52 protein-coding genes, 2 pseudogenes and 1 riboswitch (1 of these 55 cut by a window edge) are annotated in these 56,485 nt (G+C 70.4%); of the genes and pseudogenes, 26 read left to right on the top strand and 28 right to left on the bottom strand.

Going from position 1 to position 56,485, the window contains the following annotated elements; translation table 11 throughout:
* Positions 1-188 carry the beginning of an NAD-dependent epimerase/dehydratase family protein gene (locus tag AB0J80_RS34730; RefSeq protein WP_364713613.1) on the bottom strand. The gene continues 856 nt to the left of window position 1, outside the view, so 188 of the gene's 1,044 nt are visible here — the first part of the coding sequence; it begins with the start codon at positions 186-188; its stop codon lies beyond the left edge, outside the window.
* 130 nt (positions 189-318) lie between these two features.
* On the opposite strand from AB0J80_RS34730, the gene AB0J80_RS34725 reads away from it, so the two are divergent.
* The 8 genes and pseudogenes from AB0J80_RS34725 to AB0J80_RS34690 all read left to right on the top strand — a co-directional run bounded on the left by AB0J80_RS34725 (position 319) and on the right by AB0J80_RS34690 (position 7,189).
* A complete protein-coding gene (locus tag AB0J80_RS34725) occupies positions 319-978 on the top strand; it encodes a glycosyltransferase family 2 protein (protein ID WP_364713612.1) in 660 nt (219 codons plus the stop codon).
* On the top strand, positions 975-1,589 hold the full coding sequence (locus tag AB0J80_RS34720) for a DUF2064 domain-containing protein (protein ID WP_364713610.1): 615 nt from the start codon (positions 975-977) through the stop codon (positions 1,587-1,589). Before AB0J80_RS34725 ends, AB0J80_RS34720 begins: the two co-directional genes overlap by 4 nt.
* The gene (locus AB0J80_RS34715) at positions 1,586-2,236 is read left to right on the top strand and encodes a class I SAM-dependent methyltransferase (RefSeq protein WP_364713609.1); all 651 of its coding nucleotides are present in this window, start codon (positions 1,586-1,588) and stop codon (positions 2,234-2,236) included. Before AB0J80_RS34720 ends, AB0J80_RS34715 begins: the two co-directional genes overlap by 4 nt.
* Positions 2,209-3,375: a molybdopterin-dependent oxidoreductase gene (locus tag AB0J80_RS34710; RefSeq protein WP_364713607.1), complete on the top strand. Its 1,167-nt coding sequence runs from the start codon at positions 2,209-2,211 to the stop codon at positions 3,373-3,375. The genes AB0J80_RS34715 and AB0J80_RS34710 overlap by 28 nt, the downstream gene beginning before the upstream one ends.
* Before the next feature lie 2 nt (positions 3,376-3,377).
* Complete coding sequence (locus AB0J80_RS34705) at positions 3,378-3,872, top strand: hypothetical protein (protein WP_364713606.1); 495 nt, start codon at positions 3,378-3,380, stop codon at positions 3,870-3,872.
* Positions 3,873-3,882: 10 nt separating this feature from the next.
* A complete protein-coding gene (locus AB0J80_RS34700) occupies positions 3,883-4,584 on the top strand; it encodes a response regulator transcription factor (protein WP_364713604.1) in 702 nt (233 codons plus the stop codon).
* A pseudogene (locus tag AB0J80_RS34695) lies at positions 4,577-5,587 on the top strand (HAMP domain-containing sensor histidine kinase); the annotation flags it as partial. The gene AB0J80_RS34700 and the pseudogene AB0J80_RS34695, both read left to right, overlap by 8 nt.
* A 390-nt stretch (positions 5,588-5,977) precedes the next feature.
* A complete protein-coding gene (locus AB0J80_RS34690; protein WP_364713602.1) occupies positions 5,978-7,189 on the top strand; it encodes a cytochrome P450 in 1,212 nt (403 codons plus the stop codon).
* Positions 7,190-7,482: 293 nt separating this feature from the next.
* On the opposite strand, the gene def is transcribed toward AB0J80_RS34690, so the two are convergent.
* The 3 genes from def to AB0J80_RS34675 form a co-directional block, all read right to left on the bottom strand.
* Entirely contained in the window at positions 7,483-8,019 is a 537-nt protein-coding gene (gene def, locus AB0J80_RS34685; RefSeq protein ID WP_364713600.1) for a peptide deformylase, read from the bottom strand.
* Positions 8,020-8,039: 20 nt separating this feature from the next.
* Positions 8,040-8,816 carry a sulfite exporter TauE/SafE family protein gene (locus AB0J80_RS34680; protein ID WP_364713598.1) on the bottom strand — a complete coding sequence of 259 codons (777 nt, stop codon included), beginning with the start codon at positions 8,814-8,816 and terminating at the stop codon, positions 8,040-8,042.
* Between the two features lie 320 nt (positions 8,817-9,136).
* The gene (locus AB0J80_RS34675) at positions 9,137-10,300 is read right to left on the bottom strand and encodes a M48 family metallopeptidase (protein ID WP_364713596.1); all 1,164 of its coding nucleotides are present in this window, start codon (positions 10,298-10,300) and stop codon (positions 9,137-9,139) included.
* A gap of 243 nt (positions 10,301-10,543) precedes the next feature.
* Here AB0J80_RS34675 and AB0J80_RS34670 point away from each other — a divergent pair, with 243 nt between their 5' ends.
* The 3 genes from AB0J80_RS34670 to AB0J80_RS34660 are packed head-to-tail and all read left to right on the top strand — an operon-like array spanning position 10,544 to position 13,178.
* Positions 10,544-11,305, top strand: coding sequence for an SDR family oxidoreductase (locus AB0J80_RS34670; RefSeq protein WP_364713594.1), 762 nt, complete (start codon positions 10,544-10,546; stop codon positions 11,303-11,305).
* Entirely contained in the window at positions 11,305-12,303 is a 999-nt protein-coding gene (locus AB0J80_RS34665) for a Gfo/Idh/MocA family oxidoreductase (protein WP_364713593.1), read from the top strand. The genes AB0J80_RS34670 and AB0J80_RS34665 overlap by 1 nt, the downstream gene beginning before the upstream one ends.
* Positions 12,300-13,178: a TIM barrel protein gene (locus tag AB0J80_RS34660; RefSeq protein WP_364713592.1), complete on the top strand. Its 879-nt coding sequence runs from the start codon at positions 12,300-12,302 to the stop codon at positions 13,176-13,178. Before AB0J80_RS34665 ends, AB0J80_RS34660 begins: the two co-directional genes overlap by 4 nt.
* On the opposite strand, the gene AB0J80_RS34655 is transcribed toward AB0J80_RS34660, so the two are convergent.
* From AB0J80_RS34655 to AB0J80_RS34640, 4 genes are all read right to left on the bottom strand, one after another.
* Positions 13,171-13,668: a pyridoxamine 5'-phosphate oxidase family protein gene (locus tag AB0J80_RS34655; protein ID WP_364713590.1), complete on the bottom strand. Its 498-nt coding sequence runs from the start codon at positions 13,666-13,668 to the stop codon at positions 13,171-13,173. The genes AB0J80_RS34660 and AB0J80_RS34655 overlap by 8 nt on opposite strands.
* Complete coding sequence (locus tag AB0J80_RS34650; RefSeq protein ID WP_364713589.1) at positions 13,668-14,858, bottom strand: DUF6596 domain-containing protein; 1,191 nt, start codon at positions 14,856-14,858, stop codon at positions 13,668-13,670. The genes AB0J80_RS34655 and AB0J80_RS34650 overlap by 1 nt, the downstream gene beginning before the upstream one ends.
* A complete protein-coding gene (locus AB0J80_RS34645; RefSeq protein WP_364713588.1) occupies positions 14,858-15,184 on the bottom strand; it encodes a YciI family protein in 327 nt (108 codons plus the stop codon). The genes AB0J80_RS34650 and AB0J80_RS34645 overlap by 1 nt, the downstream gene beginning before the upstream one ends.
* A 78-nt stretch (positions 15,185-15,262) precedes the next feature.
* A complete protein-coding gene (locus AB0J80_RS34640) occupies positions 15,263-16,300 on the bottom strand; it encodes a LacI family DNA-binding transcriptional regulator (protein WP_364713586.1) in 1,038 nt (345 codons plus the stop codon).
* 72 nt (positions 16,301-16,372) lie between these two features.
* On the opposite strand from AB0J80_RS34640, the gene AB0J80_RS34635 reads away from it, so the two are divergent.
* The 4 genes from AB0J80_RS34635 (at position 16,373) to AB0J80_RS34620 (ending at position 21,459) form a co-directional block, all read left to right on the top strand.
* Positions 16,373-17,461 (top strand): phytanoyl-CoA dioxygenase family protein, encoded by a 1,089-nt coding sequence (locus tag AB0J80_RS34635; RefSeq protein WP_364713585.1) that lies wholly within the window; start codon positions 16,373-16,375, stop codon positions 17,459-17,461.
* Between the two features lie 161 nt (positions 17,462-17,622).
* On the top strand, positions 17,623-19,083 hold the full coding sequence (gene ahcY, locus AB0J80_RS34630; protein WP_364713583.1) for an adenosylhomocysteinase: 1,461 nt from the start codon (positions 17,623-17,625) through the stop codon (positions 19,081-19,083).
* A 236-nt stretch (positions 19,084-19,319) separates the two neighbouring features.
* A complete protein-coding gene (locus AB0J80_RS34625; protein WP_364713581.1) occupies positions 19,320-20,975 on the top strand; it encodes a Na+/H+ antiporter in 1,656 nt (551 codons plus the stop codon).
* Positions 20,968-21,459: a hypothetical protein gene (locus AB0J80_RS34620; protein ID WP_364713579.1), complete on the top strand. Its 492-nt coding sequence runs from the start codon at positions 20,968-20,970 to the stop codon at positions 21,457-21,459. Before AB0J80_RS34625 ends, AB0J80_RS34620 begins: the two co-directional genes overlap by 8 nt.
* Positions 21,460-21,462: 3 nt before the next feature.
* Here the strand turns inward: AB0J80_RS34620 and AB0J80_RS34615 are convergent, their stop codons facing one another.
* From AB0J80_RS34615 to AB0J80_RS34560, 12 genes are all read right to left on the bottom strand, one after another.
* Positions 21,463-23,061: an ABC transporter permease gene (locus tag AB0J80_RS34615; protein ID WP_364713577.1), complete on the bottom strand. Its 1,599-nt coding sequence runs from the start codon at positions 23,059-23,061 to the stop codon at positions 21,463-21,465.
* Complete coding sequence (locus tag AB0J80_RS34610; RefSeq protein ID WP_364713576.1) at positions 23,058-23,954, bottom strand: ABC transporter ATP-binding protein; 897 nt, start codon at positions 23,952-23,954, stop codon at positions 23,058-23,060. Before AB0J80_RS34610 ends, AB0J80_RS34615 begins: the two co-directional genes overlap by 4 nt.
* Positions 23,955-23,956: 2 nt before the next feature.
* Entirely contained in the window at positions 23,957-24,580 is a 624-nt protein-coding gene (locus tag AB0J80_RS34605; RefSeq protein ID WP_364713574.1) for a TetR family transcriptional regulator, read from the bottom strand.
* Complete coding sequence (locus tag AB0J80_RS34600) at positions 24,577-25,221, bottom strand: aspartate/glutamate racemase family protein (RefSeq protein ID WP_364713572.1); 645 nt, start codon at positions 25,219-25,221, stop codon at positions 24,577-24,579. The genes AB0J80_RS34605 and AB0J80_RS34600 overlap by 4 nt, the downstream gene beginning before the upstream one ends.
* Positions 25,218-25,553 carry an STAS domain-containing protein gene (locus tag AB0J80_RS34595; protein ID WP_364713571.1) on the bottom strand — a complete coding sequence of 112 codons (336 nt, stop codon included), beginning with the start codon at positions 25,551-25,553 and terminating at the stop codon, positions 25,218-25,220. Before AB0J80_RS34595 ends, AB0J80_RS34600 begins: the two co-directional genes overlap by 4 nt.
* Positions 25,554-25,615: 62 nt before the next feature.
* On the bottom strand, positions 25,616-26,188 hold the full coding sequence (locus AB0J80_RS34590; protein WP_364713569.1) for an LUD domain-containing protein: 573 nt from the start codon (positions 26,186-26,188) through the stop codon (positions 25,616-25,618).
* Positions 26,185-27,603 carry a lactate utilization protein B gene (locus tag AB0J80_RS34585; protein WP_364713568.1) on the bottom strand — a complete coding sequence of 473 codons (1,419 nt, stop codon included), beginning with the start codon at positions 27,601-27,603 and terminating at the stop codon, positions 26,185-26,187. The genes AB0J80_RS34590 and AB0J80_RS34585 overlap by 4 nt, the downstream gene beginning before the upstream one ends.
* Positions 27,603-28,337 (bottom strand): (Fe-S)-binding protein, encoded by a 735-nt coding sequence (locus AB0J80_RS34580; RefSeq protein ID WP_364713566.1) that lies wholly within the window; start codon positions 28,335-28,337, stop codon positions 27,603-27,605. Before AB0J80_RS34580 ends, AB0J80_RS34585 begins: the two co-directional genes overlap by 1 nt.
* A complete protein-coding gene (locus AB0J80_RS34575; RefSeq protein ID WP_364713564.1) occupies positions 28,328-28,489 on the bottom strand; it encodes a hypothetical protein in 162 nt (53 codons plus the stop codon). The genes AB0J80_RS34580 and AB0J80_RS34575 overlap by 10 nt, the downstream gene beginning before the upstream one ends.
* 304 nt (positions 28,490-28,793) lie before the next feature.
* Entirely contained in the window at positions 28,794-29,573 is a 780-nt protein-coding gene (locus AB0J80_RS34570) for an ATP-binding cassette domain-containing protein (RefSeq protein ID WP_364713563.1), read from the bottom strand.
* A 55-nt stretch (positions 29,574-29,628) separates the two neighbouring features.
* Positions 29,629-30,651, bottom strand: coding sequence for an ABC transporter permease (locus tag AB0J80_RS34565; protein WP_364713561.1), 1,023 nt, complete (start codon positions 30,649-30,651; stop codon positions 29,629-29,631).
* 1 nt (position 30,652) lies between these two features.
* Positions 30,653-31,714, bottom strand: coding sequence for a sugar ABC transporter substrate-binding protein (locus tag AB0J80_RS34560; protein ID WP_364713560.1), 1,062 nt, complete (start codon positions 31,712-31,714; stop codon positions 30,653-30,655).
* A gap of 142 nt (positions 31,715-31,856) precedes the next feature.
* Here AB0J80_RS34560 and AB0J80_RS34555 point away from each other — a divergent pair, with 142 nt between their 5' ends.
* A complete protein-coding gene (locus tag AB0J80_RS34555) occupies positions 31,857-32,846 on the top strand; it encodes a LacI family DNA-binding transcriptional regulator (protein WP_364713558.1) in 990 nt (329 codons plus the stop codon).
* On the opposite strand, the gene AB0J80_RS34550 is transcribed toward AB0J80_RS34555, so the two are convergent.
* Complete coding sequence (locus tag AB0J80_RS34550; protein WP_364713557.1) at positions 32,830-35,034, bottom strand: discoidin domain-containing protein; 2,205 nt, start codon at positions 35,032-35,034, stop codon at positions 32,830-32,832. The two genes, AB0J80_RS34555 and AB0J80_RS34550, sit on opposite strands and share 17 nt — an antisense overlap.
* A 517-nt stretch (positions 35,035-35,551) precedes the next feature.
* On the opposite strand from AB0J80_RS34550, the gene AB0J80_RS34545 reads away from it, so the two are divergent.
* A complete protein-coding gene (locus tag AB0J80_RS34545) occupies positions 35,552-36,052 on the top strand; it encodes a metallophosphoesterase (RefSeq protein WP_364713556.1) in 501 nt (166 codons plus the stop codon).
* A gap of 73 nt (positions 36,053-36,125) precedes the next feature.
* Entirely contained in the window at positions 36,126-37,202 is a 1,077-nt protein-coding gene (locus AB0J80_RS34540; protein ID WP_364713555.1) for a TPM domain-containing protein, read from the top strand.
* A gap of 184 nt (positions 37,203-37,386) precedes the next feature.
* Here the strand turns inward: AB0J80_RS34540 and AB0J80_RS34535 are convergent, their stop codons facing one another.
* From AB0J80_RS34535 to add, 3 genes are all read right to left on the bottom strand, one after another.
* A complete protein-coding gene (locus AB0J80_RS34535; RefSeq protein WP_364713554.1) occupies positions 37,387-38,466 on the bottom strand; it encodes an L-dopachrome tautomerase-related protein in 1,080 nt (359 codons plus the stop codon).
* Between the two features lie 317 nt (positions 38,467-38,783).
* The gene (locus AB0J80_RS34530; protein ID WP_364713552.1) at positions 38,784-40,208 is read right to left on the bottom strand and encodes a glycine hydroxymethyltransferase; all 1,425 of its coding nucleotides are present in this window, start codon (positions 40,206-40,208) and stop codon (positions 38,784-38,786) included.
* Between the two features lie 19 nt (positions 40,209-40,227).
* Positions 40,228-40,319: riboswitch (ZMP/ZTP riboswitch) on the bottom strand.
* Between the two features lie 27 nt (positions 40,320-40,346).
* Positions 40,347-41,270 carry an adenosine deaminase gene (gene add, locus AB0J80_RS34525; RefSeq protein ID WP_364713550.1) on the bottom strand — a complete coding sequence of 308 codons (924 nt, stop codon included), beginning with the start codon at positions 41,268-41,270 and terminating at the stop codon, positions 40,347-40,349.
* Between the two features lie 46 nt (positions 41,271-41,316).
* Here add and AB0J80_RS34520 point away from each other — a divergent pair, with 46 nt between their 5' ends.
* Positions 41,317-42,900 carry a sodium:proton antiporter gene (locus tag AB0J80_RS34520; protein ID WP_364713549.1) on the top strand — a complete coding sequence of 528 codons (1,584 nt, stop codon included), beginning with the start codon at positions 41,317-41,319 and terminating at the stop codon, positions 42,898-42,900.
* A 385-nt stretch (positions 42,901-43,285) separates the two neighbouring features.
* Entirely contained in the window at positions 43,286-44,047 is a 762-nt protein-coding gene (gene erm / locus AB0J80_RS34515) for a 23S ribosomal RNA methyltransferase Erm (RefSeq protein ID WP_364713547.1), read from the top strand.
* 193 nt (positions 44,048-44,240) lie between these two features.
* Here the strand turns inward: erm and AB0J80_RS34510 are convergent, their stop codons facing one another.
* The 3 genes from AB0J80_RS34510 to AB0J80_RS34500 form a co-directional block, all read right to left on the bottom strand.
* Positions 44,241-45,230, bottom strand: coding sequence for a malate dehydrogenase (locus tag AB0J80_RS34510; protein ID WP_364713546.1), 990 nt, complete (start codon positions 45,228-45,230; stop codon positions 44,241-44,243).
* A gap of 235 nt (positions 45,231-45,465) precedes the next feature.
* Positions 45,466-46,668, bottom strand: a complete 1,203-nt coding sequence (locus tag AB0J80_RS34505) for a methyl-accepting chemotaxis protein (protein WP_364713545.1) — start codon at positions 46,666-46,668, stop codon at positions 45,466-45,468.
* 84 nt (positions 46,669-46,752) lie between these two features.
* Entirely contained in the window at positions 46,753-49,710 is a 2,958-nt protein-coding gene (locus AB0J80_RS34500) for a discoidin domain-containing protein (RefSeq protein WP_364713544.1), read from the bottom strand.
* Positions 49,711-50,147: 437 nt separating this feature from the next.
* Between AB0J80_RS34500 and AB0J80_RS34495 the strand changes: the two genes are divergently transcribed.
* The 4 genes from AB0J80_RS34495 to AB0J80_RS34480 all read left to right on the top strand — a co-directional run bounded on the left by AB0J80_RS34495 (position 50,148) and on the right by AB0J80_RS34480 (position 53,910).
* Complete coding sequence (locus tag AB0J80_RS34495) at positions 50,148-50,591, top strand: DUF6174 domain-containing protein (protein ID WP_364713542.1); 444 nt, start codon at positions 50,148-50,150, stop codon at positions 50,589-50,591.
* Positions 50,592-50,665: 74 nt separating this feature from the next.
* Positions 50,666-52,120, top strand: coding sequence for a sulfatase (locus tag AB0J80_RS34490; RefSeq protein WP_364713540.1), 1,455 nt, complete (start codon positions 50,666-50,668; stop codon positions 52,118-52,120).
* A 217-nt stretch (positions 52,121-52,337) separates the two neighbouring features.
* On the top strand, positions 52,338-52,610 hold the full coding sequence (locus AB0J80_RS34485; RefSeq protein WP_364713538.1) for a helix-turn-helix transcriptional regulator: 273 nt from the start codon (positions 52,338-52,340) through the stop codon (positions 52,608-52,610).
* The gene (locus AB0J80_RS34480) at positions 52,603-53,910 is read left to right on the top strand and encodes a type II toxin-antitoxin system HipA family toxin (protein ID WP_364713537.1); all 1,308 of its coding nucleotides are present in this window, start codon (positions 52,603-52,605) and stop codon (positions 53,908-53,910) included. The genes AB0J80_RS34485 and AB0J80_RS34480 overlap by 8 nt, the downstream gene beginning before the upstream one ends.
* Before the next feature lie 14 nt (positions 53,911-53,924).
* On the opposite strand, the gene AB0J80_RS34475 is transcribed toward AB0J80_RS34480, so the two are convergent.
* On the bottom strand, positions 53,925-54,728 hold the full coding sequence (locus tag AB0J80_RS34475) for an SDR family NAD(P)-dependent oxidoreductase (RefSeq protein ID WP_364713535.1): 804 nt from the start codon (positions 54,726-54,728) through the stop codon (positions 53,925-53,927).
* A gap of 116 nt (positions 54,729-54,844) precedes the next feature.
* On the opposite strand from AB0J80_RS34475, the gene AB0J80_RS34470 reads away from it, so the two are divergent.
* Both AB0J80_RS34470 and AB0J80_RS34465 read left to right on the top strand, forming a co-directional pair.
* Positions 54,845-56,029, top strand: coding sequence for a zinc-dependent alcohol dehydrogenase (locus tag AB0J80_RS34470; protein WP_364713533.1), 1,185 nt, complete (start codon positions 54,845-54,847; stop codon positions 56,027-56,029).
* Positions 56,030-56,263: 234 nt separating this feature from the next.
* Positions 56,264-56,485, top strand: a pseudogene (locus AB0J80_RS34465) (RNA polymerase sigma factor SigF); the annotation flags it as partial.

Below are 56,485 nucleotides of genomic sequence, written 5' to 3'. Positions count from 1 at the left end.
ACCGCCTCTCCGTCACGCACGTCCGCCACCGTGACCGGAGCATCCGCAACCACGGCGGGAATCGAATCTCGATGCGTGGCGGAAAGACCACTGTCCAGGACGGACACGCGATATCCCTCCTCCACAAGGGCTCTCGTAACGTGGTTTCCGATGAAGCCGGCACCGCCGGTCACGAGCACATGATTCACGAGGCCGACCGTATGCCGGGCGAGGGACATCACGGAAGTGTTCTACCGATCCGTAAGAGGTTGGTAAGAAGTCCAGATCCGTCAGAACTTTGTAAGGTTTTCCCGGCCTAACCAGCGATAGCTTCCGTTCATGACTGATGTCGTGTTGCCGTGCTTGAATGAGGCTGCCGCGCTGCCCTGGGTGCTGGCCCGGATGCCGGCGGGTTTCCGCGCGATCGTCGCCGACAACGGCTCTACCGACGGGTCCGCCGACATCGCTCGTGCGCACGGCGCCCGCGTCGTCTCCGTGTCCCAGCCCGGCTACGGTGCTGCCGTACACGCAGGGCTGATCGCAGCGGACCCCGATGACGACGTGGTCTGCGTGATGGACGCCGATGGTTCCTTCGATCCTTGCGAGCTGACTCGTTTCGTCGGTCCGGTTCGAGAAGGTGCCGCTGATCTCGTCGTAGGCCGGCGGCGACCGACGCGGTGGACCTCCTGGCCCGCACACGCGCGTATCGGGAACGCCATTCTGGCCCGTCGGGTGCGCCGGATGACAGGCCTTGCCGTGTATGACATCGGTCCGGTCCGTGCCGCGCGGAGATCCGAACTTCTGGCCCTCGACCTGCGCGACCGCCGCTTCGGATATCCCCTGGAGCTTCTGGTGGCCGCCGGCCGAGCGGGTTGGCAGGTCACTGAGCTGAACGTGTCCTATCACCCACGGGCTCAGGGCACCAAGTCGAAGGTCACGGGCACTGTTCTAGGGACTGCGCGCGCCATCCGGGACATGAGGGCGGTGCTGGCACGATGACGCAGTTCCTGGTCCTCACCAAGACTCCCGTTCCCGGACGGGTCAAGACCCGGCTGTGCCCGCCATGGACTCATGAGCAGGCCGCCGAGGTCGCCGCCGCAGCCCTCGCCGACACTATTGACACGGTTTCTGCGACGCCCGCGGTCGTGCGGACCCTGGTGGTCGACGGCGACTATCCAGGCCCATCGGGATGGAGACGGGTGCCGCAGCGAGGCAGTTCGTTGCAGGCTCGTCTGGGCAATGCCTTCATCGACACGGCGGGGCCGCCGACCGTGCTGATCGGCATGGACACGCCTCAGCTGACCACGGATCTCTTGACGCGAGCCGCCGACCTCGCCGACGCAGACGCCACGCTCGGCCTGGCCGAGGACGGCGGATGGTGGGCTCTGGGCCTGCGCGACGCGAGCAACGCCATGGTGCTTCGTTCTATCGCCACCTCGACCCACCAGACCGGACACCGGACCCTGGCCGCACTACGAGGGCGTGGTCTCCGAGTCGCCCTGTTACCGGTGCTGCGCGATGTCGACACGTCCGTCGACGCTCGAGCCGTGGCCCGACTGTGTTCAGTGGGCGGTCGGTTCAAGAGCGTCGTCGAAGGGATCGCACCGTGAGCGCCGAGGTGTTGAGCCACTATGACGAAGCCCTCCGAGCGGCAGCGGAGCAACGTGGCGCCGAGCTGATTCTCCGAGACGTCTTCGGCGCGGAACGCATGATCGACGCGGCGGATTGGTACCACGAACACTTGCCCGGCGATCAGGGCTTGCTCGACCGATGTTCCGGCCCGACGCTCGACGTCGGCTGCGGCCCCGGCCGCCTGACAGTCGCGCTGCAAGGCCGCGGCTGTCTTGTTCTGGGCGTCGACGTGAGCAGCGCGGCGGTGCACATCGCCCGCAGCCGCGGAGCGCTCGTGCTGCGCCGTGACGTCTTCCAGCCCTTGCCCGGTCAGGGCAGGTGGCACGACGTCCTGCTCGCCGACGGCAACATCGGTATCGGCGGCGACCCTCGTGCTCTTCTCCGGAGATGCCATGACCTGACAGATGCCGCAGGACGGGTGCATGTCGAGCTGTCACCTCCAGGCATGCGGAGCTGGGCCGGGCGGGCGACCATACGAGGCGCTAGCGACCGTCCTGCCGCACCCTTCCGGTGGGCGGAGGTGGCGGCGGACGACCTCGCGACCTTCGCCGCGCCTGCGGCGCTACGCCCCGTGGACACGTGGCAGGAGGCGGGGCGATGGTTCGCATCCTTGGCAAAGCACTGAAGCTTCCCGGGCTGGTCAGGCCACAGGTCTTCGACTCCGAACTCCGGTCGACGCGTTTGACGAGTCAGCTGGGCATAGCTCTCGGCGTCGCGTTCATGATCTGCTTCTTCACCGGCGTGATCAGTCATCTCATTCAACACCCGCCCGGGTGGTTCTCCTGGCCATCGCGCCCGGCGGGCCTCTACCGTCTGACCCAGGGACTTCACGTGGTGACCGGCCTGGCGTTCGTCCCGTTGCTCGGCGCGAAGCTGTGGTCGGTCTACCCACGGCTGTTCCAGTGGCCTCCGCTGCGTTCTATCGGCCACGCGATCGAACGAGCAAGCATCGCGGTGCTCGTGGCCGCGGCGTTGTTCCAGGTCGTGGGCGGCGTACTCAACATCTCTCGCTGGTACGGCGCATTGCCCTACTTCTTCACCACTGGGCATTACTGGGTGGCATGGTTGACGGTCGGTGCGCTGCTGACGCATATCGGCGTGAAGCTGCCACTAGTGCGCGATGCGCTCGCCCGCTCGGACGCCATCGCAGACAAGGGCGGCCTCAGCCGTCGTGGCTTCCTGGCAACGGTGGCCTCTGCGGGCGCGGTGATCACGGTGGCGACGGTCGGCCAGACCGTGAGCCCGTTGGCCCGAGTGTCCGTGCTTGCTCCGCGGCGTCCCACCGTCGGCCCGCAGCGGCTGCCCGTCAACAAGACAGCAGCCGGCGCCGCGGTTGCCGGTCAGGCTCTCGACCCCTCATATCGATTAGTGGTGGCAGGACCGGAACGCGAGGTCAGGCTCTCCGTCACTGACCTGAGAGCCTTGCCGCAACACACCGTGATCCTGCCCATCGCGTGCGTCGAGGGGTGGAGCGCGAACGGGACCTGGACCGGCGTGCGCCTGCGGGACCTGGCCGACCTTGTCGGCGCGCACCCGCAGGCCGCGTCCGCGGAGATCGAGTCGCTCGAGCAACGAGGTCGCTACCGCAGGTCGCACGTGCCATCGTCACATCTCGCGGATGCTCTGACGCTCATCGCCCTCGAGCTCAACGGTGCCGTGCTGCATCTCGACCACGGCTATCCCGCACGCCTCATCGCCCCGAATCGACCCGGCGTCCTTCAGACCAAGTGGATCAGCCGGATATCCATCCGCAACGGGAGCTAAGCGTGACGAACCAGCGAGACGAGCGCCGAAGGGCCGGCGGTGCTAGACGCCTATTGATCGGGACGGGCGCGCTTGTCATCGCGTACGCGATCAGTGGGGCGATCGCCGATCCGGATCTCAAAGTCGGTGGCGTCGTGCTGTTCCTCGGTGCGGTGCTGGGACTCCACGACGCAGTTTTCATGCCGCTGGTCCTAGGAGCTGGTGCGCTGTTGACCCGTTCGCACCCGCTCGTTCGTGCGGCGTTGATAGTGAGTCTCGCCGTCACGCTCGTGGCTCTGCCGCTCGTCCTCGGGCACGGGCGAGATCCGGACAATCCCTCGGCGTTGCCTCTGCCGTACGGCAGAGGGCTGGGGGCCGTCCTGATCGCCATCTGGGCACCTACCCTCGCATTCCTGGCACTTCGGAGATCCGGCGACCGGCAACAGCGATGGCGACGCAGCAACCGTCAGAAGACGGTAAGAACTCGGACGCTGCCTCCGGGCCCCTCCGATGGGTAGCGTCGGGGTCGTGACCCACCACGTACTCGTCGTCGATGACGATCCCACCGTCAGCGACGTGGTCCGGCGTTACCTCGAGCAGGACGGCTGCCGCGTCCGGCTCGTGGCCGACGGTGAAACCGCTCTGGCCGCTGCGCTCGCCGAGATGCCGGACCTCGTCGTGCTGGACTTGATGATGCCGGGCATAGACGGCATCGAGGTGTGCCGCCGCCTGCGCCGCACCGCGCCCGATCTACCCGTGGTGATGCTGACGGCGTTGGGAGAGGAACCCGATCGTGTGCTAGGGCTCGAGGTGGGTGCCGACGACTACGTGACCAAGCCGTTCTCGCCGCGGGAGCTGACCCTGCGGATCCGCTCGATCCTGCGTCGGGCCGGCCAGGTGACCGAGAAGCCGCACCCCGTCCTCTCCGACGGTGATCTGGTGGTCGACACGTCCCGGCGGCTGGTGACGATGGCCGGCGCGCCGGTCAGGCTGACGAAGGGCGAGTTCGACCTCCTCGTCTTCCTCATGAACAACGCCGGTCGGACCTGGACGCACCAGCAACTCCTCGAGAAGGTGTGGGGCTGGTCGGTGGGCGAGACGGGCACGGTGACCACCGCCATGGCTCGCCTGCGCTCCAAGATCCAACCTACCGGCGATTCTCCGAAGCGGATCATCACTTCTTACGGCGCAGGTTATCGATTCGAGCGGGTGGGTGGCAGCAATGCGTGACCTCATGCTGATCGGCCTGTATGCGTTGATTGCCGGCGCAGTGGTGGGGCTTATCGGCGAAATCTCCCTGCGGGTCCTGCGCCACCGGTCGATCATCATGCACATCTGCGTCATGCTGACGATCACCGTCGCCTCCGTCGTCGCGGGTGTTGCTGCGGTCGCGCACGCCATGTTTTTGTCAGCGCACGACCTTCAAGTCGTGCTCATCACCGTGTTGGCCTCGGCGACGGTGAGCCTTGCGGTCGGCACGACGTTCGGTCGCCGCCTTGCTGCCGCCTCCGTCTGGTCCGTGCAGGCTCGAGAACGGGAGCGTCAGGTGGAGGCCAGCCGCCGGGAACTCGTCGCCTGGGTGTCCCACGACCTTCGCACCCCTCTCGCGGGGCTGCGGGCGATGGCCGAGGCGTTGGAAGACAACGTGGTGAGTGACCAGGAGACCGTGGCGGACTATCACCGGCGCATCCGGGTCGAGACAGATCGCATGAGTCATCTCGTGGACGACTTGTTCGAGCTGTCCCGGATCAATGCCGGCACGCTGCAGCTGGCCTTTTCCAACGTGCCTCTCGGCGACGTCGTGTCCGACGCCATCGCGACCACTGCCCCGCTCGCGGAACGCCGCGGTGTCCGCATGATCGCTCGTGAAGGCGACTGGCCCGTCATCACGGCCGGCGAGCCGGAGCTCACCCGGGTGATCGCGAACCTCCTCGTCAACAGCGTGCGGTACACACCGCCTCACGGCTCGGTGCACATTGACGCCGGCGCCGAGCAGGGGGAGATATGGGTGGCGGTGTCTGACACCTGCGGAGGCATACCCGAGGCGGACCTTCCCCGTGTGTTCGATGTGGCGTTCAGGGGCGAGAGCGCGCGAACCCCGCAGCCGCAAGAGGACGCATTCGGCGGTGGACTCGGACTGGCCATCGTCCGAGGTCTGGTGGAGGCACACGGCGGACGCGTGCACGTGAACAACACGGCCGTCGGATGCAGGTTCGAGGTTCGGTTGCCTGTGTCGCCACCGCAAGTGTCCGGGTCGCACACCCCGAGAACGGCAGCGGCGGGACCTGGCGACCCGAGGCGGCTTCAGACCGCCAGCAGCGCGAGCCATCCGGGATCGACTGGCTGGGCCGTCGCCACCCCCGCACACCGAGCAGCGAACGCGGTTCCAGGCAGCGAGCAAGGTGAGCTACCCACGGAGTTCACCGGGCGTCCGGACAGCCGGTGACGAATGTGGTCCGCGCGGGCAGCCACCCGACCCGAACACCGTTCACCGAATCGGCTCGCCGTGCGGGCCGCGGCAGACCATGAACGCTCGAACGTCGTTCGCCGAATCGGTTCGCCGTGGAGGGCCGAGCGCAAACCATGGACGACTGTCACTGAACCCGCCGGTAGGCTCGGCACCATGACGGCCATCGTGGAGAGTCCAGAGGTGTCGGCGCTGCTCGACGAGCTGACCCGGACGGTCGGGCGTGAGGACCCGTACCCCCGTTACCACCGGCTTCGCGAGATTTCACCGATCGTGCGTGCCGACGACGGCGCCCTCGTGGTGACCCGGTATGCCGACTGCGTGGCGGTCACCCGCGATGCGCGCCTCGGGCACATGCCGCCGCACATGTTCGACTTCGTGAGCCCCGGCTGGCAGGACCACCCCGCGCTGCGGCAGCTGTTCACCAGCATGCTCGTCAGCAACCCGCCGGACCACACGCGGCTGCGGCGCCTGGTGAGCTCGTCGTTCACCGCCCGGCGCGTACAGGCCCTGCGACCGCGGATCGTCGAGATGGTCGGCCAGCTGCTCGACCGCATGACGGGTGAGGCGGACTTCGTCGAGGCTTTCGCCTTTCCGCTCCCGGTCAACGTCATCGGCGAGCTGCTGGGCGTTCCCGAGCCGGATCGCGCCCAGTTCCAAGGCCTCGTGCGGGACTGGACGCAGGTTCTCGATGTCATCACCCCCGACGTGCTGAAGACCGCCGACCCGGCCGCGACGACGATCCGGGACTACCTGGCGGGGCTCGCCGCCGAGCGGCGCAAGCAGCCCGCCGACGACCTGATCAGCGCCCTCGTCGCCGCCGAGGAAGAGGGTGAGAAGCTCACCGAGGACGAGTTGCTGACGATGGCCGCGCTGCTGTTCGCCGCCGGCTTCGAGACGACGACGAACCTGCTCGCCAACAGCGTGGTCGCGCTGCTGCACAACCCCGAGCAGCTCGCCCTGCTGCGCGACGATCCGGGCCTCGCGCCGGGCGCGGTGGAAGAGCTTCTGCGGTACGACACGCCGGTGCAACTGCTGTCGCGGGTCACCTGGGACGACATCGAGGTGGCGGGTGTACCCGTGTCGGGAGGCGAACGCGTCGTCGCGTACCTGGGTGCCGGAAACCGTGACCCGGAACGCTTCCCGGAACCGGACCGGCTGGACCTCGCCCGCGCGGACAACGGGCCCCTGTCGTTCGGCGGCGGCATCCACTACTGCCTCGGTGCGCCGCTCGCCCGTCTCGAAGCGCAGATCGCCCTTCCGGCGCTCGTCGGCCGCTTCCCGAAACTCGACTTCGCGGGTACGCCGGAACGCAGGGACAGCTTGGCCATCCGCGGTTACACGAGGCTGCCGATCCGCCTCGGCTGATCGCGGGAAATAAGAGCGCCGCTGCGAATTCCACGGGGGAAGAACTCGCAACGGCGTCGATGGAAAGAGTATCGACCGTGGCGGTTGTTGTCCATCCGTACCGACGATCATGAGTGACCGGCCGAAACGGCATGCGAACCCGCCGGTCAGCAGGGCGACCTCGGCGGATCCGGTGCCGGAGTCGGCCACTGCGATAGCTCCGGCAACCCGGTCGGCCGAGGTGCGGAAGAAGGCAGGTACGGCGGGAAGGGCAAGCCTGAGCGCGTGAGGGTGCAAGCCAGGCGGCCGCCGGTCTACTCGGAGACGCCCACGCCCGGGGCTTCCGCGCTTTCGGCGAGCATCTTCTTCCGCCTCTTCGCCGGTAGCCGGTCGACGTACAGCAGGCCGTCCAGGTGATCCGTCTCGTGTTGCAGGCAGCGGGCCAGCAGACCCGTACCGTAGATCCTGATGGGTTCGCCGTGCATGTCGACGCCCGTGACGTAGGCGGTGGCCGGGCGGCCCACGTCGGCGCGGACGCCGGGGACGGAGAGGCAGCCTTCGCTGTCGACGTCCAGGCCGCGATCCGCCGGCAGGTGCAGAACCGGGTTCACCACATGGGCGACCACGTTGGTGCCGGTCTCGTCCGGGCAGTCGACCACGAACACGCGGGCGTCGACGCCGATCTGGTTCGCCGCCAGGCCGACGCCTTCCGCCGCCGCCATGCTCGCGAACATGTCCGCGATCAGCTGCTCGAGCTCGTCGTCGAAGACGGTGACGTCGGCGCAGCGACGGTGGAGTACGGGATTTCCGTAGCGCGTGATCGGTCGGGGCGTTCCAGCACGGGTCTGCACGTCGCCCATAGTACGAACATTCAGGCCAGACTCTGAGCGAGGTACAGGACGCCGACGGCCGTAGCCAGCGCGCCGAGCAGCAGACGCAGCCCCTTCTCCGGCAGGCGCGGTTGCAGCCGGGCGCCCAGGTAGCCGCCGATCAGCCCGCCGGCACCGCACGACAGGCCGATCAGCCAGTGCGGGGCGACGGCCCCTTCGGTGGTGAGGGCGAGCAGCGCGTACGTGCCGGCGCCCACGATCGAGGTCACGAAGGTCGAGGCGAGGGCGGCCGGTCCCACCACCGCAACCGGCATGCCGCGGCCGACGAGGATCGGGCCGAGGATGGAGCCGCCGCCGATCCCGTAGATGCCGCCGACCACCCCGACCGCCAGCGACAGCAGGGTGATGGCGCGCGGGCCCGGCGCGGTGCGGGCCGCTGCGCCGGTTCTGAACGTACGCACCCAGAGCCAGATCCCCAGCGGAAACAGGAACGCCGCCACGATGAGCCGGAAGGCGCGGGGGCCGGGGACGGCGTAGACCCGGATGAGTGCGCCGACAACCACGCCGGGCAGGGTGCCCCACAGCATGATTCGGGTCAGGGGGCCGGCGAGAGCGCCGCGGCGGCCGTACCGGAGCAGGGCACCAGGGCCGGAGACGACGTTGAAAAGCAGGTTCGTCGGGGTGACGGCCGGGTTGGGCACGGCCAGGACGCTCAACTGTACGGGCAGCAGGAACACCGCACCGGACACGCCCACGGGGGTCGTCAGCAGCGCGATGACCATGCCGGCCGCAAGACCGACGACAACCTCGAGCACCACGTCAGTCTTCCGGAACGGGTTTCGGGGCGGCGCACCGGAAGGCTCATGGATCGCCGCTCGTCGCCTTGAACGGGGGTCGAGGCGACGAGCGGCGATCGGTCCAGGGGTCGAACGTTGAACACCGGACCGGAATCGGTCCGCGTTCGGGTCGAGGGCCGGAATCTGTTCCCGACCCGGGTGCGGGGCTCAGGCCCGGGTTCGGGCTCAGGCCGGGACTCGGGCTCAGACCCGGACTCGGGCTCAGACCCGGACTCGGGCTCAGACCCGGACTCGGGTTCGCGTACGTTTCCGAGTCCGGCTAGAGGTCCTCCGGGTACGGATCAGGGAGTAGAAGTCCCGCCGTTCGGGCCGTCGTTCGTTCCGTCGTTCGTTCCCTCGTTCGGGCCGCCGTCCGTGCCGTCCGCCGGCTGACTGGTCCGGCGGGCGGCACGGGTGGCCGCTCCAGCCGCCGTGCTCGCCCAGTTGCGGGCTCGGCCCGCCTGCGTGCCGGCCCAGTCGCCCAGGTCCGCGGCGCCGCCCGTGACCCGGCGGGCCAGCGTCACCAGGGGGTCCTGGGAGTTCTGGAACGTCTCGCGGTAGTGCGATGCCGCGGCCTTCACGTCGGCGGTGACCGAGGCGTTCCCGTCGGAGTCCCGGCGATCGTATTCGCCGGTCAGGATGCGGCCGTACTCGCCGGAGTCGACCCAGCGGCGGAGCTCGGCGGCGCGGGCGACCGGGACCGGGTGGCTGCTCCAGGCCGTCATGCCGATCTTGTGGATGCTGTCGCGGAGGTCGCCGCCGCCCTGGTACTCGGCGGCCTGCTCGAGGAAGGCGGCCGTGTCGATCTGGGTCAGGTCGCCGCCGCCGGCGAGCTTCATCAGCAGGCGGGTGGAGGCAGCCGGGTCCTGGCCCGCGAGCAGGCCCGCGCGGTCGGCGGAGAGCTCCGCCTTGCGCCACCATTCGTACATGGCGGCGATGATGGCTCGCAGGGCGATGGCGCCGATCGGGATCCAGCTGACGTTGGTGGCCCACTTGGTCAAGATCATCATGATCGTCTTGTAGACCGCGTGGCCGCTGCGGACGTGGCCGATCTCGTGGCCGATGAGGGCGCGCAGCTCGTCGTCGTCGAGCTTCTCCACGGCCGCGGTGGTGATGACGATGAACGGCTTGTCCATGCCGATCGCCTCGCCGTGGATCATCGGGGCCTGCGTCACGTACAGCTCGGGCAGCTCCGCGACGTCGAGGGTGGTGGCGGCCTCGATGAAGCGCTGGTAGACGCGAGGGTACTGGCGGTGGTCGACCCGGATGGAACCGGCCAGGTACGCCAGCCGGAACCCTCGCTCGTTCCACATTCCGAAGAACGCGCGGACGACGTCGTCGAAGCCGCGGAGCTCCCGGAGTGCGGTCAGGGCGCCGCGGTCGGCGGGGTGCTCCCAGGCGCGGGAGCTGATGCCGGTCAGCGTGATCCGCTGTCGTGCGGGCCGGTTCTCGTCGTCGATCGTCATCTTTGTCCTTCCAGGTCGCCGCCTTCGCCTGAAGGCTCTACGGCAGTAGAGCTTGGCCCCGCGGTCCTGGTTCGCGCATCGGCTCCTGGCCGGAACTGCGCGCGAGCGCCTCTGACTTTCGGCCGATCGGGGCAGCCGGGGCTTCCCCTAAGGGGAGAGACCGGACAAACCCTCAGCCTGAGGTGTTTTTGATGGATCCACTGCCTTGTTACGATCTCGTTAACGCATCCATCCTCTACAGACATGAGCCTCCTCGACGGCCGGGTGACGCTGGTCAGCGGCGGCACGCAGGGTGTGGGCGCCGGCATCGCGCGCGCCGCCGTACGGGAAGGTGCTTGTGTCGTGGTGACCGGCCGCCGCCGGGACGTGGGTGAGCGACTCGCCGCAGAGATCGGCGCGACCTACGTCCTCACCGATCTCTCCGATGTGGAAAGTGCCCGAGCGTCGGCCGCCGCGGTCGTCGACCGGTACGGGCGCATCGACTGCCTGGTCAACGCCGCCGGCCTGACCGCGCGCGGCTCCCTGCTCGACACCACCGTGGAGCTGTTCGACCGGCACATGGCCGTGAACCTCCGCGCACCTTTCTTCCTCATGCAGGCCGCGGTGCGGGACATGCTGCGCCGCGCGGAGCCGGGCACCATCCTCAACATCATCTCGGTGTCGGAGCTCGGCGGACAGCCGTATCTGGCGCCTTACGTCGCGGCGAAGTCCGGGCTGGCGGGGCTGACGCGCAACGCCGCGTACGCGCACCGCTTCGACCGCATCCGAATCAACGGCCTCGACATCGGGTGGACGGACACCGAGGGCGAGGACGTCGTGCAGCGGGCGTATCACGACGCCGGCGACGACTGGCGTGAGCAGGCGGCGAAGCGGTTGCCGATGGGCCGGCTCGCCCGCGTGGACGAGATCGCGGACTTCGCGGTCTTCCTGCTGTCGGCGCGCAGCGGCGTGGTCACCGGCTCTGTCATCGACTGGGACCAGCAAGTGATCGGCGGGATGGACTGATGCGCATCGGATTGATCGGGCTGGGCCGGATCGGCACCTTCCACGCCGAGACCCTCACCTCGTTGCCGGGAATCGACCTGGTCGTGACGGATGCCGTCTCGGCCGCGACCGAGCGGGTCGCCACGAAGTACGGCGCCGGCGCCGCGAACGACCCGGCCGACCTGTTGCGCCGCGATCTCGACGGCGTCGTCATCGCCGCGGCCACCGACGCTCACCCGCAGCTGATCCTTGCCGCGGTGGAGGCGGGGCTGCCGGTCTTCTGCGAGAAGCCGGTCGCGCGGGGCGCCGCCGAGGCGGAGGAGGTGCTGCGGCACTGCGCCGGGCGTACCGTGCAGATCGGCTACAACCGCCGGTTCGATCCGGGCTTCGTCGCGGCCCGGGAGGCGGTGCGCGGCAACGTTCTGGGGCGGCTGCATACCGTACGGTCGACCACGCTGGATCCGGCGCCGCCGCCGGCCGCCTATCTCGCCGCCTCCGGTGGCATCTTCCGGGACTGCAGTGTGCACGACTTCGACATCATCCGGTTCGTGACCGGCCACGAGGTCGTCGAGGTGTACGCGACCGGCAGCGCCCTCGGCGACCCGGTCTTCGCCGACACGGGCGATGCCTCCACCACCGCCGCAATCCTCACCCTCGACGACGGAACGCTGTGCGTCGTGTCGAACAGCCGCTACAACGGCCGGGGGTACGACGTTCGCCTGGAGCTGCACGGCACCGCGGACACCGTCGTCGCCGGGCTGGACGATCGACTGCCGCTGCGTTCGGTGGAGCCGGGTGTCACGTTCCCGGCCGGACCGCCGCACTCGTTCTTCATGGGCCGGTTCGCCACGGCGTACCGCCGGGAGCTGACCGCCTTCACCGAAGTCGTGGCCGGTACGCGGGAAAGCCCCTGCACCGTCGCGGACGCCGTCGAGGCGCAGTGGATCGCCGAGGCGTGCACGACATCGCTGCGCGAGCACCGGCCCGTACGGATGACCGAAGTGAGGAGTGCGGCATGAAGATCGCCGGAGCGCCCATCTCGTGGGGTGTGTGCGAGGTTCCCGGCTGGGGCTACCAACTGCCCGCCGAACGCGTGCTGCGGGAGATGCGCGAGATCGGGTTGGTGGCGACGGAGTTCGGCCCTGACGGGTTCCTGCCCTCCGACGCGATCCTGCGGCAACTGGGGCTGGCCGCGGTCGGCGGCTTCGTGCCCGTAGTCCTGCACGAGGGAACGCACGAGAAAACACGCGACGGAACGCACGAGGGAAAGCACGAGGGTGACCCCGCAGTGGACCTGGACCGTTTCGTCGCCGCGGGCGCGGACACGGTGGTGCTGGCCGCGGCGACAGGACTGGACGGATACGACGCCCGCCCCGAGCTCGACGAAACGAGCTGGAAGCGGATGCTGGCGAACCTGGACCGCCTGGCCGCCGCGGCACGCGACCGAGGGCTGACGGCGGTGCTGCACCCCCACGTCGGCACGATGGTCGAGACGACGAACGACGTTCGCCGGGTGCTGGACGGTTCGGAGATCGCGCTCTGCCTGGACACCGGGCACCTGCTCATCGGCGGCACCGATCCGGTGGAGCTGGCCGAGCAGGCCGGGGACCGCATCGCCCACGTGCACGCCAAGGACGTCGACGCCGGCATGGCGGCGCAGGTCCGCGGTGGGCAGCGCACGTACACCGAGGCGGTGGCGGCCGGGATGTACCGGCCGATCGGCGACGGCGACGTGGACTTCGCCCGGGTCGCGGCGGCGCTGGGCCGCTATGGCTACGACGGCTGGTGGGTGCTCGAACAGGACACGATCCTGGCCGGCGAACCGGACGGCGAGGGCCCGGTGGCCGACGTGCGGCGCAGCGCCGAACGCCTGCGGGAGATCCTCGTCAGCTGAACAGGTAGCGGGTCTGGGTGTACGGGTTCTTGCCGAACGACAGCACCTTGTCCGGTGCCACCCCGAACACCCAGGCCGTACGCCCGTCGGCGTCGTGGAACACGTCGTCGCCCACCTCGAAGTCCCAGTCGAGCTTCGACTTCCACAGGCCGGCGAGCCGCACGAGCCGGTCGCGGTCGGTGACGCGTACGGCGGTGCCTTCGACGATCACGTCCAGCCCCACGTGCAGCCGGTTGGTACCGGTGGTCAGCACACAGGCCGGGTTCGCCAGCAGGTTCGCCGACTTCTGCTCCTGGTCGCCGGTGCAGAAGTGCAGGACGTCCTCGTGCCAGATCGCGGGCAGCGGGGTGACGTGAGGGCGGCCCGTACGCCGTACCGTCGAGAGCCAGAACATCTCCGACGCGGTCAGCACCGCGAGGACGTCGGCCCAGGGCACCGCCGAGGCGCCCGGTTCGCTGTAGTCCGCGTTCAGTTCGACGTTCGGTTCCATCAGGTCTCCTGTTCGCCGGTGAGTTCTTCGGCGCGAGCGAGCAGCGCCCGCCGTTCCGCAGCGGAGGCGGCCGCCGCAGCGGCCTGCTCGAACAGCGCCACCGCTCGGTCGCGATCACCGGCGCGCGCTGTCAGGTCGGCTTCCGCGGCGATGGCGAGCGGGTATTCGTCCAGCCCGCCGGCCGCGCGGGCTTCCGCGAGCAGCGCCAGCCCCGCCGCCGGGCCGTGCGCGTAGCCGTGCGCCACCGCCCGGTTGAGGCGCACGACCGGCGACGGCACGAGCGCGACAAGCCGGTCGTAGAGGGCGGCGATACGTGGCCAGTCGGTGACGTCGGCGGTGTGGCAGGCGGCGATGTGCGCCTGCACCGCGTATGGGCCGGCGGGCGCCGGGAGGAGGGACCGCGCCTCGGCGATCGCCTCGTGGTCCCAGCGGGTGCGGTCCTGCCGGTCCAGGGTGAGCAGGTTGCCGTCCGCGTCGCGACGGGCGTCGCGGCGCGAGTGCTGCAGCAGGAACAGCGCCAGCAGCCCGCGTACCTCCGGCTGGTCCGGCATGAGCTGGGCGAGCAGCCGGGCGAGCCGGATCGCCTCGGCCGCGAACGCAGGCTCGCCGTCGGCGTCGTAGCCGCGGGTGAAGAGCAGGTACAGCACGCCGAGCACGCCGGGAAGCCGCTCGGTCAGCGCCGGACCGGACGGCACCCGGTACGGGATGCGAGCCTCGGCGATCTTGGTCTTGGCCCGGGTGAGCCGCCGCGTCATCGTCGACTCGGTGACGAGGAACGCCCGAGCGATGTCGGCGGTCGGCACCCCCGCGACGGTACGCAACGTCAACGCGACCCTGGCTTCGAGCGCGAGCGCGGGATGGCAGCACGTGAAGATGAGCCGGAGCCGGTCGTCGGAGGCGGGCGCCGGCTCCGCCCCGGAGGTGAGCAGCGCCAGCTCCGCCAGCTTCCGGCGTTCGACGGTCGCACGCCGCAGCACGTCGATCGCACGGTTGCGCGCGACCGTCGCCAGCCAGCCGCCGGGATTGTCCGGTACGCCCGCGCCCGGCCACTTCTCCAGGGCCAGCGCGAGTGCCTCCTGGGCGCAGTCCTCGGCCAGCTGCCAGTCCCCGGTGACCCGGATCAGTCCTGCGACGATCCGGGCCCGGGACTCCGTACCGGCGGCGACGACCGCGGCGGCGACGTCGGTCATCAGCCGACGTACGGCCGCAGCTCGATCCGGCCGACCCACGCCATGGGGTGGGCGCGGGCCACCTCGATGGCCTCGTCGAGGTCGGCGCACTCGAGAATGTCGAAGCCCACGATCACCTCCTTGGTCTCCGCGAACGGGCCGTCCGACAGCAGCAGCTCGCCGCCGCGGACGCGGACGGTGGTCGCCGACGACGGCGGAACGAGCTCGTTGCCGTGCACCCGGCGGCCGGAAGCGTCGTTCTCGGCCACCCACTGGTGGATGTCGGGGATGAGCGCGTCGTCGGTCTCCGGCTCGGTGTCGGTGCAGACGAACATCATGTACTTCATCTCGGAATCCCTTCTCGGTGATGATTCAACCCCGTGACGAACGGCCCGCGCTGATCCGGACAGCTTCGCCGAGAAATCTCAGAAATTCGCCGGCGGGGTGTTGTGCGGGGTGATCACCTGGATCGCCGACGGGTTCGACCGCACCGGGCCGGGCAGCGCACCCTGGGCCTGCATGACGACGTGGCAGGCGCGGCGCAGGTCCTGCCTGAGGTCGTGGTGGAGCACCGCCGACAAACGGCGTTCGCGCAGCAGAACGGTGTTCTCCCCGTCGAGGTCGTGGGCGATGAAGACGTCGTAGCGACGGTGTTCGCGGGCGAAGGCGTCGACCACGGCCGCGTTGCCGCCGGCGCCGGCGTACAGGGAGTAGACGGCACGGACGGCCGGGTTGGCGGCGAGCATCTCGCGGGTTCCGATGTGGACGGCGTCGGCGCGGTCCTCCTCGTCGACGACCTCGATCAGGCGGCGGCTGGGCGCGCGGGTGCGCATCTCGGCCCGGAAGCCCATCTCGCGTTCGTCCTCGCCGCGGAACGAGCCGTGCCCCCGGACGACGAGGACGTCGCCGGCGCGCTCGGCGAGCCACTCCTGCACCAGGTAGGCGGCGGTGGCGCCGGCCGCGCGGTTGTCGATGCCGACGTACGCCGCCCGCGCGCTGGTCGGCAGGTCCGTCACGAGCGTCACCACCGGGATTCCCTGCCGGGCCAGGCGGGCGACGGCGGAGACGATCTCGGGTACGTCCGGGGCCTTCAGGATCACGCCGTGCGACTTGGTGCGGCCGACCTTGTCGAGCACCGCCACCAGCTCAGGGACGCCGGCGCTGTCGAGGAAATGGAAGCGGGAGCGGATCACCGCGGGACGCAGGGTGGGCAGCTCGGCCTCCAGTGCGGCGCGAACGCCGGCGGAGAAGCGCGACGGGGCCTGCACGATCACGTCGACCATGAACGTACGCCCGCCGATGCGCAGCTGGGACTGCTGCCGGTCGAGGTCGGCGATCGCCTGCTCGACCTCGCGGACGGTGCTCGCCCGCACGCCTCCGCGCCGGTGCAGCACCCGGTCCACTGTGGCCTCGCTGAGGCCGGACTGGACGGCGATCTCGCGGATGCGGTACGGGTGCTTCACGCGTACACAATGAGGGGTTTTTGAGGTCTTTTCAAGGGACTTTGATGTTGTTTCCCTCCCTAGCCTGACGACATGGAGACCTCCATCGCCGACTTCCGCCGCCTGGTCGAGCAGACCACCGACCCCGCCGAGTACCCGCACGCCACGGGCGTGGAACGAAACGTGTTGATCTACGACCGGACCCTGCGCCGAGCCGCCCGCGACGAGCTGGCCCGGGCGCTGCGGGACGGGCCCGGGATCGTGGTGATCAAGGGCGCGTTCGCGACCGGCGTCGTGGACCGCGCGACCGCCGTCTTCGCCGCGATGATCGAGGAGCAGAAGGCCGCCGGGGTCGTCGGCGGCGACCATTTCGCCAAGCCGGGAGAGAACGACCGGGTCTGGGGAGCGCTGGACAAGTTCGCCGTCCGCGATCCGCAGGCCTTCGCCGCCTACTACGACAACGACGTCCTGGCGCTGGTCAGCGACTCCTGGCTGGGCCCGGGCTACCAGGTCACGTCGCAGGTGAACGTGGTGAACCCGGGCGGGCGCGCGCAGGTCGCCCACCGTGACTACCACCTCGGCTTCATGTCCCGCGGGCAGGCGGAGCGCTACCCCGCCCACACCCATCTGCTGACCCCCGCGCTGACGTTGCAGGGTGCGGTCGCACACGTCGACATGCCGGTCGAGAGCGGTCCGACGCTGTACCTGCCGCACTCGCAGAAGTACGCGCCCGGCTACCTGGCCTTCCACGAGCCGGAGTTCACCGCGTACTTCGAGGGCGCCTACGTGCAACTGCCGCTGGAGAAGGGGGACGCCGCGTTCTTCAACCCGGCACTGTTCCACGGCGCGGGCACGAACCGAACGACGAACGTTCGTCGGATGGCGAACCTGCTGCAGATCTCGTCGGCGTTCGGGCGCGCCATGGAGACGGTGGACCGCCTGGCGATGTGCCGCGCCCTCTACCCGGTGTTGCGGTCGTTCCCGGGAACCGCCGACAACGTCGTCGCAGCGTGCGCCGAGGGCTACGCCTTCCCCACGAACCTCGACCGTGACCAGCCCCTCGGCGGCCTCGCCCCGCAGACCCAGGCGGAGCTGATGCGGCAGGCTCTGGCCGAGCAGTGGGACGTGTCACAGTTCGAGAAGGCGCTGCTAGAGCAGCACGAACGGCGGTTGGCCGGCTGAGCGATGCGGCGATCTTGGAAGGGCGGCGCTATTCTTGTCGGGCGCCCGACGAGGCGCTGCCCCTTGCCGAGAGGCGCTGCGACGGATCTCCGGGTCCGCCACGCTCGGCCTGCGGGCCACTGTCGCAAGGGCGCCTCCTGACGAGGGGGGTGCCCTTCTCCATGTCATCACGTCTTCAGCAGCTCAACGGCATCGACTTCGCGGTGGCGGACCTGTCGCTGGCGGCCTTCGGCCGGCACCAGATGCGCCTCGCCGAGCACGAGATGCCCGGCCTGATGTCGATCCGCGAGGAGTACAAGGACGCGCAGCCGCTGCGCGGCGCGCGGATCGCCGGCTCGCTGCACATGACCATCCAGACCGCGGTGCTCATCGAGACGCTCGTCGCGCTCGGTGCGCAGGTCCGCTGGGTCTCCTGCAACATCTTCTCGACCCAGGACGAGGCCGCCGCGGCGATCGTCGTCGGCCCCGAGGGCACGGTCGAGGCCCCCGCCGGCACCCCGGTCTTCGCCTGGAAGGGCGAGACGCTGGAGGAGTACTGGTGGTGCACCGAGCAGCTGTTCGACTTCGGTGACGGCCTCGGCCCGAACATGATCCTCGACGACGGCGGCGACGCCACCCTGCTCGTGCACAAGGGCGTCGAGTTCGAGAAGGCCGGCGCGGTCCCCGCGACCACCGCCGAGGACCCCCACGAGTACACGATCATCCTCGACACCCTGCGCCGCAGCCTGGCGTCGGACCCGCAGCGCTTCACCAGGATCGCCGCGGAGATCAAGGGCGTCACCGAGGAGACCACCACGGGCGTGGCGCGGCTCTACAAGTTCGCCAAGACCGGCGACCTGCTCTTCCCGGCGATCAACGTCAACGACTCGGTCACCAAGAGCAAGTTCGACAACAAGTACGGCATCCGCCACTCGCTGGTCGACGGCCTCAACCGCGCCACCGACGTCATGCTCGGCGGCAAGCTGGCCGTGGTCTGCGGCTACGGCGACGTCGGCAAGGGCTCGGCCGAGACGCTGCGCGGCCAGGGCGCCCGCGTCGTGGTGACCGAGGTCGACCCGATCTGCGCGCTGCAGGCCGCCATGGACGGAATGCAGGTCGCCCGGATCGAGGACGTCGTCTCCGAGGCCGACATCTTCATCACCACGACCGGCGGCACCGAGATCATCACGGTCGACCACATGGCCGCCATGAAGCACAACGCGATCGTCGGCAACGTCGGCCACTTCGACGACGAGATCGACATGGCCGGCCTCGCCAAGGTGCCGGGCATCGAGAAGGTCGAGGTCAAGCCGCAGGTGCACGAGTGGCGCTTCCCGGACGGGCACGCGGTCATCGTGCTCTCCGAGGGTCGCCTCATGAACCTGGGCAACGCCACCGGCCACCCCAGCTTCGTCATGTCGAACTCGTTCACCAACCAGGTGATGGCCCAGATCGAGCTCTGGACCAAGCCCGGCGAATACGACAACCAGGTCTACGTGCTGCCGAAGCACCTGGACGAGAAGGTCGCCCGACTGCACCTGGACGCGCTCGGCGTCCGGCTCACCGAGCTGACCAAGAAGCAGGCGGAGTACCTGGGCGTCCCGGTCGAGGGACCCTACAAGCCCGACCACTACCGCTACTGATCCGTTTCAAGAATTCATGAGTACGGGCGCACACCGGCCCGACCGCAACACCGGGGCTGACCGCCTCACGCCCGAAGGCCGTAGCACTCCAGGCCGTTACCGGCCGCCGGGCTGACCGTTCCGGGCAGACGCCGCGGGGGATGTACCGACTGAACTCGGTACATCCCCCGCGGCCGTGCGGCTGCCGCCTGGCGCTCATGATCGCGTGATCACGGGTGGTCCGGGAGAATGTAGCGGTGAGTGTCGAGACGACGTTGCTATTCATCCTCGCGGGCGTGGCGGTGATCGTCGCGATCCGCTGGGTCGCCGAGCGCACCGGGCTGCCCGCGGCCGCCCTCCTCACCATCATCGGGGTCCTCTACGCCGTCCTCCCCGGACCGAACGTCGAGCTGGAACCCGAGCTCATCCTGACCCTGCTGCTGCCCCCGCTGCTCTACAGCGCGGCCCTCGACTCCTCATTGATCGACATCCGGCGCAACCTGCGCACGGTCATCAGCCTGTCCGTCGTCCTGGTGCTGCTCACCGCGCTGCTGATCGGCGTGGGGTTCCACCTGTTCGTGGCCGGCGCGACGCTGGCCGTCGGGGTCGCGCTCGGCGCCGCCGTGGCCCCGCCCGATCCGGTGGCCGCCCTCGCGGTCGGCAAGAAGGTGGGCCTGCCGCGCAACATCGTGACCCTGGTGCAGGGCGAAGGGCTGCTCAACGACGCGACCGCGCTGACCCTGCTCAGCGTGGCGGTATCCGCGGCGGTGGGACAGAAGTTCTCGTTCTCGGCCGCGGTGGGCGAGTTCGTCATCTCCGCCAGCGGGGGCGTCATCGCGGGCATCGTGGTCGCGTACGTGGTCCGGGCCGCGCGGCCGATCCAGCAGGACCCGCTGATCGCGAACGCCGTGTCGCTGGCCACGCCGTTCGTCGCGTACCTGCTCGCCGAGCGGGTGCACGTGTCCGGCGTGCTCGCGGTGGTCGTGGCGGGGCTCATCGTGGGCCACGACGCGCCGCGGCTGGCCTCGGGGGCGAGCCGGCTGCAGGTCACGGCCGTGTGGCGGCTCGTCGACTTCCTCCTCGAGGGGCTCGTCTTCCTGCTGATCGGCCAGCAGCTGCCCCGGGTGATCGACGGCCTGTCCGAGTACAGCACCTCGACGATCATCATCGCGGTGGCGGTGTCGGTGGGCGTGGTGCTCCTGCTGAGGCCGCTGTTCCTGGTCCTGACGCAGCTGCTGCCGCGCTCGATGCACGCCCGCCTGGGCGGCGACGCCTCGGCCGACGAGGACACCGGTGGGCGGGAGCGCCGCCTCGACGGCCGGGAGATCGTGGCGCTCAGCTGGTCCGGCACCCGGGGCGTCATCACGCTGGCCGCGGTCTTCACCATCCCCGCGCGGACCCATGCCGGACAGCCGTTCCCCGACCTGGACCTGCTGTTGTTCTGCGCATTCGTGGTGGTCCTGGTTACCCTGGTGGGACAGGGCATCACGTTCGCACCTTTGGTCCGAATGCTGGGCCTCAAGGCGAACGAGGCGGACAAGGTGCGGCTGCGCAACGAAGCTCGGTCAGCGTCGGTGCAGGCCGCCCTCGACCGGCTGGAGGAGATCCAGCTGCAGCGGCACGACCATGTGGAGGACCCGGCCATCGAGGCGATGCGCAAGCAGCTCGGACTGCGTCTGGAGCGCTACCGGCGGCGTCTGGACCTCCTCGAGCGGGCGGACTCGGACGAGGTCCCGGTCTCCCCGCAGTACGAGGCCGCCCTGCGGGTCCGCCGCTCGGTCATCGATGCCCAGCGCGAGGAACTGCTGCGCTGGCGCGACGCCGGCCGGCTCTCGGACGAGGGGATGCGGGTGCTGGAACGCGAACTCGACCACGAAGAACGGCTGCTGCCCGATCGGTCGGCCCATGGATGAGCTGATCCGGCTCTTCCGCCGGTGCCGCCGGTTCGAGGAGGTGCTCATCTCCGGGTACGGCGACCTGAGCAGCAGCCCCGAACGCATCACCCTGTACGGCAAGCAGGTGTACATCGGCGCGCCCGGGCAGGGCTACGTCAGCCTGTCCGTGCCCGAGCTCGGGCAGTCGCTGCGCATCGGGCCCGCCGACGAGCCCAGGGCCCACCCGGACCTCGACGCGGAGGACCAGCTGCGCGCGGTCCTGGTCGACCTGACCAGCCTCTACCTGAGCGTGCACCGGGCCCTGGAGTGCAAGACGGTCACCCTCTACCTGGACGACGAGTTCGCCGACGGACGGGTGCGCGGCGTCGCCTTCCAGCTCGACGACGGCACCAGCCTGGTCGTCGACCCGGCCACGGTCGACGGCATCTCCCTGGGCGACGAACGCGACCTGTGGCGGATCGCCGACAACGGCGACGTCCGCGCCGTCGAGATCCCGATCTAGGGGTCAGGCGGCGGGCAGGTCGCGGCGCCGGAAGCCGGCCAGGCCGGCGGCGGCGAGGACCACCGCGACCACCGTCAGCACCACGAGCGGCGTGGCGGACGCCTCGCCGCCGGGCAGGTGCGGGATGTGGGTGAACGGCGAGACGTCCATGACCCAGTGGCTCAGGTCGAGGGTCGACCCCAACAGCAGGAGCAGGACGCACGCCGCGACCGCGCCCCACGCTGCCGGGGCCGCCTTGGGCGCGGCACCGAACAGCAGGACGGTCACCGCGGCCAGCACCCAGACCGCGGGGAGCTGGGCCAGCATGCCGCCGAGTACGGCCGGGAACTGCCCGCCGACGTCGTTCAGGGTGAGGCCCGTGACCAGGCCGCAGACCGCGCCGCCGGCGGTGAGGGCCAGGGCCGGGCCGGCCACGGAGAACAGCAGGTGGCTGCCGAGCCAGCGCAGCCTGCCGACCGCCGTGGCCAGCACCGCTTCGGCGTGACCGGTGCTTTCCTCGTCCCGCAGGCGCAGCGTGGCCTGGACGGCGTAGGCCGCGGCGATCAGGCCCATGACGCCGGTGATGCCGGCCAGGAAGCTGTCGGTCGCGCCGGAGGTGCCGCCCATCCGTTCGAAGATGCGTGCCATGGCGGGGTTGTCCTCGACCAGGTCGACCACGCTGCGGGCGACGCCGCCGAACACGAGGCCGAGCGCCACGAAACCGGCGGTCCAGGCGGCCAGCAGGCCGCGGTGCAGCCGCCAGGCGAGCGCCACCGGGGTACGCAGGGCGGCCGCCGCGGTCGCCGGGCCGGGGCGGGGGGCGAGCAGCCCGGCACCGACGTCCCGCCGCGACGCCAGCGTCACCGCGGTGCCCGCGAGCAGGGCGGTGAGCGCCACCGCGAGCGCGCCGGGCCACCAGCGGTCGGCGCCGTACGGGAACATGTGCTGCACCCAGCCGATCGGCGACAGCCAGGACAGCCAGGAGACACCGCCGCCGCCGATGCCGCTGACGTCGCCGGCGAGCCTCAGCACGTACGCGACGCCGAGCGCGACGACCGCGAGCGACCGGGCACTGCGGGCGCCGGTGGCCACCTGGGCGGTGACCGCGGCGACTCCCGCGAAGACGCAGCCGGCGAGGCCGTACTCGACCGCCATCAGCACCGAGCCGGTCGCCGGCAGGCCTTCGGCGAGCATGGCCGTGCTGAGGATCAGTGCCAGCAGCAGGTTGGCTCCCCACGTGACGATGAGCGCCGCCGCCAGGCCCGCATGCCGCCCGACCACGCCCGCCCCGATCAGCTCGGTACGGCCGGCCTCCTCGTCGGCGCGGGTGTGCCGGATGACGGTGAGCAGGCTGAACAGGGCGATCATCACCGGCAGGAAGCCGCCGCGCCAGGCGACGAGCTCGCCGAGGCTGGTGCCGTGCAGCGGGCCGTAGAGCGCGACGAAGCCCGCGTTGCCGGCGCTGACGTGGGCGTACTCGAGGCGGTCGGCCTCGGTGGGGAACAGGCCGTTGAACGAGCCGGCGTATCCGGCCGGCACGAGGGCCAGCACCACGACCCAGAGCGGGAGCAGGAGGCGGTCGCGGCGCAGGATGAGGCGGATCAGCTGCCCTGTGCCGGTCATCGGACCGGGTCCTTCTGGTACTGGCGCAGGAACAGCTCCTCCAGCGTCGGGGGCTGGCTGGTGAGGCTGCGGACGCCCACGTCGACGAGCCGGCGCAGCGCCGGCTCCAGCGCGTCCGTGTCGACGTCGAACGTCACCCTGCTGTCCTGTGTCCGCAGGCCGTGCACGCCCGGCAGCGTGGCCAGCCCGTCGACCGGGCCGGTGAGCTCCGCCTGGATCGTCGTACGCGTGAGGTGGCGCAGGTCGGACAGCGTGCCGGTCTCCACGGCGCGCCCCTCCCGGATGATGGTGACCCGGTCGCAGAGCGCCTCGACCTCGCTGAGGATGTGGCTGGACAGCAGCACCGTCCGGTCCCCGCGTCGCTGTTCCTCCCGCACGACCTCGCGGAAGACCTCCTCCATGAGGGGGTCGAGGCCGGAGGTGGGTTCGTCGAGGATGAGCAGCTCCACATCGGAGGCCAGCGCGGCGACCAGGGCGACCTTCTGCCGGTTGCCCTTGGAGTAGGTGCGGCCCTTCTTGCGCGGGTCCAGGTCGAAGCGCTGCAGCAGCTCGTCGCGGCGCCGGTGGTCCACACCGCCGCGGAGCCGGCCGAGCAGGTCGATGACCTCGCCGCCGGAGAGGTTGGGCCACAGCGTCACGTCGCCGGGCACGTACGCCAGCCGCCGGTGCAGCGCGGTCGCGTCGGACCACGGGTCGCCGCCGAGCAGCCGGGCACTGCCGCCGTCCGCGCGCATCAGCCCGAGCAGGATGCGGATCGTCGTGGTCTTCCCGGCGCCGTTGGGCCCCAGGAAGCCGTGCACCTCACCGGTCCGCACGTGCAGGTCCAGCCCGTCGAGGGCCCGGGTGCGGCCGAAGCTCTTCTCGAGCCCGGTGACGCTGATCGCCTCGGTCATCGCTACTCCTGAGATGAGATGAGCCGGTCCAGGACGGCGTACGCCTGGTCGGCGAGGTCGGCGGAGAGCATCGGCTGGGCGAAGATCTCGACGGCCGCCCGGAACATCCGGGCCTGGCCGGCCGGGGTGCGGGTGTCCGCCCCGATCGCCTCGGAGATCTGGTCGCGCAGCAGGTACATGCCCATCTTGAGGGCGACGAGGACGGCCGCGTACGCCCGCGGGTCGGCGGACTTGAGGGGCGCGGTCGCCAGCCAGCGCTCGCCCTCGTCGACCATCCGCTCGAACATCTTCGTGCCGGTCGGCGAACCGTCCATCGTCGACCGGACCATGTACGTCTGCAGCACCAGCGGGGCGGCCTGGATCGCGTCGAGCAGCCCCTGCTCGCCGAACCCCCTCCCGTCGAGGTAGGGGGCGCGGATGCGGGCCAGCTCGGCCATGACGTAGTCGTCGCAGGCGTCGCGCAGCCCTTCCTTGGACCCGAAGTGGTGTCGCAGCAGGCCGGAGGAGACCCCGGCCGCGTCGGCGATGTCGCGGATGGTCGCGGCGCCGATGCCACGCTCGGCGAAGAGGGCGATCGCCGCCTCCCGGATGCGGGCGCGGGCGGTCAGGTCCGTCGAGCTACTCACATGTGTAGGTTACTACACAACTGTGTAGCACGCTCCACCGCGATTCGGGGACTGCTGAACACGGGCTTGCCCAGGTCCGCGAGGAGGAGCTGGGCGGGCGCCGCGCTCGCCTGCGCCAGCACGATGACGTCGGCGTCGAGGGTGCGGGCGTGATCCGCGATGCTGCGGGCGTACCCGTCGAGGTCTCCCGCCTCGAACAGCGGCCAGGCGTCCGCGCAGAGGGCCTCGACGATCTCTGTTCCGGGCGCGGCGCACGAGGTCAGCAGCTCCCGGGTCGGTGCCAAGGTCGAGGCCACCGTCGCCACGACGGCGATCCGGCGTCCCGCCGCCGCGGCGGCCTCCGCCATCGGCCGGTCGACGCGCAGCACCGGCACGCCGACCTCGTCGCTCAGCTGCTCGGCGTGCCCGCTCAGCGTCGAGCAGGTGCAGACCACGAGATCGGCGCCCGCGGCGGCCACCTCCCGCAGCCGGGCCAGCAGCCGGCGCCGGACGTCCTCGTCGACCCCGCGCTCGCGGGCCTCGGCGAGCAGGCTCTCGTCGACGACGTGGACGTCTGCCCGGCCGGGCGAGAGCTCACGCATGAGCGCCTGGAAGGTTCGGGTGTGGGTCTCGGCGGTGTGGAGAAACCCGATCGTGGTCACGGGCAGAAGATGTGGTCCAGCGCGGTGATCTCCAGTACCCGGCGGATCCGGGGCGGGACGTCGGCGAGCACCAGGTCGCAGCCCGGGATCCGGTGCTGCACCAGGACGTTGATGCCGGACGAGTCCATGAAGGTGACGTCGGCCAGGTCCACCTCGACGCGGCGGCGGCCGGGGACGGCGTCCGACAGCGCGGCGGCGAGCACGACCGCGGTCGACTGGTCGATCTCCCCGGCGCAGCACAGCCGGGCATAGTCCGGCGTCTGCACGACGGTGGTGACGGTCAGCTCGGTCTGCGCCTCGACGAGCTCCTCCGCGCGCGGGCATTCGGTCATCGAGACCTCCCCCCAGAGGATCGACCGTCAGCCTAGCGGCATTCCGGGCCTGGCCACACCCTTCACGCCACGTCGGCGAGAATGACGTGCAGGCGCCGGGGCCCGTGGACGCCCTCCACCCGGTTGAGCTCGATGTCGCTGGTCGCCGACGGGCCGCTGATCCAGGTCAACGGCCGACCCGGGTCCAGGCGGGCGATCGCGTCGGGCACCGCGGCGACGACCTGGTCCGGGCGTACGACGCAGATGTGCAGGTCGGGCAGGAGCGAGATGACCCGGCGCCCCTGGTCGGCGGAGCCGTCGAGCACGATGGTGCCGGTCTCGGCCACCGCCACGGTCGCCGCGGTCAGGACGGCGTCGGCGTCGTGCTCGTCCTCGACCACCTCGATCCCCGGCGGCAGCCAGGACGGGTCGATGCCCGGCGGCACCACGAGCCGGCCCGGGTGCAGCGACGCGACGACCGCCGCGACGGCCCGGCCGCGGTGGACCACCGCCTTGTAGTCCACGAGCCGATCGACCAGCAGGTCCAGATCGGCAGGCAGGCTACCGGCCGGCCGGTAGGCGCGCGGGACGTCGGGCACCGCGGTGTCGCCGAGCGCGGCCCGGATCCGGCCCAGGATGAGGTCCCGGCTGCTCATCGCGCGGCCCACCAGTCGCGGAAGGTCTCCGGCGGCGGGTCCGGCAGGTCGCGGCTCGCCGTCCAGCCGTTCAGCGGTGGCGGCAGATGTGTGACCCGCCGGGTCAGCTTCGCCGCATGCTGGGCGCGGGCGTACAGGGCCGGACGGTCCATCGTGTACGCCGCGGCGGCCATCGCCATGCGCTCGCTCCGCGGATGTGGCGCCTGGTTCCGCAGGTGGACCAGGATGGACGGTATGTCGATCTTCACGGGGCAGGCGTCGAAGCAGGCGCCGCAGAGCGAGGACGCGTACGGCAGGGAGGCGTTGTCCGCCACCCCCGTGAGCTGCGGGGACAGCACGGCTCCGATCGGGCCGGGATACACCGACCCGTACGCGTGCCCGCCCGTGCGCTCGTAGACCGGGCACACGTTGAGGCACGCGGAACAGCGGATACAGTGCAGCGCCTGCCGCCCCACCTCGTCGGCCAGCACCGCGGTACGCCCGTTGTCGAGCAGCACCAGGTGGAAGTTCTGCGGCCCGTCACCCGGGGTGACACCGGTCCACATCGACGTGTACGGGTTCATCCGTTCCCCGGTCGACGCCCGCGGCAGCAGCTGCAGGAACACCTCGAGGTCACGCCACGCCGGCACCACCTTCTCGATGCCCATGACGGTGATCAGGGTGTCCGGCAGGGTCAGGCACATCCGCCCGTTGCCCTCCGACTCCAGCACGGCGAGGGTGCCGGTCTCGGCGACGGCGAAGTTGGCGCCCGACACCGCGACCTTCGTGCTCAGGAACGTCTCGCGCAGATATCGGCGGGCCGCCGCGGCGAGCGTCGCCGGATCGTCGGTGAGCGCCGGGTCGACGCCCGGCATCGCCCGCAGGAAGATCTCGCGGATCTCCGCGCGGTTGCGGTGGATCGCCGGCACCAGGATGTGGCTCGGCTTGTCGTGCCCGAGCTGCACGATCAGCTCGGCGAGGTCCGTCTCGACCGGCGCGATCCCGGCGGCCTCGAGCGCCTCGTTGAGGCCGATCTCCTGGGTGGCCATCGACTTCACCTTGATGACCCGGTCGTGGCCGGTGGCCCGGACCAGGTCGGTGACGATCCGGTTGGCCTCATGGGCGTCGGCGGCCCAGTGCACCACCCCACCCGCCGCGGTCACCTTCGCCTCGAGCTGTTCGAGCAGCTCGGGCAGGCGCGCCATGGTGGCGGCCTTGAGCGCGGAGCCGGCCGCGCGCAGCTCCTGCCAGTCGGGCAGCTCGGCGACGACGGAGCCGGACTTGCGGCGGATGGTCGTGGTGGCGTGGCCGAGGTTGCGGCGCAGCTGGTCGTCGCCGAGTGCCTTGCGAGCGGCTTGCGGGAAGGGCTCGTCGCCGCGCAGGTTGCCCACCCCGCGTGGGGCGGTCGCCGGCATCCCGAGGAACGTACGGCTCATCAGGCCTCCTCCGTGGCGGCGAGGATCTCGGCGAGGTGGACCGTGCGTACCCCGGCGTCCATCCGGGACAGTCCGCCGCCGATGTGCATGAGGCAGGAGGAGTCGCCGGCCGTACAGACCTCCGCTCCGGTCTCCATCACGTGGCGCATCTTGTCGGCGAGCATCGCCGTGGAGGTGGCGGCGTTCTTCAGCGCGAAGGTGCCGCCGAAGCCGCAGCACTGTTCGGCCGCCGGCAGGTCGACGAGCTCGAGCCCGCGGACGTGGCGCAGCAGCCGCAGGGGCTTGTCGCCGACGCGCAGCATCCGCAGCGAATGGCAGGTCGGGTGGTACGTGACCCGGTGCGGGTACCACGCGCCGACGTCCCCGACGCCGAGCACGTCGACCAGCAGCTCGGACAGCTCGTACGTCCGCGAGGCCACGTCCTCGGCCCGGGCCGCCAGCGACGCGTCCCCCGCCGCCCGGGCCACCATGGCGTGCTGGTGGCGCACCGATCCGACGCAGGATCCCGAGGGAGCCACCACGGCCTCGTACGCGGCGAAGGTGCGCACGTGGCGGCGTACCAATGCCAGCGCATCCCTCTGATAGCCGGTGTTGATGTGCATCTGGCCGCAGCAGGTCTGGTCCGCCGGGAAGGTCACCTCGTGGCCGAGGCGTTCCAGGAGCCGGACGGTGGCCTTGGCCGCCGCCGGGAACAGCGTGTCGGCCAGGCATGTCACGAAGAGCGCTATCCGCACGTCAGCCTCCCCACCCGGCGCTCGGCCGCCCGCCACGCGGCCTCGTCGCCGCGCGGCTCGTAGCGCACGATCTGTTGAGTCTCCCGCAGAAGCGCCCGCATCGCCGAGAGGTCGCCGCGGATCGCGCCGGCCGCGCATGCCTGGACGAGCACGTTACCCAGGGCGGTGGCCTCGACCGGACCGGCGAGGACGGGCAGCCCGCAGGCATCGGCGGTGAGCCGGCAGCACCGCGAGGCCGGACTCGGTCAGGGTGCCGAGGTCACCCCCGATCCCTTCACCCAGAGCAGCTCGACGGGTGCGCCCGTGGCCGGATCCGCTTGCGTGCCCTTGGCGGACGTGTTGCCGCCTGCGGGGTTACGGCGACGCCGTGATGCCCGCCAATAGGGTCAGAGCGCCCGCGGCCGGCTGGGGCGCGTGAGATGTCTCGCGGGCTTGCCGGCCCGCGAGACACCCTTCTCAAGCGGCGTGCGGGGGCGGCGGGGCGGCGCCGGTCATGATGGCGACCGCCTCCGACATGGAGTGGGACTTCGGGGTGATGACGGTGGCCCGGCGGCCCAGCCGCTGGATGTGGATCCGGTCCGCCACCTCGAAGACGTGCGGCATGTTGTGGCTGATCAGGATCACCGGAAGGCCGCGGTCTCGGACGTCCCGGATCAGCTGCAGGACGCGGTTGCCCTCCTTGACGCCGAGCGCCGCCGTCGGCTCGTCGAGGATCACCACCTTGCTGCCGAAGGCCGCCGACCGGGCCACCGCCACCGCCTGCCGCTGGCCGCCGGAGAGCGACTCGACCGCCTGGCCGATGTTCTGCAGGGTGCCGATGCCCAGCTCGGACATGTGCCGGCGGGCCTCCGAGCGCATGTGCCCACGGTCGAGCATCCGGAACACCGAGCCGAGGGGGCCGGACTTCCGCTGCTCCCGGCCCAGGAACAGGTTGTCGGCGATGTCGAGGCCCGGCGCCACGGCCAGGGTCTGGTACACCGTCTCGATCCCGGCCTCGCGGGCCTCCATCGGGTTGCGGAAGTGCACCGGCCTGCCGTCGAGGTGGATCTCGCCGCTGTCCGGGATCAGCGCCCCGGAGAGCGCCTTGATCAGGCTCGACTTGCCGGCGCCGTTGTCGCCGATGACCGCGAGGATCTCGCCGGGGTAGAGCTCGAGGTCGCTGCCGTCGATGGCGACCACGCGGCCGTACCGTTTGGTGAGCCCGCGAGCTTGCAGGACAGGGGTCGCGCCGTTCACGACAGCACCTCCATGTCATGCCCTCCTGGCCCTTGCTTCGCTGCGGTGCAGTCGGTCATGACTTGACCTTCCTGATCCACTGGTCGAGGGAGACGGCCACGAGGACGAGCAGGCCGATGGCGAAGCCCTGCCAGACCACCTCGACGCCGGCGAGCTGCAGGCCGTTGCGGAAGACGCCGACGATGAGGGCGCCGATGAGGGTGCCCAGGACGCCGCCGCGGCCGCCGAAGAGGCTGGTGCCGCCGAGCACCACAGCCGTGATCGAGTCGAGGTTGTAGTCCACGCCGACGTTGGGGCTGGCCGACGCGAGCCGGCCGATGAGGATCCAGCCGCCGACGGCGTAGAGCAAACCGGCGATCGTGTACACCGAGAACAAGACCCTATTGGTACGGATACCCGCGAGCCGCGCGGCCTCGATGTCGTCACCGGTCGCGTACACGTGCTTGCCCCACGCCGTGGAACGCAGCGCGTAGTAGAAGTACGCGAAGAGCAGCAGCATGATGATCGACCCGTAGGTCAGCCGGAACCCGCCGATCGGGATCGTGGTGCCCGTCCACGTCATGAGGGAGGGCATGTCGGAGCCGCGTACCGTCTCGCTCTTGGACACCACCGCGTTGAGCGAGAAGAAGATCGTCAGCGTGCCCAGCGTGACGATGAACGGCGGGAGCTTGATCCGGGTCACGAGGAAGCCGTTCAGCGCGCCCATGGCCGTACCGCAGGCGAAGCCGAGGACCAGCGCCACGATGCCGGGCATGCCGAGCTTGGTGCAGAAGTTCGCCATCAGGACCGAGGAGAAGACCGCGATGGCGCCGGCCGCCAGGTCGATGCCGGCGGTCAGGATGACCAGCGTCTGGCCGAGGGCGAGCGTCGCGATGACGGTCACCTGGGCCAGCACCAGCGACAGGTTCGCCGCCGAGAAGAAGCGCGTGTTGACGATCGAGAAGGCGATGATCGCCACGACCAGGACGGCGAGCGGGCCGAGGACCGGGTTGCCGTGCAGGACATGCTGGACGCGCAGCCCGAGCGAGTCGTGCCGACCGACCTCGAAGTCGGCGGCGCTTTCGGTTGCGGTCGCCATGTCAGCCCCAGCAGTTCTGCTTGCCCCACGCGGTGTCCTTGGACGCCACGCCGGACTGCGGCTGGTCGGTGATCAACTCGGTCCCCGTGTCGACGAAGTCCTTGCCCTGGGTCGCCTGCGGCTTCTCGCCGTTCTTGGCGTACTTGGCGACCGCCTCGACACCCAGCTCGGCCATCTTCAGCGGGAACTGCATGGAGGTCGCGCCGATGACGCCCTTCTGGACGTTGTCGACGCCGGGGCAGCCGCCGTCGATGGAGACGATGGTGACGTTCTTGTCCTTGCCGGCCGCCTTGAGCGCCTGGTACGCGCCCGCCGCCGCGGGCTCGTTGATGGTGTAGACCAGGTTGATCGACGGGTCCTTCTGCAGCAGGTTCTCCATCGCCGTACGGCCGCCGTCCTCGGCGCCGTCGGTGACGTCGTGCCCGGCGATCCGCGGGTCGTTCTCGTCGCCGATCCGGTTGGGGTCGCCGACCTGGACGCCGAACCCGTCGAGGAAGCCCTGGTCCCGCTTGACGTCGACGGAGACCTGGTTGGCGTTGAGGTCCAGCATGGCGATCTTCGCCTGCTTGCCTTCCTTGTCGAACTTCGCCTTCGCCCATTGTCCGATGAGCTTGCCGGCCTGGTAGTTGTCGGTGGCGAAGGTGGCGTCGACGGCGTTCGCCGGATCGGTCGGCGTGTCCAGGGCGACGACCAGCATGTTCTGCTGCTTGGCCTTGTCTATCGACGGCACGATGGCCTTGGAGTCGCTGGGGGTGATCAGGATGCCCTTGGCGCCCGAGGAGATGAGGTTCTCGATCGCCTGCACCTGGGCCTCGTTGTCCCCGTCCTGCTTGCCGGCGAACGACTGGAGCTTCAGACCTTGCTCCGTCGCGGCCTTCTGCGCGCCCTCCTTCATCTTGACGAAGAAGGGGTTCGTGTCGGTCTTGGTGATCAGGCCGACGATCTGGCCACCGCCCGATCCGCCACTGTCGTCGCCACCGCACGCCGCCGTCCCGAGCAGCAGCGCCGTGGCGGCCAGTGCGGGGCCCAGTCGCCCTCGCCTGATCAGCGTTGATCCACGCATGTCTCCTCCAAATCGATTTAGCAGGAATCCAGAGACAACGTTGTCTTGCAGTAGACGACTCGGGGGATCGACTGTCAACAATTAGTTGCCGGTTCGTTGCAATCAGTGATCATCTTCAGGGGGATCGATGGGGCGGCCCACGATGAACGACGTCGCGCGCAGTGCGGGCGTCAGCCTCAAGACCGTGTCCCGGGTGGTCAACGGCGAGCGCACCGTCGACCCCGAGCTGGCCGCCCGCGTCCGGGCCGCCGTCGCCCTGCTCGGCTACCGCCCGAACCTGGGGGCGACCATGCTGCGGCGCAACGACCGGCGCACCCGGACCATCGGGCTGCTGCTCGAGGACGTGAGCAACCCGTTCTCCGCGGCCCTGCACCGGGCGGTGGAGGACGAGGCGCACGCCCGCGGCGTCCACGTGCTGACCGGCAGCCTCGACGAGGACCCGGCCCGCGAACGTGACCTCGCGGGGGCGTTCGCCCGCCGCAACGCCGACGGGCTCATCGTCGCTCCGACCGCTCCTGATCAGGGCTACCTGGCGCGCGAGCTGCAGCCCGGCATCCCCGTCGTGTTCGTCGACCGGCCGGCCGCCGGCTACCGCGGCGACACCGTGCTGGCCACGAACCGCGCCGGCGCCGCCGAAGCCGTCCGGCACCTGATCGCGCACGGGCACCGCCGGATCGCTTTCCTGGCCGACGCCCCGAGGATCGCCACCGCGCGCAGCCGCCGGCTCGGCTACCGCGACGCGATGCGCGAGGCCGGCCTGCCGACGTGCGAGGCCGTCGAACCGGGACCGGACGTGCAGGCCGCGACGCCCGCCCTGCTGCGGCTCCCGGACCCACCGACCGCGCTGTTCACCGCCCAGAACCTCATCACGATCGGCGCCGTCCGGGCGCTGCGCCGGCTACGGCTGCACCGCCGGGTCGCGCTCGTCGGCTTCGACGACTTCCCCCTCGCCGACCTGCTCGAACCTCCCGTCACCGTGGTCGCCCAGGACCCGGCCGCGATGGGCCGGGCCGCGGCGCGCGCGCTCTTCGAGCGCATCGACGGGCACGAAGAAGAACCACGCGAGATCAGCATCCCGACGATGCTGATCCCGCGCGGTTCCGGAGAGCTGCCGCCTACGGGAAGTTGGTGACCGTCACCGGTACGGTCGCCGTGCCCTGTGCCGCCCCGCCGGTGTTGTTGACGACGTGGTCAATGACCCCGTTGCCACCCAGCGAGACCGTGAAGATGTTGTGCAGCCGCACGCCGCCGTTGACCGGCACCTCGAAGCCACGGTCCGAGTGCACCTGCGGGTTGACGTTGAAGTAGCAGTAGCTGCCCATCGCCCACGCCTCGTGGCTCGTGACGTTGTCCGCCACCTTGTACGCGGCGTACCCGTTCGCACCCGTTCGCCATGCGGCGTTCGACGGCGGGTCGTACGGCTGTTCGTTCTGCAGGAAGTACGTCCGTCCACCGTTGCCGTTCCAGATGACCTCGTACTTCTGGTAGTGCTCGACGAACAGGCCGTACGCCGTCACGTTCTGACCGTTCACGATCAGGCCGGTGTCGGCGGTGTTGACCGTCCAGCCGTACGTGCCGGCGTTGCCGTGGTCGGCGCGCCACGCCCAGATGTGGTCGATGATCGTGTTGTTGCTGTTCACCAGCAGGCTGTTGGTGGCCTTGCCGGCGATCGACCCGCCGATCCGGAAGAACACGTCCTGCACGGTGGTCGGGTTGCCGGCGTGGTTGGCCGAGGACCCGTTCGGGCCGACGACCAGCAGGTTCGCCGAGTTGGTGGTGCCGGCGTCGAAGAGCAGGCCGGCGACCTTCACACCGTCCACGTCGGCCACCTGCATCGGCGTGACGCCACCGTCCGGGATGATCGTCGCGTAGCCCAGGCCGAGCACGACGGTGTTGGCGCGGGTCACGTTGATCGTCTGGTTCACGTGGTAGACGCCCGGCTGGAAGATCAGGTTCAGACCCTGGGCGAGCGCCTGGTTGATCGTGGCGGCCGAGTCACCGGGCTTGGCGACGTAGAACTGGCTCAGCGGGAGGCTGGTACCCGGGGTGTTCCCGTTGATCCAGGTCGCGCCCGAGGCGTTCTGCTGCAGGTTCGGCACGAACACCGCGTACTGGCCGCCGGCCTGGTAGAGGTAGGGCTTCTCCCGGATGACCGGCGTGGTGCCGATCGTGGTGTACGGCGGGTTCGGGAAGCTCGAGGCGGGAGCGCCCTGCACGCCGACGAAGGCCTGGTTCCACACCGCGTTCAGGCTCGAGCCGATCTGGCTGTTGCGGGTGAACCACTGCTGCTGCGAGTACTGCTGCTCCGAGCCGCTGATGCGGGAGTCGGCGATGTAGCCGCCGGACGCCCAGCCGTACCCGTTGGGGGCGAGGTTGAGGTCGCCGTGTATGTCCATGCGGCGGAACGGCGCGGCCTGCGAGACGGCCCACCGGTCGGCGCCGTTCACCGGGTACACGGAGATGTTCTCCACCGAACGCCAGAAGTTCTGGGTGGCGTTGCCCTGGAACCAGCCGGCGTCGACGGTGATGTCACCGTTGATCCGCACGTCCTGCGGGTTCTGGCCGAGGCCGATCACCGAGGTGTAGAAGCCGACCTGGATGTTCAGGCCGTTGTAGGTGCCCGGCTTGAAGGCCAGGACGTACCGCTGCAGGCCGAACTGGTTCGACTCCATCTCCCGGAAGATGGCGTCGGCCTTGCTCTGGATCGAGGCGGACGACATCGACGGGTCGAAGACGATGACGTTGTTGCCGAGGCTGCCGCCCGGCGGGACGGTCGGCCCGGTCGGCGGGGTGGTGGGGTCGGTCGGGGTGCCGCCGAAGACCTTGAACTCCCACAGCGAGTAGCCGTAGCCGGTCGCCCGCGCGGTGCCGAGCATGCGCACGTACCGGGCGGTGGCGTTGACGGTCACGCTCTGGACGCCGAGCAGGCCGGTGAGCGCCGGGCTGGCGTCCGTCCAGGTCGAGCCGTTGTCAGAGGTCTGGATCTTGAAGGTCTTCGCGTACGCGGCCTCCCAGTTCAGCTCGACCCGGGTGATCGTCGAGCTGGCGCCGAGGTCGACGTCGAGCGTCTGCGGGTCCTGGAAGGCGGACGACCACCGGGTACCGGTGTTGCCGTCGACCGCGGCCGAAGCCGGGAAGACGCCCGGGTTCTCCGACGAGGACGCGGTGGCGGGCTTGCCCTGTGAGAGCAGCGTCTCGGCGGCCTGAGCGTTCAGCGTCGTGAACGCGCCGAACGCCATGACGACCGCGACGACCAGGCCGCCGGCGGCACCGAGGCGCCACCGGCGGCGAGATCGGGGGATGGCTGTGGGGACGGTCATGACTTCTCCTCGTCCTTCAGGGTCGAACGCGCGGGGTTCGCGTCCGATAGGCCTCGCCGCGGGAAACGGAGCCGGGTTCGCGCGGCGAGGGCGGAGCCGGGGAATGCTCCTGCGGCAAGCGATCGTGGGAGAGCGCTTCCCGTCCTGTGGACGCTAAGTTCGTTACGGCGATGTGTCAAAGGTTCGGCCGAAGGGTTACGACAGCGGTTCCGGAACCGGTTCCGCCGTCCGGGTGGACCTGACCCGGTCCCCGCCCGCGCGTGCCGGTATCCTCAACACCCTCGAACGTCCACTGTCGAGCGCATACCTCGCCATCCACCTGGGAAAACTCGCATCGCCCCCAGCTTCTACCGGATTGCGGCGCGACCGTCGACGGTCCCGCCGAATAACGTTTTTCCGCCTACATCGACGCGCCCGAATCGGCTGCTTCGAGAAGGACGGGCCTTCGCGGCAATCCGGGCAGCGGGGGAGAACGGGGAAGCGCTTCCCAGCGATCGCGACCGCCTACAGTGGCTTCATGCGGCTGGTCCTGATGACCGACACCCACGTCCCGAAACGAGCGCGCGACCTTCCACCCGAACTGTGGGGCGCGGTCGACGAGGCAGACGTGGTCATCCACGCCGGCGACTGGGTCTCGGCCGGCATGCTCGACGAGCTGGAGGCCCGCTCCCGCCGCCTGGTCGCCTGCTACGGCAACAACGACGGGCCGGAGCTGCGCGCCCGGCTACCGGAGATCGCCCGCGCCACCCTCGACGGCATCCGGCTGGCGGTGATCCACGAGACCGGCGACGCGAAAGGCCGCGACCAGCGCTGCGCGGCGGCCTTCCCGGACACGGACGTCCTGGTGTTCGGCCACTCCCACATCCCCTGGGACACCACGGCGCCGGGCGGACTGCGCCTGCTGAACCCCGGCTCCCCCACGGACCGGCGACGGCAGCCTCACTGCACGTACATGACCGCGACGATCGCGTCCGGGAGGCTCGAGGACCTGGTCCTGCACCGGCTGCCTCGCCGCTGATCGGCCGTGGCAGTGACGCACATAACGCTGACCAGGGCATCCTTCGTTGACGCCGTGCCTCATATTGAGCGTCATGAGATCACGAGTGTCGGTGCCGGCGGCGGTTCTGCTCGCGGCCGCCCTGGTGGGCATGGCGTCCCCGGCCCAGGCGGCGCCCGCCTATCCCCGGGCCACTGGCCGGTGTGTTGACCAGACCGGCGTGCTGGGCGCTCCGCTGTGCAAGAAGATCACGGCAATCCTGCTCCGCGACGAGAAGGCCGCCTCCGACGAGATCGCGGTCGCCGTGGTGCCGACCACGGGCGACGACAGCATCGAGGACTGGAGCACCGGGCTCTTCAACACCTGGGGCGTCGGCAAGAAGGACGAGAACAACGGCGTCCTGCTCGTCGTGGCGATCGACGACCACCACGTACGCCTGGAGACCGGGCGCGGCCTTGGTGACCGGCTCACCGACGACGAGGCCCAGCGGATCGTCGACGACGTCATCACCCCGCCGTTCACCGACGAGCAGTACCCGCAGGGCATCCTCGCCGGTCTCGACGAGGTACGCCGGACACTCGGCCACCGCATCCCCGCGAACGCGCGGCTGGAGTCGCTGGCTGCGTCGGCGCCCAATGCGGAACCGGACTCCGCGGACGGCGGCGAAGACTCAGGTAGCGGTTCCGGCGTCTCCTCCGGCCTTTCCTCCGGCAGCAGCTCCGGCCTTTCCTCCGGCAGCAGCTCCGGCGGCCTCTCCTCCGACACCGATTCGGGCGGTGACTTCGACGGCGGCTCGGACGGCGAGTTCTTCGCCGGCGGGTTCGACGACAGCGACTTCGATGACGGCGACGGTTCCGTGTCGATCGGAGTGGTCGCCGTCGGGGCGTTGGTCCTGGTCGGCCTGGTCGTGGTCTTCATCGCCCGCGCTGCCGGCGGTTCGGCGGGCTCGGGCGCGTCCGCTGCCCGTACCCGGGGCTGGTCCTCCCCCGGCCACCACAACCCGGCGCACCACACGACGTGGATGGCCGGCGGTTTCGACACCGGCAGCACGTCGAACTCCGGCTTCGATTCGTCGAGCTCGAGCTTCGGCTCGTCGAGCTCCGGCTTCGACTCCGGTTCGAGCTTCGGCGGGGGCAGCTCCGACGGATCCGGCGCCTCCGGCAGCTGGTGAGCCCGGATCGGCCAATCAGACAGGGGCAGGTCCGCGCCTCCGGCAGCTGGTGAGCCGGGATCGGCCAACCAGACAGGGACAGCCCGACGGATCCAGCGCCCGCAGCAGCTGGTGACCCCGGACCGGCGAACCAGACAGGGACAGCCCGACGGATCCGGCGCCTCCGGCAGCTGGGAAGTGCAGCTCAGGCCAACCGGACGGGCCCTGCGTCGATCGCAATCCGGAAGAGCGAGTAGGGGTAGCGGCGCTTGTCCCGGCCCTGCTGGTAAGGAGCCTGCCGGTGCAGCTGGTTGGCCGTGACGTACAGGTATCCGTCCGTCACTGACATCGTGTCCGGCCAGAGCAGGCGCGGGTCGTGCACGAGCGTCTCGATCGTTCCGTCGGGCAGGCGCCGCAGGATGGCGTTGTGTTCGGCGTTCGTCAGGTAGAAGCGGCCCTTGTCGTCCGTCTCGAGGCCGTCGCCGACCCCGCCCTTGTCACCCTCGTCGACCACGGTCGCGGCCACCTCGTCGTCGCTGAGCTCGCGGTCGACCAGGGCGTCGGTGGAGACGCTGTACCAGTGGCGGGACATCAGCGGGCAGTAGTAGAGCCGCGAGCCGTCCGCCGCGATGGCGATGCCGTCCGTGCCCATGGTGACCGGCTCGGGCGGGCCGTCCTCGGGGCGTTCCAGGAACGGGTTGCCCTCGACCACCGGCAGGAGGTCCGGCGGCCGTTGCGCCTTGGTGGACGGGTGGTCGTGCAGGCGCCGCCAAGCCGTACCGCTGGGCAGGTCGACCACGATGATGCCGTTCGGGCCCCGGTCGGACGAGTCGGTGATGTACGCGACCTTGCGCCGCAGGTCGAAGCGCACGTCGTTCAAGTATGTCGTGGGCAGCACCGACGTGCGGTCGAAGCAGATCGTGTGCACCACGGTGTCGGTGGCGAGGTCGATGCAGACAAGCTTGGGACCGCCGACCTCGGTGTCCTGGAACATCGGCGCGCCGGTGTCGAGAACCCACAGCCGGTTCTTCGGGTCGACGACGACGCTCTGCACGGACACGAACGCCCGGGGGTCGTCGTTGCCGGACGGGCTGTTGTGCGCCTGGTCGGGGTACGCGACGACGGCACCGTCGCGCAGCTCGCCGACGGTGAAGACGACCTCGTCGCCCCACCTGGGGAAGTTCACGAAGATCCGGCCGCCGGCCGACACGCTGACGCCGGTGGGCATCGGGCCGTTGTCGAACGTGTGCACCGTCTCCAGCGAGGCGGCAAGGTGCTCGCTCATCGTGGCCGGGTACCCGCCGCGGCACGTGCTGAAACAGACACAACGGGCCGAGGCGTCGCCTGCCGAACACACAACGCTGCGAACAACATTCGACGAACGAACGGAGTGGGCCCGACCTCGCCTGCCGAACAGAGCGGGCACGAACAACGTTCGACGAACGAACGGGATGGGCGCAGGTCTGCCCGCCGAACACACCAGGCGCGAACGACGTTCGACGGACGAACAGGAGAGCCCTGCCCGAACACAACCGGGCGAGCGACGTTCGACGAACGAACGGGATGGGCCCGGCCGGAGCCGGGCCCATCCTGCCGGGAGTGTCAGACGCCGAGGTCGACGCTGGGATAGAGCGGGAACCCGCCGAGCAGCTCGCTCGCCTGCTTGCTGACCCGGTCGGCGACGGCCGGGTCCAGGTCGAACTTGGCCTTCGACGCGCCGGCCTTCGTCTGCGACAGGACCGTGTGCATCAGCTCGGCGATCTGGTCCATCTCCGCCGTGCCGAGGCCGCGGGTCGTGAGCGCCGGGGTGCCGACCCGGATGCCGGAGGTGTACCAGGCGCCGTTCGGGTCCTGCGGGATCGCGTTGCGGTTGGTGACGATGCCGCTGTCCAGCAGCGCCTGCTCCGCCTGGCGGCCGGTCAGGCCGTACTTGTCGACGTCGATCAGGACGAGGTGGTTGTCGGTGCCGCCGCTGACCACCGTCGCGCCACGCTTGATCAGGCCTTCGGCGAGGGCCTGGCTGTTGGCGACGATGCGCTGGGCGTAGTCGGCGAACTCCGGCCGGCGGGCCTCGGCGAACGCGATCGCCTTGGCGGCCATGACGTGGCCGAGCGGGCCGCCGAGGACCATCGGGCAGCCGCGGTCGACCTGGTCGGCGAGCTCGGGCTGGCAGAACACCGCGCCACCGCGGGGGCCGCGCAGGCTCTTGTGGGTGGTCGTGGTGACGATGTGGGCGTGCTCGATCGGGTTGAAGTCGCCGGTGAAGACCTTGCCGGCGACCAGGCCCGCGAAGTGCGCCATGTCGACCATGAAGGTCGCGCCCACCTCGTCGGCGATCTCCCGCATGATGCGGAAGTTCACCTTGCGGGGGTACGCCGAGTAGCCACCGACGATGATCAACGGCTTGAACTCGCGCGCCGACTCGCGCAGGGCGGCGTAGTCGATCTGGCCGGTGGCGGGGTCGACGCCGTAGCTGCGCTGGTCGAACATCTTGCCGGAGATGTTGGGGCGGAAGCCGTGGGTGAGGTGGCCGCCCGCGTCCAGCGACATGCCGAGCATCCGCTGGTTGCCGAAGGCCTGGCGCAGCTCGGCCCATTCGGCGTCGGTGAGGTCGTTGACGTTGCGCTTCTGCGCCTTGGCCAGCGCCGGCGCCTCCACCCGGTCGGCGAGCACCGCCCAGTACGCGACCAGGTTGGCGTCGATGCCGGAGTGCGGCTGCACGTACGCGTACGGCGCGCCGAACAGGGCCTTGGCGTGCTCGACGGCGACCGACTCGACGGTGTCGACGTTCTGGCAGCCGGCGTAGAAGCGGCGGCCGATGGTGCCCTCGGCGTACTTGTCGGAGAGCCAGTTGCCCATCGCGAGCAGCACGGCAGGGGACGCGTAGTTCTCGGACGCGATCAGCTTGAGGGACTCCCGCTGATCGTGCAGCTCCTTCGCGATCGCGTCGGCGATCCGGGGCTCGACGGCGCGCACAGCGTCCAGCGCGGCGCGGAAAGCGGTCGATTCGGCGTTCAGCTCAGACATCGGACCTCCCTATCACAGGTGATGAGGCCCAGGCGCACGGCAGTCACCCCGGTGGGTGGGACCGCTCCCCGATGGTCATCCATCTTGAACGCGCCAGTCACGGCCCGCGGACGAGCATACCGGCGCCGGGCGCTGTGGTCACATCCGTTGCAGGCGTGACCGGGTCCGCTCGTCGCACAGCGCGCCGGCCAGTCCGGCCTCGAACGCCGCCTCCTCGGTGACGCCCAGATCGGCGGCGAGCGCGTACTCGCGGGACAGGTCGGTGAAGAACATCGCGGGATCGTCGGTCGAGATCGAGCAGAGAACGCCGGCCCGGGAGAGCTGGGTGATCGGGTGGTCGCGCTCAGTGGCGTACCCGAGGCGGATGTTCGAGGTGGGGCACACGTCGAGCACGATGCGGCGTTCGGCGAGCTCGGCCATCAGCTGCGGATCGCGTACCGCGGTGATGCCGTGCCGGATCCGGCTCGCGCCCATGCGCAGCGCGGACCGGACCGACTCCGGACCCGCCGCCTCCCCCGCGTGCGGGACCAGACCGAGCCCGTATTCGGCGGCGTAGCGCATGGCCGGCTCGTACGGTTGGTCCGGGAACCGGCCCTCGCGGCCGGCGAGGCCGAATCCGACCACGCCCCGCTCGCGGTGGCGCACCGCGGCCCGGGCCACGCGCATGCCGAAGTCCGGGTCGGCGCCGCGGTACTGCTCCGGGGTCAGCCGCACGATCACGCCGTGGGTCTCCTCCGCCTCGGCTGCGCCGTCGCAGTAGCCCGCCATGATGGCGTCGAGGCCCAGGTCGGCGGCCAGCTGCGGGTCCGGGGTGAAGATCCCTTCCAGGTACGCCGCGCCGTGCCGCTCAGCCTCCGCGGCGTAGTCGACGACGATCCGCCGGAAGTCATCGGGCGTTCGCAGGCAGGCGGTCGTGACGTTCCACATGTCGATGAAGTGGTGAAGGTCGCGGAAGCCGTCGACCGGTTGCGGCACCGGGAGCCGGTTGCGGCGCGCGATGGCGGCAAGGGTGTGCGGACGTACAGAACCTTCGAAATGGACGTGCAGTTCGATCCTCGCCACTACGGCATTGTGCCCGGCGGTGGAGTTCGATCATTAGCCTGAGCGGGTGAACGGCGTCCAGATCCTGCTCATCGCCGCGGCCGGCATCGCCATCTCCGCGTTCGCCCACCGGCGGGGCCTGCAGCCCGGTCTCATCGTCGTGACGCTCGCCGCGGCGGTCAGCTTCGTGCCAGGCATGCCGCGGCTCGAGCTGGAGAGCGAGCTCCTGCTCGCGATCGTGGTGCCGCCGCTGCTGTACTCGGCCACCCGCGCCGCCTCCTTCACGGGCTTCAACCAGAACCTGCGCGCCATCGTCAATCTGGGCGTGGTGCTGGTGGTGCTGACCGCCGGGGCGCTCGGCGTGCTGTCGTCGTGGCTGCTGCCGTCGCTGGGCCTCGCGGCGGCGTTCGTGCTCGGCTCGGTGCTGGCACCGCCGGACACCATCACCACCGTCTCGCACGGCGAGGAGCTGGGGCTGCCGCGCCGGGTCACCACCATCCTGACCGGCGAGAGCCTGGTCAACGACGCGACCGCGCTGACCCTGTTCAGCATCGCGGTGGGCGCGGTCAGCGGCGAGCACACCTCGTGGAGCGGCGGCGTCGGGGAGTTCCTGCGCACCGCCGGCATCGGCGTGGCGATCGGGGCGGCGCTGGGCACGGCGACGCTGTGGATCCGGAGGATGCTGCGGAACTCGACGCTGGAAACCGCGCTCGTGCTGCTTGTTCCGTTCACCGCGTTCCTCACGGCCGAGCAGGTGCACGCCTCCGGCATCCTCGCCGTGGTCGTGGCCGCGTTCGCGATCAGCATCAACACCTCGATGGACCCGCGGCACCAGTATCCGGGCGCGTACCGGACGCGGCTGCAGGAGGAGGCGTTCTGGCCGGTCGTCGACTTCCTGCTCGAGACGTTCGTGTTCGCGTACATCGGACTGCAGCTCAAGTTCGTCGTCGAGGATCTGCGCGCCGACGAGGACCCCGGCTTCACCCGTACCGTGATCGCCGCCGCGGTCTTGTTGCTCGCAGCGATCCTGGTCCGCCTGGCCGGGGTGTATCTGCTGTTCGGCCGCTGGCAGCTCGACGAGCTGCTGAACCGGCGGCGCCGGGAGGCGGACCCCGAGCGCGCCCGGCGGGCCGAGGAACGCCGGGCCCGCCGGATGCGGGGCCGCAGGCGGTTCGACACCCCGCTGGGCCCGCCGACGCCGCGCGAGACACTGGTGGTCGGCTGGACCGGCATGCGCGGCATCCTCACCCTTGCGGCCGCAGCTGCCATCCCCGAGACGATGGCGAACGGCCAGCCGTTCCCCGGCCGCGACGCCGTACAGGCGATCGCCCTCGCCGTCACGCTCGGAACACTGTTCGTCCAGGGAACGACCGTTCGATGGCTCGTTCGCCGGCTGGGAATGGACGTACGCGCCGAACACGAACAGGCCGCGGCGATGCGTTCGCGCGGCGAGGCGATCATGGCGGCTGCCGCGGAGGGTACGGCGGACGAGCACTTCGACACGCGCCGCAACGCGCTGAGCCGGGCCGTGATGCAGGGCGAGATCGACGAGGACACCGCCCGCCGACTGATCGCCGAGCTGGACCTGCGCCAGGCCGCCCAGCACACCGTCGTCGAAAATGCCGTGAAGCCGGCCGTCCCCGGGGCGTAGGGTCGCGCCATGCCTACGACGCATGCCCTCCTCGGCCAGGCGTGGACGCCTGTCGCGCGGGGACCGATGCACTCGTCCCGGCTCCGCGCCCGGCGTCGCGCCCTGCGCCGCCGCTCCGGCTGACCGAGTTCCGCTGAGCGCTGCCGCCAGGGCCCCTTCGTGTCCTCTTCCCACGGACGGGCCGCAATGACGTATGTCCGCGTTCGCCGCATCGAACGGCAGCACGAACGGCCTCACTGACGCCCGACCGCGTTCGCCGCACCCAACGGCAACACGAACGGCCTCACTGACGCCCGACCGCGTTCGCCGCACCGAACGGCAACACGGACAGCCGCGTTGATGCCTGTCCGCGTTCGCCGCTCCCGCGGCAGACAGGACCACGGTCATGGCGCTTCACGAACACGCCCGCGCGCGGCGGGCCTTCGGCCAGAATCTGCTCACCGATCCCCGGGCCGTCCGGCAGCTCGCCCGAGCCGCCGGCATCGATCCGGGCGACCTCGTCTACGAGATCGGCGCCGGACGCGGGAACCTCACCCGCGAGCTGGCCCGGCACACCGACCGGCTCATCGCGTACGAGCTGGATCCGGCGATGGCGGCGGCCGTGCCCCGCCGGCCGGGCCTGACGGTCCGGACCGGAGACTTCCTGCGGGCCGTGCCGCCCCGGGAGCCGTTCCGGGTGGTCGGCAACATCCCGTACGCGCTGACCGCGGCGGTCGTCGAGTGGTGCCTCGATGCGGAGCACCTCGAATCCGCGACGCTGCTCACCCAGCTCGAGTACGCCCGCAAACGAACCGGCGACTACGGCCGCTGGACCCGCCTGACCGTCGCCACCTGGCCTTACGTGCGCTGGGACCTCGCCAGCCGGGTGCCGCGCACGGCCTTCCGCCCGGTACCCCGGGTCGACGGCGGCATCCTGCACCTGCACCGCCGTTCGGTGCCGCTGGTGGCCGACCCGGTCGCGTGGCGACGCTTCGTCCACCTCGGCTTCACCGGCCGGGGTGGTTCGCTGCAGGCCACCATGCAGCTTCGGTACGGCGCCCGGCGAACGTCAGCGGCGTTCCGGGCCGCGCGGCTGGCACCGGACGTGCCGGTGGGCGAGGTGTGGCCGGAGCGCTGGCTCACGCTCTTCCAACTGCTCGACCGCTGAAAACCGGCCGGCCGGTGCAACCCGGCCGACCGGTGCAAGCCATCGGCCGACGCCGGCCGCCGACCGGTCTCAGCGCTAGGCCGCTGGCGGCCGGCCGGTCTCAGCGCTAGGCCGCTGGCGGCCGGCCGGTCGCAACGCTAGGCCGCTGGCGGCCGGCCGGTCGCAACGCTGGGCCGTCGGCGGCCGCCTCGGCTCAGATGAGGCCGAGGCGGCGGACGGCGTCGCGTTCCTCGATGAGCTCCGCCACGGACGCGTCGATGCGCGACCGGGAGAACTCGTTGATCTCAAGCCCCTGCACGATCTCGAAGCGACCATCGCGGGCGGTGACCGGGAACGACGAGATCAGGCCCTCCGGTACGCCGTAGGAGCCGTCCGACACCACCGCGGCGGAGGTCCAGTCGCCCTCGGCGGTGCCGTTGACCCAGTCGTGGACGTGGTCGATCGCCGCCGACGCTGCCGATGCGGCCGACGACGCGCCGCGTACCTCGATGATCTCTGCGCCGCGCTTGGCGACCCGTGGGATGAACTCGTCGACCAGCCAGGTCCGGTCGTCGGCGAGGTCGGCGATGCTCTGGCCGTCGCGCTGCGCCTGGTGGATGTCGGGGTACTGCGTCGCGGAGTGGTTGCCCCAGATCGTGACCCGGCTCAGCTGCGACACCGAGACGCCCAGCTTGCGGGCGAGCTGCGCCAGGGCCCGGTTGTGGTCCAGCCGGGTCATCGCGGTGAAGCGTTCCGCCGGTACGTCGGGCGCGTGCGCCTGGGCGATCAGGGCGTTCGTGTTCGCCGGGTTGCCGACGACCAGAACCTTGACGTCCGCTGCCGCCCCGCTGTTGATCGCCTGGCCCTGCGGCTTGAAGATGCCCCCGTTGGCCTCGAGGAGATCACCGCGCTCCATGCCTTTGGTACGCGGCCGCGCGCCGACGAGGAGCGCGATGTTAACCCCGTCGAACGCCCGCACGGCGTCGTCGAACACGTCCACCCCGGCGAGCAGCGGGAAGGCGGCATCCTCGAGCTCCAGCGCCGTGCCTTCGGCTGCCCGTACGGCCGCGGGGATCTCCAGCAGCCGCAACCGCACCTGCCGGCCCGGTCCCAGCAACTGCCCGGAGGCGATCCGGAACAGCAGCGCGTAGCCGATCTGGCCCGCCGCCCCGGTGACCGTCACGGTGACTGGTGCCTCTGCCATGAGCCGTTCTCCCGCCGTCAGGAATCAATGATCCACTCGACCCTATCGCCGCCGAGTCTTCATCGTCGGCCTGGTGCCGGTGCCGACGCCGGCATTCCCCAGCCCTGGAAGCCGAGATGTCTGCGGTACCAGGGGCGGCGATCGACGGGCTGCCCGACGAACGGGTCACGCCCGAGGACCCGGATGAACGTCGAGCTCACGTCGACGGCCGAACTATGGACCGACCGGCCGGGCCTCAAGCGGAGACGCGGAAGCGGTCGGCGACCGCGCGGAGCTCGTCCGCGACCCGGTTGAGCTGGGCAACCGCCGTGTCGGCCTCGGCCAGGGTGCCGGTCGTCGCCTCGGCCGACTGGGCGACGCCGTTGATGTTCGTGGCGATGGTCGAGCTGCCGCCTGCCGCCTCGCCGATGCTGCGGCTCATCTCGGCGGTGGTCGCGGTCTGCTCCTCGACGGCGGAGGCGATCGTCACCTGGTAGTCGTTGATCCGCTGGATGATCTCGGAGATCTCGCCGATCGCCTCGACCGCGCCCGCGGTGTCGGCCTGGATCGTCTCGACGCGGCGGGAGATGTCCTCGGTCGCCTTGGCGGTTTCCTGGGCCAGGTCCTTGACCTCCGAGGCGACGACCGCGAAGCCCTTGCCGGCCTCACCGGCCCGGGCCGCCTCGATGGTGGCGTTGAGGGCGAGCAGGTTGGTCTGCTCGGCGATCGCGGTGATCACCTTGACGACGTCGCCGATCTCGGCCGATGACGTGCCCAGCTTGGCGACCATCTGGTTGGTGCTCTGGGCAACCTCGACCGCGCTGGAGGCGACCACGGCGGCGTCGTTGGCGTTCTGGGCGATCTCCCGGATCGACGCGCCCATCTCGTCGCTGCCGGCGGCGACCGTCTGCACCGAGCCGGAGACGTCGTCGGCCGCGGCGGCCACCAGGCCGGCCTGGGCTGCGGCCTCGCGGGCGCTCTCGCCGATCCGCTGGGTCGCTCCGGTGAGCTGGTGCGTGCTGGCGCTCAGCTCCCGGGCACCGCCGGTGAGCTCGGCGACCGCGCTGTGCAGGCCGTCGCGGGCTCGGTTCACGGCGACCGCCATCCGGCCCAGCTCGTCGCGACCGTGTACCTCGGCGGGAACGGTGAGGTCGCCGACGGCGAGCGCCTCCAGGGCGCGGTCCGTGGCCGCCAGCTGGGCCGTGGTCAGCCGGGCCGCAAGGGCGCCGAGGGCCAGTGCCAGCAGCAGGCCGATGACGAGGGTGATGATGACGGCGAGCCGCTCGCCGCCGGAGTCGTCGGCGTCGAGGGACAGCACGGCGATCATCACCGCGGCGACCGCCATCGTCGCCGCGGGCAGCAGCATCTTGACGCTCGTGCCGCGGTCGGCCAGCCAGCCCACGAGGGGACTGCGGCGGACCGTCACCGCTTCGGCGTCGTTCGGTGCAGCGTTCGGCATCCCGCCCCCTTCCGGGTACGGAACGATCATCGCGCCCGGTGCCGGACAACCGCCGCGAAATGCGAAACCTCATACGGGGACCGCTCAGGTGACGGCCAGCTCCACGAGCTCCGCGTCGCCGGGGCGCCAGCCCTCGACCACGACGGCGACGTACCGGGCCTGGTCGCCGAGCGGGCCATAGGTCAGACCGTCCGCCGAGGCCTCGACGTGCCACGCGGGGCGGCGGCCCCGGGTCCAGGCGGCCCGGACGCTTTCCACGGGGGCCACCCGGCCCAGGTCGACCACCATGCGCCCGGTGGGTCCCGGACGCCATGAGGTGGCCGGGTTCCCGTCGACCGCGTGGGCGGGGGACGTCATGCCCGCCGGCAGCGGCGAGGTCGGGAACGTCGTCCGGCCGCGGGCCAGGTCCGCCGTGGGAGTCACCGGGGCGCCGGGCATCGACACGTGGCGTGACTTGCCGGCGGGCACGCGTACCGTTGCGGACCAGGAGCCGCAGCTCAGGGTGACCACCGCTCGGTGGTCGGCCGGGGCGGTGACGGTGACGTGGTGCGAGTCGCGGACGTGGTAGCCGGTGCCGGTCGGCGGGTCGCCGGCGACCGTGAAGCGCGGCGGCTCGACCAGGGCGGTGCCGCCGTCGAGGCTGACCGGCCACTCGAGGCCGTCCTCCGTCAGCAGCTGCTCGCCGCGGTAGAGCTTGCCGCTTCCGGGGATGCGTACCGTCACGTCGCGGACCGGGTCCGGCGAGAGGTTGAAGATGCTGAGGTAACCGTCGGCGTCGCTGACCGTGAGCCCTTCGGCGGTGGGCAGCTTCCTGGCGGCGGTGCGGGCCAGGTCGTTGCGGTTGCCCGCGTACCCCTCGATGAGGGAGGCGTGGGCAGTGACCGAGGTGGCCGTCACGGTGATGTCGCCACCGCCGGGGGTGACGATGCCGGCCCGGCCGTCGATGCCGGCCCAGCGCGCGGCCTTGCGGCTCTCCGGCACGTCGGCCGCGTCGGTCCAGGTGCGGCCGTCGATGGAGGTCTGGATGACGAACCTTTTCCCGTACGCGGCTTCCCAGATGATCCGGGTGCCGGCGACCTGGACGGGCGAGCCGAGGTCGACGGCGAGCCAGCTGTCGGCGCGTCCGCGCTCCTCGCGTGCCACGGCCCAGCGCGTGTCGCGGTTGCCGTCGGTGGCGTTGCGCGCCGCGAACCAGACGTCCTCGGACGAGGCGGTCGGCATCGCGCCCTGGGCCAGGTCCGCGCCCTGGACGTCGAGCACCGAGAAGGTCCAGATCGAATACCCGTACGCGGTGCCGGGCTCGCGGCCGAGCATGCGCACGTAGCGGGCATCGCGCGGGGTGAAGGCGATGTCCTTGGTGATCTCGTCGGTCAGCTCGGCGCGGCCGTCCGCGAAGGTGAACGTTCGGGTCCCGTCGAGCCCCGGCACGCCCGGCATGGTCAGGTTGAACAGCGTGAGGCCGCCCTCGCCCGGCAGGCCCGTGCTCGCGTAGACGACTGTGCCGGTGGGCAGCGTGGCGTACCCGGCGTATCCGCCGTTGACGGCGAGCACGGTCGCGGTCGCGTCGGCGCCGTCGCGGACCTTGGACCAGGCCTGCGTCCATCGGCCGGTGGGGGCGGTGCCGGCCGGCAGGAAGGCCGGCGCCCGGGTGTCGACGAGCCAGTTGTCGTGGGCCGGCTGCCAGAGGAACTTCGTGTGGCCGGGCTTGGTGACCGCCGCCGCGAAGGCGGCCGGCGACTGGTGGACGGTGAGGCCGACATCGTCGCCGAAACTCCGGGTGCCGCTCGCGGCGCGGAAGAACGCCGCCTTCGAGACCGGGGTGACGGGCGTCTTGCGCAGCGTGTGGAAGAGGTACGCGATCGCCAGCTCGGCGCGGGCCTCCGGCTCGTACTTCTCCTCGCCGCTGAACTTGGTGAGCCGGTACTCGGGCTCGTAGTACAGGTACGGCAGCAGCCGCTCGGCGAGGTCGGCCTCGGCCCGGGCCGCGTCCCGATCGCCCCGGACCTGGGCCAGGAACGCGAGCGGGAGCACGTCGCGCCCGTACAGGTGATAGCGGTCCGCGACCATCGGCATGACCGGCTCACCGGCGTCGGTGGCCAGCAGCCGCAGGGTGCGCCACAGCTGCTCGCCGTTGGGCTGGAGGGTCAGCACCTCGGGCAGCGGGCGGCCGGCGAGGAGGAAGTGGATCGCCGCGCGGCCCGCCGTCCGCCACAGTTCGGCCTGGTAGTGCGGGTTGGCGGAGCCGTGGTTCTCGACGATGAAGGTGTCGTGCAGGTTGTGCGCGGTGCTGCGCCGGTCGACCCGGTCGCCGTCGACCACGGCGGGATTGGCGCGGTCGGCCGCCGGCAACGCGCTGGCGTTCGACGCCCAGTAGAGGAAGCGTGCCCGCCAGGCCGCGGCCGATGCGGCGTCCGAGGTCCAGGCGATGCCCGGTGCCAGCGCCTGCGCGTAGACGCCCATCTCCTCGAGCTTGGTGTCGCCGCGCCAGCCGCCGTCGGCGCCGTTCGGCGTCCAGCCGCCGCTCATCGGGTCGTCGCCCGCGTTGAGCTGGTACGCGTACGCCGCCTGCCCCTCGGTGATCCGCTGCACGTTCGTCCTGGTCGGAGCGTCCAGATCGGCCCACATCAGCCGCGCCGCGAGGACGAGGTAAAGCTCGAAGGTCGAGTCCCAGAAGAGCCGCCGCCCCCACTCGGTGCCGCCGGCGAGCCGGTTGCTGCCTGCGTACCGTTGGATGGTCGCGACGGTCCTCGCCTTGAGCGTCTCGGCGTCGGTGCCGGCGAGGTAAGGGTCGAAGTCCGCCATGCCGAGCAGGACCGCGTTGCCCAGCACGGCCGCGAAGCGGAAGTCGGCCGCCTTGTACGCCCCGATCGAGGCGTCCCACTGCTCCTCCACCCACCGGGTGTGCACGTGCAGCAGCTCCCGATACACGCCGGCGACCGGGCCGACGGCCGCCGTCCGCGCCGGCGAGAAGGACGGGAAGGCACTGCTCACACCGCTGATGCCGGCGAGTGTGAGCAGCCGGCGACGGGACAAGGCGAACAAGGGACCTCCCGGGCGGAACAGGATGCCGTGCATAGCCTTCGCTTCAGGCCCGAAGCCTGTCAAATCCCCCCGGCGTACATCCGCACGTAGTCGAAAATGCCCGTCGCACCGGTGGTGTTCATTGGACACGAGACCGACTTTGAGCGGGCCGCCACGCGGCAGCGGGAGGCCCACGCGGTAGCCGGGGGCCGGTCGGTTCCGGAACCAGGATTGCTTGCTTGTTAACTAATGCATCGATGAGACTGTGCGTACCGTCCCCCGACGCACGTCCCCCACGTCGAGGCGCCGGCCCGTCCACCCCAAGGGCCGGCGCCCGCCGTCCCCGCCTGCCGGCCAGCCGGCGCACGTGCTCCGCCGCGGAACAACGAACGTCGGCGTTCCGCCCACCGAACGACGGTTATCGGAACGGCGGCAGCTGGGTGCGCGTCGGATCCGGCGTGACGAGAAACAGTCGATCGCGTCTCTTGATCGCCGGCGGGGCGTGCCTCGCGGCCCTGACGGTCTGGGCCGTCGCGGACCGGCAGCCGGCCACCTGGGTCGAGCCGCCGGCCTACACGTACACGGTGAGGTTCCGCTGCGGCATGGCGTCCCCTCCCGGGCAGTACACGCTGACGGTGGCCGACGGCACGGTCGGCAAGGCCGTGGCCGACGATCCCCTCAGCCGGCAGGTCATGGAGGTCAGGCAGCTGGAGCCCGGCGACTTCCCCACCCTGGGCAAGCTGTTCCGGGAGTATCGGCAGGCCTGGAGCGAGGGCGCGGACGTGACGGAGATCAGCCTCGATCCGGTCGACGGTCATCCGACGAGGATCCGGCTGGACGTCGAGAAGGAGTCCGTCGACGACGAGTCCTGTTACGACATCGTGGCGTTCACCGCGTCCTGAGACGTCTGCCGGCTTTACGCATCCCGTACCTGGGTCGAATCGCCGTCGAGCGATGAGTGCCTAGCGTCCCGCCGATGAAGGTCTCACTGTTTCGTACCGCGGCGCCGCTCGCCGCGGTGATGCTGCTGCTAGCTCTGACCGCGGGTACATGTGAGGGACCGGGTGGCACGACCGCCCGGACGAACGTTGTTCTCGTGCTCACCGACGACCTCTCCGCGAACCTGGTGCAGTACATGCCGAACGTGCAGGCCCTGACCCGGGACGGCACGACGTTCTCGCAGTACACCGTGACCGACTCGCTGTGCTGCCCGTCGCGGTCGTCGATCCTCACCGGCCGCTTGCCCCACAACACCGGCGTGTTCACCAACAGCGGTGACGACGGCGGCTTCCACGTCTTCCAGCGGGAGCAGGAGCGGGACACGTTCGCCACCACCCTGCAGAAGCGGGGCTACCGGACCGCGATGATGGGCAAGTACCTCAACGGCTACCTGCCCGGGGAACACGGGGTGCGTCCCGGCTGGACCGAATGGGACGTCGCCGGAGCCGGCTACAACGAGTACGACTACAACCTCAACGAGAACGGCACGGTCAAGCACTACGGCAAGGCCCCCGGGGACTACCTGACGACGGTCATCGAGGGCAAGGCGACGTCGTTCGTCACCGCGGCGGCCGAGGCGGATGAGCCGTTCCTGCTGGAGGTCGCCACCTTCACGCCGCACGGGCCGTACACCCCGGCGCCGCAGGACGAGCAGGCGTTCCCCGGGTTGAAGGCGCCGCGCGGGCCGAACTTCGACAAGCTGCCCACGGACGCGCCGGAGTGGCTGGCCGGGCGGGAGCCGTTGACCGCCGGGGAGATCGCGAAGATCGACACGGCGTACCGGAAACGGGCCCAATCGGTGCTCTCGATCGACCGGATGATCGGGAACCTTCGGCAGACCCTGCGGAAGTCCGGGGTGGCCGACCGCACGGTCGTGGTCTTCAGCTCTGACAACGGCTTCCACCTGGGCGAGCACCGGTTGACCGCGGGCAAGCAGACCGCATTCGACCACGACGTGCACGTGCCGCTGGTGATGGCCGGGCCGGGCGTACGCAAGGGAGCCACCGTGGACGCCACAGTGCAGAACATCGACCTGCGTCCGACGTTCGAGGAGCTGGGCGGAGCGACGCCCGGGCCTGCGGTGGACGGGCGCAGCCTCGTCCCGCTGCTGCGCGACGGCCGCGCGGCGGACTGGCGCACCATCGGCCTGATCGAGCACCACGGCCCCGTCGACGCTGCCGACGACCCGGACAAGCAGGCGCCGGCCAGCGGGAACCCGCCGACCTACTCGACGCTGCGTGGGCCGGGCTTCACGTACGTCGAGTACGAGGGTGGCGCCACGGAGTACTACGACCGGACCACCGACCCGGATGAGCTCGTCAACTCGGCCGCGAAGCTGCCCGCGGAGCGCGCCACCCAACTGCACGACGCGCTGGACAAGCTCCGGGCATGCAGGGGCGAGGGCGCCTGCCGCGCCGTCTCAGTCGGCTGAGCCGGGCTCGGCCGTCCGCCGGTGCATCATCCGCGTCCTGGACCGGTTCTTCAGCGAGCCGGCCGGCCCCACGCCGGCCGGCCCGTCCGCCCTCAGGCCGGCGCCCGTCATATCCGTTTCATGAGGGCCAATGTGCACGTTCGTGCACTCGGCGTGCGCGGTGCACGAACGTGCACATCAGCTAGGATGTGCATGAACGCGCACATCAGGGGGCAGGATGAGGATCACCAGCGCGCGAGACCTCGGTCTGGCAGTCCGCCAGGCCAGGCAGGATCGGGGCCAGACCCAGGCGGACCTCGCCACCGCGGCCGGAGTGAGTCGTCGCTGGCTTTCCGACCTGGAGTCCGGAAAGGCCACAGCCGAGTTCGGTCTGATCCTGCGCACGCTGGATGCGCTCGGCATCGGCCTCGATGCCTTCCCCGTCGAGCCCGCCCCCGGCGAGCCGGATCTAGACGCGCTGCTCGGAGGCTCCGGGAGCAACCATGGCTGATACGGCCGAAAAGTGCTTGGTGGTCCTCATGGCCGGCAAGCGGGTCGGCGTCGTCGAGCAGGGCGACAACGGGCGCCTCTCGCTGCAGTACGACGAGCAGTGGCGGCTGGAAAGGACCGCCACGCCGCTGTCACTGTCGATGCCGCTGGCACAGCGCACGCATCATGATGCCTCAATTCGGCCGTTCCTCTCGGGGCTGCTACCCGATAACGAACGGGTGATCGAGCGATGGGCGCGGGACTATCAGGTGTCGTCAGGCAATCCGTTCGCCTTGCTCAGGCACGTCGGTGAGGACTGCGCCGGGGCTGCCCAATTCGTGAAACCCGAGCGGGTCGATGCGATCCTCGGCGGCGACGGTGGTGTCCAGTGGCTCGGCGAGGACGTGTTGGCGGAACGTCTGCGCACTCTACGCGCGGATCCGACGTCCTGGCATGTGCACGACAATGGACAGTTCAGCCTTGCCGGGGCGCAGGCGAAGACCGCGCTCTTTTTCGATCCGGGCACCCGCCGCTGGGGCGAGCCGTGGGGCGCAGCGCCTACGACTCACATCCTCAAGCCCGCGGTCGCTGGTCTGGATGAGCACGACCTGACAGAGCATTTGTGCCTGGCGGCAGCGAACCGGGCAGGACTGCCTGCCGCCCGCTCCGAGGTGGTCGCTTTCGGCCGTGAACGGGCCATCGTCGTGGAGCGGTACGACCGCCGGGCCGAGCGGTCCGGGGGGCCGATTCTGCGCGTCCATCAGGAGGACGTGTGTCAGGCTTTGGGGATCGCTCCGACCATGAAGTACCAGAACGAGGGAGGACCGACCCCTGAGCAGATCATCGACCTGTTCAGGCGGGAGATCCACCCGGTAGGCATCGCCGACGCGAACATTGCCCGTTTCGTCGATGCGCTCGCCTTCAACTGGATCATCGCCGGCACCGATGCGCATGCGAAGAACTATTCGCTCCTGCTCGCGGGGCGACAGGTCCGGCTGGCGCCGCTCTACGACGTCGCGAGTGCCCTTCCCTACGACGACATGTACCTGCCCCGACTTCGGATGGCGATGCGAGTGGGCGGCGAAGACCGCATCGAGCGCATCAGCGGACGGCACTGGCGTCGGTTCGCGGAAACCAACCGGCTTGATCCGGAGGAAACCGTGGCACGAGTCGACGCACTCGCCGCGCGGACTCCCGGCTGCTTCGCCGACGCCGCAGGCGATAACGGAGTACGGGCGCTCGGAAGCGCCCTACCCACCAGATTGGCTGACCGCGTCGCTACCCGGGCAGATCAATGCCGACGCGCTCTCGCCCGCGACTGACGGGCGGCTCGACCTCACTCCGCGGAGCCGGGCTCGGCCATCTTCCGGTGCATCTCCGCCTTGGCCTTGTCCGGCATCACCTTGGACGCCGCGCCCTGGACTCTGGTTTTCAGGGAGCCGGCGACGACCTTCTCCTCGCCCTTCATCAGGGCCTTGAAGCCCTGCTCGGCGACCTGCGCCGGGTCGTCCTTCTCGCTGGCGCCGACCTTGGTGTCCATCATCTCGGCGCGTTCGAAGAAGTTGGTGTCCGTGGGGCCGGGCATCAGCGAGGTGACCGTGACGCCGGTGTCCTTGAGCTCGGCGCGGACCGCTTCGGCGAAGGACTGCACGAAGGACTTCGAGGCGTTGTAGACCGCCTGGTAGGTGCCGGGCATCATCGATGCGATCGATGACGTGAAGAGCACGCGGCCGGCGCCGCGCGTCACCATGTCGGGGAGTACGCGCTTGGCGAGGTGCACCGTCGAGGTGACGTTCACGTCGATGATGTTCAGTTCCTGGCGCAGGTCGGTGTCGCGGGTGAAGTCGCCGCCGAGACCGCGTCCCGCGTTGAGGGCTATGGCGTCGATCGGGCGGCCGGTGGCGCGGATGCGCTCGTACAGTTCTTCGACGCCGTCGTAGGTGGCGAGGTCGGCCCGGACGGCGGTGACCTCGTTCTGGCCGTCGCGCCTCAGGTCCACCGCTGCCTGCTCGATGCCCTCGTCCTCGGCGGTGACCAGTAGGTCGTACCCGTGTTCGGCGAACTGCCGGGCCAGCTCGTACCCGATGCCGCTCGACGCTCCGGTGACCACGGCGAACTCGCGGCCGGTGGGTGTCGTCATCTGACTTCGACCTCCTCGTTGTCCGACCTCGGTGTGCCCGGCAAGGAACGTGTTAATCCTCGGCTCCGGCGGGCACGTTGCTCAGTGAGCACCGTTGACGAGAGCCGGAGGACCGCATGCGCGCACTGACTTGGCAGGGCACCTCGAAGGTTTCGGTGGAGACCGTGCCGGACCCCAAGATCCAGGAGCCGACGGACGCGATCGTCCGGATGACGTCCACCGCCATCTGCGGGTCCGACCTGCACCTGTACGACGTCCTGGGGATGTATCTCGACCAGGGCGACATCCTCGGGCACGAGCCCATGGGCATCGTCGAGGAGGTCGGGCCCGACGTCACCCACATCCGGCCGGGCGACCGGGTCGTCATCCCGTTCAACATCTCCTGCGGCTACTGCTTCTACTGCAGCCGCGGCTACTACGCGCAGTGCGAGACCACCCAGGTCAAGGAGCACGGCAAGGGTGCCTCGCTGTTCGGCTACACCAAGCTGTACGGCCAGGTCCCGGGCGGGCAGGCCGAGTATCTGCGGGTGCCGCAGGCGCACTTCGGGCCGATCAAGGTGCCGGACGGCCACCCGGACGAGCGCTACCTGTTCCTCTCCGACGTGCTGACCACCTCCTGGCAGGCCGCGAAGTGGGCGGACGTCGCCCCGGGCTGCACCGCCTTCGTCACCGGGCTCGGGCCCATCGGGCAGATGACCGCGCGGATCCTGCGCCACCTCGGCGCGGAGCGGGTCATCGCCACCGACAATGTGCCGGAGCGTCTGGAGATGGCGCGCCGCCACGGCATCGAGGCGATCAACTTCGACGAGGTCGACGACGTGCCGGCGGCCGTACTGGACCTGACCTCCGGGCGCGGCGCGGACAGCGTGGTCGAGGCGGTCGGCATGGAGGCGCACGGCACGCCGTTCCAGGAGTTCGCGCAGAAGGCGGCGGGGCTGCTGCCCGACGCGGTGGCCCGCAAGGCGATCGACAAGGCCGGCGTCGACCGGATGGCCGCGCTGCGGACGGCGTTCGCCGCGGTCCGCCGGGCGGGCACGGTGTCGATCATCGGTGTGTACGGCGGCCAGGCGGACCCGTTCCCGATGTTCGACCTCTTCGACAAGGGCGTGACGCTGCGGATGGGCCAGGCGCACGTGAAGCACTGGGTCGACGACATCCTGCCGCTGCTCACCGGCGACGACGACCCGCTGGGCGTGGACGACCTGGTCACGCACCGGATGCCGCTGGAGGAGGCGCCGCACGCGTACGACATCTTCAAGAAGAAGGAGGACGGCTGCATCAAGGTGGTGCTGAAGCCCTGACGCGGCAGGATACAGCACTGTAGTGGTTCGCCTACGTAAAGTGACTCATACTTTCGGCTAGTCATGGCTCGACCGGTCAGCTAAGGTCGTCTTAACCGAACGGCCCAGCATGCGCGGGAAACGGCGGTCGTATCGACCGCCGTCCACCCACGAACCGATAAGACACCCTGACCGATCGGGCCCGGCTTCCCCCGCCGGGCCGGCTCTCCGGACAGGTGCCAGGGAGGACCACGAATGACTGTGACCCAGTCGGCTCCGTCGACCACCACGTCGACGACCCTCAGCGAGGCGCCCGCGGACAGCGCCGCCGACCTGCTCAACGCGATGGCCGCCATGCCGGCCGGCCACCCGTCGCGCGCCACGCTGCGTGACCGGGCGATCGAGGCCTGGCTGCCGCTGGCGCGACACCTCGCCCACCGCTACTCCGGCCGCGGCGAACCCACCGACGACCTGATC

The organism is Actinoplanes sp. NPDC049548, assembly GCF_040676695.1.
Classification (GTDB): domain Bacteria; phylum Actinomycetota; class Actinomycetes; order Mycobacteriales; family Micromonosporaceae; genus Actinoplanes.
Note: the sequence above shows the minus strand (reverse complement) of the source record. Positions and strands in the feature narration are given on the sequence as shown.

What these genes read in the sequence shown, in the direction of transcription:
- AB0J80_RS34510 (WP_364713546.1), bottom strand. Translation starts at nt 45,230, where the DNA reads ATGGCAGAGGCACCAGTCACCGTGACGGTCACCGGGGCGGCGGGCCAG.
- AB0J80_RS34610 (WP_364713576.1), bottom strand. Translation starts at nt 23,954, where the DNA reads ATGACCGAGGCGATCAGCGTCACCGGGCTCGAGAAGAGCTTCGGCCGC.
- AB0J80_RS34475 (WP_364713535.1), bottom strand. Translation starts at nt 54,728, where the DNA reads ATGACGACACCCACCGGCCGCGAGTTCGCCGTGGTCACCGGAGCGTCG.
- AB0J80_RS34655 (WP_364713590.1), bottom strand. Translation starts at nt 13,668, where the DNA reads ATGGAACCGAACGTCGAACTGAACGCGGACTACAGCGAACCGGGCGCC.
- AB0J80_RS34470 (WP_364713533.1), top strand. Translation starts at nt 54,845, where the DNA reads ATGCGCGCACTGACTTGGCAGGGCACCTCGAAGGTTTCGGTGGAGACC.
- AB0J80_RS34480 (WP_364713537.1), top strand. Translation starts at nt 52,603, where the DNA reads ATGGCTGATACGGCCGAAAAGTGCTTGGTGGTCCTCATGGCCGGCAAG.
- AB0J80_RS34690 (WP_364713602.1), top strand. Translation starts at nt 5,978, where the DNA reads ATGACGGCCATCGTGGAGAGTCCAGAGGTGTCGGCGCTGCTCGACGAG.
- AB0J80_RS34540 (WP_364713555.1), top strand. Translation starts at nt 36,126, where the DNA reads ATGAGATCACGAGTGTCGGTGCCGGCGGCGGTTCTGCTCGCGGCCGCC.
- AB0J80_RS34710 (WP_364713607.1), top strand. Translation starts at nt 2,209, where the DNA reads ATGGTTCGCATCCTTGGCAAAGCACTGAAGCTTCCCGGGCTGGTCAGG.
- AB0J80_RS34720 (WP_364713610.1), top strand. Translation starts at nt 975, where the DNA reads ATGACGCAGTTCCTGGTCCTCACCAAGACTCCCGTTCCCGGACGGGTC.
- AB0J80_RS34675 (WP_364713596.1), bottom strand. Translation starts at nt 10,300, where the DNA reads ATGACGATCGACGACGAGAACCGGCCCGCACGACAGCGGATCACGCTG.
- AB0J80_RS34555 (WP_364713558.1), top strand. Translation starts at nt 31,857, where the DNA reads ATGAACGACGTCGCGCGCAGTGCGGGCGTCAGCCTCAAGACCGTGTCC.
- AB0J80_RS34660 (WP_364713592.1), top strand. Translation starts at nt 12,300, where the DNA reads ATGAAGATCGCCGGAGCGCCCATCTCGTGGGGTGTGTGCGAGGTTCCC.
- AB0J80_RS34585 (WP_364713568.1), bottom strand. Translation starts at nt 27,603, where the DNA reads ATGAGCCGTACGTTCCTCGGGATGCCGGCGACCGCCCCACGCGGGGTG.
- AB0J80_RS34670 (WP_364713594.1), top strand. Translation starts at nt 10,544, where the DNA reads ATGAGCCTCCTCGACGGCCGGGTGACGCTGGTCAGCGGCGGCACGCAG.
- AB0J80_RS34535 (WP_364713554.1), bottom strand. Translation starts at nt 38,466, where the DNA reads ATGAGCGAGCACCTTGCCGCCTCGCTGGAGACGGTGCACACGTTCGAC.
- ahcY (WP_364713583.1), top strand. Translation starts at nt 17,623, where the DNA reads ATGTCATCACGTCTTCAGCAGCTCAACGGCATCGACTTCGCGGTGGCG.
- AB0J80_RS34590 (WP_364713569.1), bottom strand. Translation starts at nt 26,188, where the DNA reads ATGAGCAGCCGGGACCTCATCCTGGGCCGGATCCGGGCCGCGCTCGGC.
- AB0J80_RS34485 (WP_364713538.1), top strand. Translation starts at nt 52,338, where the DNA reads ATGAGGATCACCAGCGCGCGAGACCTCGGTCTGGCAGTCCGCCAGGCC.
- AB0J80_RS34620 (WP_364713579.1), top strand. Translation starts at nt 20,968, where the DNA reads ATGGATGAGCTGATCCGGCTCTTCCGCCGGTGCCGCCGGTTCGAGGAG.
- AB0J80_RS34595 (WP_364713571.1), bottom strand. Translation starts at nt 25,553, where the DNA reads ATGACCGAATGCCCGCGCGCGGAGGAGCTCGTCGAGGCGCAGACCGAG.
- AB0J80_RS34650 (WP_364713589.1), bottom strand. Translation starts at nt 14,858, where the DNA reads ATGACCGACGTCGCCGCCGCGGTCGTCGCCGCCGGTACGGAGTCCCGG.
- AB0J80_RS34550 (WP_364713557.1), bottom strand. Translation starts at nt 35,034, where the DNA reads ATGACCGTCCCCACAGCCATCCCCCGATCTCGCCGCCGGTGGCGCCTC.
- AB0J80_RS34725 (WP_364713612.1), top strand. Translation starts at nt 319, where the DNA reads ATGACTGATGTCGTGTTGCCGTGCTTGAATGAGGCTGCCGCGCTGCCC.
- AB0J80_RS34615 (WP_364713577.1), bottom strand. Translation starts at nt 23,061, where the DNA reads ATGACCGGCACAGGGCAGCTGATCCGCCTCATCCTGCGCCGCGACCGC.
- AB0J80_RS34530 (WP_364713552.1), bottom strand. Translation starts at nt 40,208, where the DNA reads ATGTCTGAGCTGAACGCCGAATCGACCGCTTTCCGCGCCGCGCTGGAC.
- AB0J80_RS34505 (WP_364713545.1), bottom strand. Translation starts at nt 46,668, where the DNA reads ATGCCGAACGCTGCACCGAACGACGCCGAAGCGGTGACGGTCCGCCGC.
- AB0J80_RS34665 (WP_364713593.1), top strand. Translation starts at nt 11,305, where the DNA reads ATGCGCATCGGATTGATCGGGCTGGGCCGGATCGGCACCTTCCACGCC.
- AB0J80_RS34560 (WP_364713560.1), bottom strand. Translation starts at nt 31,714, where the DNA reads ATGCGTGGATCAACGCTGATCAGGCGAGGGCGACTGGGCCCCGCACTG.
- AB0J80_RS34565 (WP_364713561.1), bottom strand. Translation starts at nt 30,651, where the DNA reads ATGGCGACCGCAACCGAAAGCGCCGCCGACTTCGAGGTCGGTCGGCAC.
- erm (WP_364713547.1), top strand. Translation starts at nt 43,286, where the DNA reads ATGGCGCTTCACGAACACGCCCGCGCGCGGCGGGCCTTCGGCCAGAAT.
- AB0J80_RS34645 (WP_364713588.1), bottom strand. Translation starts at nt 15,184, where the DNA reads ATGAAGTACATGATGTTCGTCTGCACCGACACCGAGCCGGAGACCGAC.
- AB0J80_RS34545 (WP_364713556.1), top strand. Translation starts at nt 35,552, where the DNA reads ATGCGGCTGGTCCTGATGACCGACACCCACGTCCCGAAACGAGCGCGC.
- AB0J80_RS34635 (WP_364713585.1), top strand. Translation starts at nt 16,373, where the DNA reads ATGGAGACCTCCATCGCCGACTTCCGCCGCCTGGTCGAGCAGACCACC.
- AB0J80_RS34490 (WP_364713540.1), top strand. Translation starts at nt 50,666, where the DNA reads ATGAAGGTCTCACTGTTTCGTACCGCGGCGCCGCTCGCCGCGGTGATG.